The organism is Nocardia ninae NBRC 108245 (genome assembly GCF_007990755.1).
GTDB lineage: Bacteria > Actinomycetota > Actinomycetes > Mycobacteriales > Mycobacteriaceae > Nocardia > Nocardia ninae.
Genome location: NZ_BJXA01000060.1, coordinates 1 through 55,090, shown reverse-complemented (window position 1 = coordinate 55,090; position 55,090 = coordinate 1). Strand labels below are relative to the sequence as shown.

71 protein-coding genes and 6 tRNA genes are annotated in these 55,090 nt (G+C 60.6%); 15 read left to right on the top strand and 62 right to left on the bottom strand.

The features are described 5' to 3' along the window. The first annotated feature begins 255 nt into the window (after positions 1-255). Positions 256-627: a hypothetical protein gene (locus NN4_RS32180; protein WP_147139306.1), complete on the top strand. Its 372-nt coding sequence runs from the start codon at positions 256-258 to the stop codon at positions 625-627. A gap of 62 nt (positions 628-689) precedes the next feature. Here NN4_RS32180 and NN4_RS32175 read toward each other — a convergent pair whose 3' ends face one another. Both NN4_RS32175 and NN4_RS32170 read right to left on the bottom strand, forming a co-directional pair. Then, positions 690-896 (bottom strand): DUF397 domain-containing protein, encoded by a 207-nt coding sequence (locus tag NN4_RS32175; protein WP_147139304.1) that lies wholly within the window; start codon positions 894-896, stop codon positions 690-692. Continuing rightward, complete coding sequence (locus tag NN4_RS32170; protein ID WP_281289437.1) at positions 886-1,782, bottom strand: helix-turn-helix domain-containing protein; 897 nt, start codon at positions 1,780-1,782, stop codon at positions 886-888. The genes NN4_RS32175 and NN4_RS32170 overlap by 11 nt, the downstream gene beginning before the upstream one ends. Positions 1,783-2,163: 381 nt before the next feature. Here NN4_RS32170 and NN4_RS32165 point away from each other — a divergent pair, with 381 nt between their 5' ends. The 8 genes from NN4_RS32165 to NN4_RS47015 all read left to right on the top strand — a co-directional run bounded on the left by NN4_RS32165 (position 2,164) and on the right by NN4_RS47015 (position 6,984). After that, positions 2,164-2,517: a hypothetical protein gene (locus NN4_RS32165; RefSeq protein ID WP_246181194.1), complete on the top strand. Its 354-nt coding sequence runs from the start codon at positions 2,164-2,166 to the stop codon at positions 2,515-2,517. Between the two features lie 45 nt (positions 2,518-2,562). Next, positions 2,563-2,964, top strand: a complete 402-nt coding sequence (locus NN4_RS32160) for a hypothetical protein (protein WP_147139298.1) — start codon at positions 2,563-2,565, stop codon at positions 2,962-2,964. Between the two features lie 191 nt (positions 2,965-3,155). After that, the gene (locus NN4_RS46370; protein ID WP_246181193.1) at positions 3,156-3,722 is read left to right on the top strand and encodes a hypothetical protein; all 567 of its coding nucleotides are present in this window, start codon (positions 3,156-3,158) and stop codon (positions 3,720-3,722) included. Next, on the top strand, positions 3,719-4,600 hold the full coding sequence (locus NN4_RS32155) for an SAM-dependent methyltransferase (RefSeq protein ID WP_246181192.1): 882 nt from the start codon (positions 3,719-3,721) through the stop codon (positions 4,598-4,600). Before NN4_RS46370 ends, NN4_RS32155 begins: the two co-directional genes overlap by 4 nt. 64 nt (positions 4,601-4,664) lie before the next feature. Continuing rightward, positions 4,665-4,913: a hypothetical protein gene (locus tag NN4_RS32150; protein WP_147139294.1), complete on the top strand. Its 249-nt coding sequence runs from the start codon at positions 4,665-4,667 to the stop codon at positions 4,911-4,913. A gap of 80 nt (positions 4,914-4,993) precedes the next feature. Further along, positions 4,994-5,500, top strand: a complete 507-nt coding sequence (locus NN4_RS32145) for a hypothetical protein (protein ID WP_147139292.1) — start codon at positions 4,994-4,996, stop codon at positions 5,498-5,500. A 15-nt stretch (positions 5,501-5,515) separates the two neighbouring features. Beyond that, entirely contained in the window at positions 5,516-6,661 is a 1,146-nt protein-coding gene (locus NN4_RS32140) for a hypothetical protein (protein ID WP_147139290.1), read from the top strand. 80 nt (positions 6,662-6,741) lie between these two features. Further along, a complete protein-coding gene (locus NN4_RS47015) occupies positions 6,742-6,984 on the top strand; it encodes a DUF6374 family protein (RefSeq protein WP_222595207.1) in 243 nt (80 codons plus the stop codon). 51 nt (positions 6,985-7,035) lie between these two features. Here NN4_RS47015 and NN4_RS32135 read toward each other — a convergent pair whose 3' ends face one another. The 38 genes from NN4_RS32135 to NN4_RS31960 form a co-directional block, all read right to left on the bottom strand. Continuing rightward, positions 7,036-7,536 (bottom strand): hypothetical protein, encoded by a 501-nt coding sequence (locus NN4_RS32135; RefSeq protein ID WP_147139287.1) that lies wholly within the window; start codon positions 7,534-7,536, stop codon positions 7,036-7,038. A gap of 3 nt (positions 7,537-7,539) precedes the next feature. Then, the gene (locus NN4_RS46680; RefSeq protein WP_147139285.1) at positions 7,540-9,405 is read right to left on the bottom strand and encodes an SGNH/GDSL hydrolase family protein; all 1,866 of its coding nucleotides are present in this window, start codon (positions 9,403-9,405) and stop codon (positions 7,540-7,542) included. Beyond that, positions 9,402-9,734, bottom strand: coding sequence for an LtfC-like domain-containing protein (locus tag NN4_RS47150; RefSeq protein WP_443093893.1), 333 nt, complete (start codon positions 9,732-9,734; stop codon positions 9,402-9,404). The genes NN4_RS46680 and NN4_RS47150 overlap by 4 nt, the downstream gene beginning before the upstream one ends. After that, entirely contained in the window at positions 9,682-10,140 is a 459-nt protein-coding gene (locus tag NN4_RS32125) for a hypothetical protein (RefSeq protein ID WP_147139282.1), read from the bottom strand. The genes NN4_RS47150 and NN4_RS32125 overlap by 53 nt, the downstream gene beginning before the upstream one ends. A gap of 3 nt (positions 10,141-10,143) precedes the next feature. Then, on the bottom strand, positions 10,144-10,404 hold the full coding sequence (locus NN4_RS32120; protein WP_147139281.1) for a hypothetical protein: 261 nt from the start codon (positions 10,402-10,404) through the stop codon (positions 10,144-10,146). Then, positions 10,401-11,714 carry a peptidoglycan DD-metalloendopeptidase family protein gene (locus NN4_RS46360; RefSeq protein WP_281289436.1) on the bottom strand — a complete coding sequence of 438 codons (1,314 nt, stop codon included), beginning with the start codon at positions 11,712-11,714 and terminating at the stop codon, positions 10,401-10,403. The genes NN4_RS32120 and NN4_RS46360 overlap by 4 nt, the downstream gene beginning before the upstream one ends. Positions 11,715-11,771: 57 nt before the next feature. After that, a complete protein-coding gene (locus NN4_RS32105) occupies positions 11,772-12,659 on the bottom strand; it encodes a hypothetical protein (protein WP_147139277.1) in 888 nt (295 codons plus the stop codon). After that, complete coding sequence (locus NN4_RS32100; RefSeq protein WP_147139274.1) at positions 12,656-13,390, bottom strand: hypothetical protein; 735 nt, start codon at positions 13,388-13,390, stop codon at positions 12,656-12,658. The genes NN4_RS32105 and NN4_RS32100 overlap by 4 nt, the downstream gene beginning before the upstream one ends. Before the next feature lie 9 nt (positions 13,391-13,399). Continuing rightward, positions 13,400-13,942: a phage gene 29 protein family protein gene (locus NN4_RS32095; protein ID WP_147139272.1), complete on the bottom strand. Its 543-nt coding sequence runs from the start codon at positions 13,940-13,942 to the stop codon at positions 13,400-13,402. Then, a complete protein-coding gene (locus NN4_RS32090; protein ID WP_147139270.1) occupies positions 13,942-15,591 on the bottom strand; it encodes a Gp37-like protein in 1,650 nt (549 codons plus the stop codon). The genes NN4_RS32095 and NN4_RS32090 overlap by 1 nt, the downstream gene beginning before the upstream one ends. 25 nt (positions 15,592-15,616) lie before the next feature. Beyond that, the gene (locus NN4_RS32085; protein WP_147139268.1) at positions 15,617-16,504 is read right to left on the bottom strand and encodes a phage tail protein; all 888 of its coding nucleotides are present in this window, start codon (positions 16,502-16,504) and stop codon (positions 15,617-15,619) included. A gap of 30 nt (positions 16,505-16,534) precedes the next feature. After that, a complete protein-coding gene (locus tag NN4_RS32080) occupies positions 16,535-21,313 on the bottom strand; it encodes a tape measure protein (protein WP_147139266.1) in 4,779 nt (1,592 codons plus the stop codon). A 6-nt stretch (positions 21,314-21,319) separates the two neighbouring features. Next, complete coding sequence (locus NN4_RS32075) at positions 21,320-21,532, bottom strand: hypothetical protein (RefSeq protein WP_147139263.1); 213 nt, start codon at positions 21,530-21,532, stop codon at positions 21,320-21,322. 179 nt (positions 21,533-21,711) lie between these two features. After that, positions 21,712-22,035 carry a hypothetical protein gene (locus NN4_RS32070; protein WP_147139261.1) on the bottom strand — a complete coding sequence of 108 codons (324 nt, stop codon included), beginning with the start codon at positions 22,033-22,035 and terminating at the stop codon, positions 21,712-21,714. Positions 22,036-22,142: 107 nt separating this feature from the next. Next, positions 22,143-22,742: a phage tail tube protein gene (locus tag NN4_RS32065; protein WP_147139259.1), complete on the bottom strand. Its 600-nt coding sequence runs from the start codon at positions 22,740-22,742 to the stop codon at positions 22,143-22,145. A 66-nt stretch (positions 22,743-22,808) separates the two neighbouring features. Then, a complete protein-coding gene (locus NN4_RS32060) occupies positions 22,809-23,219 on the bottom strand; it encodes a hypothetical protein (protein WP_147139257.1) in 411 nt (136 codons plus the stop codon). 248 nt (positions 23,220-23,467) lie between these two features. Next, complete coding sequence (locus NN4_RS45290) at positions 23,468-23,641, bottom strand: hypothetical protein (RefSeq protein ID WP_186818735.1); 174 nt, start codon at positions 23,639-23,641, stop codon at positions 23,468-23,470. Positions 23,642-24,662: 1,021 nt separating this feature from the next. Next, on the bottom strand, positions 24,663-25,703 hold the full coding sequence (locus tag NN4_RS32055) for a major capsid protein (RefSeq protein WP_147139255.1): 1,041 nt from the start codon (positions 25,701-25,703) through the stop codon (positions 24,663-24,665). Between the two features lie 10 nt (positions 25,704-25,713). Further along, complete coding sequence (locus NN4_RS32050) at positions 25,714-25,983, bottom strand: hypothetical protein (RefSeq protein WP_246181191.1); 270 nt, start codon at positions 25,981-25,983, stop codon at positions 25,714-25,716. A 128-nt stretch (positions 25,984-26,111) separates the two neighbouring features. Beyond that, the gene (locus NN4_RS32045; RefSeq protein WP_186818734.1) at positions 26,112-26,696 is read right to left on the bottom strand and encodes a hypothetical protein; all 585 of its coding nucleotides are present in this window, start codon (positions 26,694-26,696) and stop codon (positions 26,112-26,114) included. 59 nt (positions 26,697-26,755) lie between these two features. After that, positions 26,756-27,472 carry a VG15 protein gene (locus tag NN4_RS32040; protein ID WP_147139250.1) on the bottom strand — a complete coding sequence of 239 codons (717 nt, stop codon included), beginning with the start codon at positions 27,470-27,472 and terminating at the stop codon, positions 26,756-26,758. After that, positions 27,469-28,893, bottom strand: coding sequence for a phage portal protein (locus tag NN4_RS32035; RefSeq protein WP_147139248.1), 1,425 nt, complete (start codon positions 28,891-28,893; stop codon positions 27,469-27,471). Before NN4_RS32035 ends, NN4_RS32040 begins: the two co-directional genes overlap by 4 nt. Positions 28,894-28,948: 55 nt before the next feature. Continuing rightward, the gene (locus NN4_RS32030; protein WP_147139246.1) at positions 28,949-30,466 is read right to left on the bottom strand and encodes a terminase large subunit domain-containing protein; all 1,518 of its coding nucleotides are present in this window, start codon (positions 30,464-30,466) and stop codon (positions 28,949-28,951) included. Beyond that, a complete protein-coding gene (locus NN4_RS32025) occupies positions 30,393-30,686 on the bottom strand; it encodes a hypothetical protein (protein WP_147139244.1) in 294 nt (97 codons plus the stop codon). The genes NN4_RS32030 and NN4_RS32025 overlap by 74 nt, the downstream gene beginning before the upstream one ends. 124 nt (positions 30,687-30,810) lie before the next feature. Then, complete coding sequence (locus tag NN4_RS47010; protein ID WP_147139242.1) at positions 30,811-31,131, bottom strand: HNH endonuclease signature motif containing protein; 321 nt, start codon at positions 31,129-31,131, stop codon at positions 30,811-30,813. A 13-nt stretch (positions 31,132-31,144) separates the two neighbouring features. Then, positions 31,145-32,485, bottom strand: coding sequence for an RNA ligase family protein (locus tag NN4_RS32015; RefSeq protein WP_147139240.1), 1,341 nt, complete (start codon positions 32,483-32,485; stop codon positions 31,145-31,147). 2 nt (positions 32,486-32,487) lie between these two features. Further along, positions 32,488-33,396 (bottom strand): phosphatase domain-containing protein, encoded by a 909-nt coding sequence (locus tag NN4_RS32010; protein ID WP_147139237.1) that lies wholly within the window; start codon positions 33,394-33,396, stop codon positions 32,488-32,490. Positions 33,397-34,615: 1,219 nt separating this feature from the next. Further along, positions 34,616-34,686: transfer RNA gene (locus NN4_RS45285), tRNA-Gln, on the bottom strand. 66 nt (positions 34,687-34,752) lie between these two features. Beyond that, positions 34,753-34,823, bottom strand: a tRNA-Trp gene (locus tag NN4_RS32000). Between the two features lie 45 nt (positions 34,824-34,868). Then, a tRNA-Gln gene (locus NN4_RS31995) sits at positions 34,869-34,939 on the bottom strand. A gap of 6 nt (positions 34,940-34,945) precedes the next feature. Continuing rightward, positions 34,946-35,018: transfer RNA gene (locus tag NN4_RS31990), tRNA-Lys, on the bottom strand. Between the two features lie 142 nt (positions 35,019-35,160). Beyond that, positions 35,161-35,233 (bottom strand) — tRNA-Met (locus tag NN4_RS31985). A 66-nt stretch (positions 35,234-35,299) separates the two neighbouring features. Continuing rightward, positions 35,300-35,437 carry a hypothetical protein gene (locus NN4_RS45280; RefSeq protein ID WP_186818733.1) on the bottom strand — a complete coding sequence of 46 codons (138 nt, stop codon included), beginning with the start codon at positions 35,435-35,437 and terminating at the stop codon, positions 35,300-35,302. A gap of 196 nt (positions 35,438-35,633) precedes the next feature. Beyond that, entirely contained in the window at positions 35,634-35,987 is a 354-nt protein-coding gene (locus NN4_RS31980) for a hypothetical protein (protein WP_147139234.1), read from the bottom strand. A 67-nt stretch (positions 35,988-36,054) separates the two neighbouring features. Then, positions 36,055-36,606, bottom strand: a complete 552-nt coding sequence (locus tag NN4_RS31975) for a hypothetical protein (protein ID WP_147139232.1) — start codon at positions 36,604-36,606, stop codon at positions 36,055-36,057. 22 nt (positions 36,607-36,628) lie between these two features. Further along, positions 36,629-36,925 (bottom strand): hypothetical protein, encoded by a 297-nt coding sequence (locus NN4_RS31970; RefSeq protein ID WP_147139230.1) that lies wholly within the window; start codon positions 36,923-36,925, stop codon positions 36,629-36,631. After that, a complete protein-coding gene (locus tag NN4_RS31965; protein ID WP_147139228.1) occupies positions 36,922-37,143 on the bottom strand; it encodes a hypothetical protein in 222 nt (73 codons plus the stop codon). Before NN4_RS31965 ends, NN4_RS31970 begins: the two co-directional genes overlap by 4 nt. A 46-nt stretch (positions 37,144-37,189) precedes the next feature. Next, positions 37,190-37,456 (bottom strand): hypothetical protein, encoded by a 267-nt coding sequence (locus tag NN4_RS31960; RefSeq protein WP_147139226.1) that lies wholly within the window; start codon positions 37,454-37,456, stop codon positions 37,190-37,192. A 204-nt stretch (positions 37,457-37,660) separates the two neighbouring features. Here NN4_RS31960 and NN4_RS31955 point away from each other — a divergent pair, with 204 nt between their 5' ends. From NN4_RS31955 to NN4_RS31945, 3 genes are read left to right on the top strand one after another with little or no spacing between them, the layout of a single operon-like run. After that, positions 37,661-38,116, top strand: coding sequence for a hypothetical protein (locus tag NN4_RS31955; protein WP_147139224.1), 456 nt, complete (start codon positions 37,661-37,663; stop codon positions 38,114-38,116). Between the two features lie 59 nt (positions 38,117-38,175). Next, on the top strand, positions 38,176-38,565 hold the full coding sequence (locus NN4_RS31950) for a hypothetical protein (RefSeq protein ID WP_147139222.1): 390 nt from the start codon (positions 38,176-38,178) through the stop codon (positions 38,563-38,565). Further along, on the top strand, positions 38,562-38,891 hold the full coding sequence (locus tag NN4_RS31945; RefSeq protein ID WP_147139220.1) for a hypothetical protein: 330 nt from the start codon (positions 38,562-38,564) through the stop codon (positions 38,889-38,891). The genes NN4_RS31950 and NN4_RS31945 overlap by 4 nt, the downstream gene beginning before the upstream one ends. Before the next feature lie 294 nt (positions 38,892-39,185). On the opposite strand, the gene NN4_RS45275 is transcribed toward NN4_RS31945, so the two are convergent. From NN4_RS45275 to NN4_RS46995, 21 genes are all read right to left on the bottom strand, one after another. Further along, positions 39,186-39,383, bottom strand: a complete 198-nt coding sequence (locus NN4_RS45275) for a hypothetical protein (protein ID WP_186818732.1) — start codon at positions 39,381-39,383, stop codon at positions 39,186-39,188. An 876-nt stretch (positions 39,384-40,259) separates the two neighbouring features. After that, on the bottom strand, positions 40,260-40,817 hold the full coding sequence (locus NN4_RS31935; protein ID WP_147139216.1) for a hypothetical protein: 558 nt from the start codon (positions 40,815-40,817) through the stop codon (positions 40,260-40,262). A gap of 33 nt (positions 40,818-40,850) precedes the next feature. Continuing rightward, positions 40,851-41,402: a hypothetical protein gene (locus NN4_RS45270; protein WP_186818731.1), complete on the bottom strand. Its 552-nt coding sequence runs from the start codon at positions 41,400-41,402 to the stop codon at positions 40,851-40,853. A gap of 161 nt (positions 41,403-41,563) precedes the next feature. Further along, on the bottom strand, positions 41,564-42,049 hold the full coding sequence (locus NN4_RS31925; protein WP_147139215.1) for a hypothetical protein: 486 nt from the start codon (positions 42,047-42,049) through the stop codon (positions 41,564-41,566). Beyond that, positions 42,046-42,288, bottom strand: a complete 243-nt coding sequence (locus NN4_RS31920) for a hypothetical protein (RefSeq protein WP_147139213.1) — start codon at positions 42,286-42,288, stop codon at positions 42,046-42,048. The genes NN4_RS31925 and NN4_RS31920 overlap by 4 nt, the downstream gene beginning before the upstream one ends. 174 nt (positions 42,289-42,462) lie before the next feature. Then, positions 42,463-42,693, bottom strand: a complete 231-nt coding sequence (locus NN4_RS31915) for a hypothetical protein (protein WP_147139211.1) — start codon at positions 42,691-42,693, stop codon at positions 42,463-42,465. Further along, on the bottom strand, positions 42,693-42,872 hold the full coding sequence (locus NN4_RS31910; protein ID WP_147139209.1) for a hypothetical protein: 180 nt from the start codon (positions 42,870-42,872) through the stop codon (positions 42,693-42,695). The genes NN4_RS31915 and NN4_RS31910 overlap by 1 nt, the downstream gene beginning before the upstream one ends. After that, complete coding sequence (locus NN4_RS31905; RefSeq protein WP_147139207.1) at positions 42,869-43,351, bottom strand: hypothetical protein; 483 nt, start codon at positions 43,349-43,351, stop codon at positions 42,869-42,871. The genes NN4_RS31910 and NN4_RS31905 overlap by 4 nt, the downstream gene beginning before the upstream one ends. Before the next feature lie 77 nt (positions 43,352-43,428). Beyond that, positions 43,429-43,854 (bottom strand): single-stranded DNA-binding protein, encoded by a 426-nt coding sequence (locus NN4_RS31900; RefSeq protein WP_147139205.1) that lies wholly within the window; start codon positions 43,852-43,854, stop codon positions 43,429-43,431. Further along, positions 43,855-45,168 (bottom strand): AAA family ATPase, encoded by a 1,314-nt coding sequence (locus NN4_RS31895; protein WP_147139203.1) that lies wholly within the window; start codon positions 45,166-45,168, stop codon positions 43,855-43,857. After that, on the bottom strand, positions 45,125-45,553 hold the full coding sequence (locus tag NN4_RS31890) for a hypothetical protein (protein ID WP_147139201.1): 429 nt from the start codon (positions 45,551-45,553) through the stop codon (positions 45,125-45,127). The genes NN4_RS31895 and NN4_RS31890 overlap by 44 nt, the downstream gene beginning before the upstream one ends. A gap of 831 nt (positions 45,554-46,384) precedes the next feature. Beyond that, a complete protein-coding gene (locus NN4_RS47005) occupies positions 46,385-46,639 on the bottom strand; it encodes a WhiB family transcriptional regulator (protein ID WP_147139199.1) in 255 nt (84 codons plus the stop codon). Positions 46,640-46,712: 73 nt separating this feature from the next. After that, complete coding sequence (locus tag NN4_RS31880) at positions 46,713-47,276, bottom strand: hypothetical protein (RefSeq protein ID WP_147139197.1); 564 nt, start codon at positions 47,274-47,276, stop codon at positions 46,713-46,715. Positions 47,277-47,546: 270 nt separating this feature from the next. After that, entirely contained in the window at positions 47,547-48,287 is a 741-nt protein-coding gene (locus tag NN4_RS31875; protein WP_147139195.1) for a hypothetical protein, read from the bottom strand. Between the two features lie 77 nt (positions 48,288-48,364). After that, positions 48,365-48,715: a hypothetical protein gene (locus tag NN4_RS31870; protein WP_147139193.1), complete on the bottom strand. Its 351-nt coding sequence runs from the start codon at positions 48,713-48,715 to the stop codon at positions 48,365-48,367. Then, entirely contained in the window at positions 48,712-49,401 is a 690-nt protein-coding gene (locus NN4_RS31865) for a hypothetical protein (protein WP_147139191.1), read from the bottom strand. The genes NN4_RS31870 and NN4_RS31865 overlap by 4 nt, the downstream gene beginning before the upstream one ends. 15 nt (positions 49,402-49,416) lie before the next feature. Then, complete coding sequence (locus NN4_RS31860; RefSeq protein ID WP_147139189.1) at positions 49,417-50,127, bottom strand: bifunctional DNA primase/polymerase; 711 nt, start codon at positions 50,125-50,127, stop codon at positions 49,417-49,419. A 184-nt stretch (positions 50,128-50,311) separates the two neighbouring features. Further along, positions 50,312-50,707: a hypothetical protein gene (locus tag NN4_RS31855; protein ID WP_147139187.1), complete on the bottom strand. Its 396-nt coding sequence runs from the start codon at positions 50,705-50,707 to the stop codon at positions 50,312-50,314. Next, on the bottom strand, positions 50,704-51,510 hold the full coding sequence (locus NN4_RS31850; RefSeq protein ID WP_147139186.1) for an LbetaH domain-containing protein: 807 nt from the start codon (positions 51,508-51,510) through the stop codon (positions 50,704-50,706). The genes NN4_RS31855 and NN4_RS31850 overlap by 4 nt, the downstream gene beginning before the upstream one ends. A gap of 442 nt (positions 51,511-51,952) precedes the next feature. Continuing rightward, positions 51,953-52,108 carry a helix-turn-helix domain-containing protein gene (locus NN4_RS47000; protein ID WP_147139184.1) on the bottom strand — a complete coding sequence of 52 codons (156 nt, stop codon included), beginning with the start codon at positions 52,106-52,108 and terminating at the stop codon, positions 51,953-51,955. Positions 52,109-52,122: 14 nt separating this feature from the next. Beyond that, positions 52,123-52,317, bottom strand: coding sequence for a helix-turn-helix domain-containing protein (locus NN4_RS46995; RefSeq protein ID WP_371865779.1), 195 nt, complete (start codon positions 52,315-52,317; stop codon positions 52,123-52,125). 249 nt (positions 52,318-52,566) lie between these two features. Here NN4_RS46995 and NN4_RS31835 point away from each other — a divergent pair, with 249 nt between their 5' ends. The 3 genes from NN4_RS31835 (at position 52,567) to NN4_RS31825 (ending at position 54,909) form a co-directional block, all read left to right on the top strand. Further along, positions 52,567-53,061 carry a hypothetical protein gene (locus NN4_RS31835; RefSeq protein WP_147139179.1) on the top strand — a complete coding sequence of 165 codons (495 nt, stop codon included), beginning with the start codon at positions 52,567-52,569 and terminating at the stop codon, positions 53,059-53,061. A gap of 92 nt (positions 53,062-53,153) precedes the next feature. Beyond that, a complete protein-coding gene (locus NN4_RS31830) occupies positions 53,154-53,699 on the top strand; it encodes a hypothetical protein (protein WP_147139176.1) in 546 nt (181 codons plus the stop codon). 16 nt (positions 53,700-53,715) lie between these two features. Next, positions 53,716-54,909, top strand: coding sequence for a tyrosine-type recombinase/integrase (locus NN4_RS31825; RefSeq protein ID WP_147139174.1), 1,194 nt, complete (start codon positions 53,716-53,718; stop codon positions 54,907-54,909). Positions 54,910-54,919: 10 nt separating this feature from the next. Here NN4_RS31825 and NN4_RS31820 read toward each other — a convergent pair. Continuing rightward, positions 54,920-54,993 (bottom strand) — tRNA-Ile (locus tag NN4_RS31820). Positions 54,994-55,090: the final 97 nt, after the last annotated feature.

Genomic DNA, 55,090 nt, shown 5'->3' with positions numbered 1-55,090 from the left:
GGATTATGAGTCCAAGGGAGTTCGTCCATACCAAACCCTCTCTGACCAGTCAATACAAGGAAAGGAAACCATCCACTAGCAGCGACGATGCCGTACCCGATTGGTGCGGATTGATGCGGGGTGTGGCCTAGTGTGCACACCCCGCGTCCCATGTCCAAACCCACGTGGGACATCGCGATCCCACGCGAGATCAGGGGTAACGTGCTAGCGGCCCAACACGATTGACGGGCGACACTCACCACCCAGGGGGAACTCATGACCATCCGCCGCGCCGCCATCGCTGCCGCACTCCTGATTGCCCTCGCGGGTTGCTCCACCGACCAGAGCAGCAGTCCGGCGCCCGCGTCGGCCACGACCGCGCCCAGTGACAGCAACGCAAAATCCGAGATGGTTGCCACCGCGCGAGGAGTGATCACGGGGCAGGTCAGCCGAAGTGGATATACCGCAGTGAACTTCGGTACCCCCAAGTTCCCGACCGCGTTGGAAGTCATCATGCCCGCCGACGTGGTGACCACGGACGGCACACGGTCAACGATGTGGTTCCGGGTCGGATTCGCCAGCGCAGGCGGAAGCCTGACCCCGTTGGGCACCGCCGAGGTTGGCATCACAGAAGCGGACGTGTCGTAGGGGCGACCAGAGATGACGAAAGCCCCAGACCTGTAAAGAGTCTGGGGCTTTTCTTTGTCACATCAAGCTGGAGGGTTGAACTCACCCTCGACCACGCCAGCGGTGAACGCGGCCCACTCGCTTGGAGTGAAGACCAGCGCCGGGCCGGTCGGGTTCTTCGAGTCACGGACTCCAACAATCCCACCATGGAACGCGACCTCGACGCAGTCTTGACCCCCGCCGCTGTGGCTACTCGTGAACCATTTCGCCCCGGATAGGTCAGCGTTCACGCGCGTGCTCCTTCGCTACTTCTCGCAACAGATCCCTACTTCGTTGGACATCCAGCGCGGCACGCTGAAGGACCATGTACGCCTCACGGTACCTGCTGACGTCGTGCACCTTCTCGAGGAAGATGCCGCCCGTGAAGCTCTCCACGTAAACGATGCTTGGTTCATCCGGCCGACCCTTCCTGTCCTTCTCGAAGTCGAGTATCAGAAACGGTCCGGTCGACAAGCCCACCGGCAGCCCCGCCCAGAACGGCAGTACACGGATGTCCACGTTCGTGTTGGAACCCAGGTCCGCGAGATGTCGCAGCTGAGCGGCCATTACATCCCGCGACCCGATAACGGTTCGCAACACACCTTCGTGCAGGACTGCCGTGTAGGTCGCTGCCTTGGTCCTTCGAGTGATCAGACCTTGACGACGGCTACGAATCTCAACACGTCGGTTGATCTCCTCGGGAAGGTCGTTGGGGAAGTACAGGACATCGAGCGACCGGGCATAGTCCGCAGTCTGGAGCAGACCCGGAACGGCTGACGGCTGGAACTGAGCGAGCGAGCGCGCAGAGGACTCCAGCCCCATGTACACGTCGAACGCTGGCGTGATGAGTGCTCCGTATTCGTGCCACCACGACTTCAACGCAGTCTGTTCGGCGAGCCTTAGAAGGTCCGCCGTCTTCTCTTCGTCCAATTGGTACACCTCGCACATCAGGCGAATGTCGTGGACACGGACGCGCTCGGTTTGTCCCTTCTCCAACCGTTGCAGGGTGCTCTTACCCCACTCCATCAGTTCTGCTGCTTCAACCAAGGTCATGCCGATCGCTTCGCGTGCCTCCCGTAGGTGTCGACCGAGCCATCGACGCGGGAGTGTGCTGCCGCCTTCATCATCTGCCGACAAGGATTCCCTCTCTGGGTCGTTGAAATTCCCACTCCGGGAAATCGTGGCATGCCGAGCGGGAACTGTGCTGGGAAAACAGGCAAATTCTGGGATTCCCAAGTTCTTGTCCCAAAACGGGCACTTCGGCGTGTCTTCTAGACACGTGCCCGGTAGGTGCCTCGCTTCGGACCGAGTCACCCTAACCCTTCCAATCGCTAGGGCCGGGCGCACCTAACTGCCCGCCACTGCGATCAGAGGTCTAACCCTATGTCCCGCACACCCTTTGGCGACACACCAACGAGCAGGTGTCAGTACTACCGGTCGGTATGCGGACTGCCCGCCAGCGTCGAACCTCCGGCGGGCCGAATCCTGGTGCCCGCTTGGCGCGTTGGAGCGCTCACAATGCCTGCCCATCTCGGCGACAGAGTGAGAACGCACCTGTTGCGGCGGAAAACTCCGGAAGTCCCGATCACGTTGCATCCGCAATCACGGCGGTGGATGTTCCTTGTTCAGCCAGACATAGCTCCCGACGACACGCAACTGTTCTACGACCTGTTCCACCTGAACGTGAGCCTTGTTCCGCCCGGCGCGGCCATTACCTTGCCATCTCCCATAGAAGCGACCAGGGACCTGCCGCATTGGGTGACGGCACCATGCAACGACTTCCGGCCCTCCGGCGTCCTGGTACTTGACGCGCTCAGCGCGTGCACCGGGGCCAAGCTCGGCAGGTCCTTCGACACCGTGGCGGCGAGATGACCGCCCGCACCTAACCCTCAAACACAGAGAAAGAATCGGAAGGCAATGACGCTGCATATCACATCGACAAAGAGCGGCGAAGCCGTTTGGTGGATTGAACACAACCGCATCTGGATGGAATCGCTAGCCGTTCTGCGGAATCCTGGTCCCGCCTACCGTATCGAAATCGACGGTTCGATAGCCGATATCGGGAGGGGCGCGCGAGGCGTCGTGTATTTCTGGCAGGGAGAAGACCGGCCGCAACTTCCATGGGTGGAAGAAAGATTTCCTGATCATAAAGACCTCTGGGTAGCGGTTGAAGCCGCGTTCTTTGATGTGACTCAGCCACTCGAAGAGTCGCGGCTCAACAGTCTCCGGCCGGTAGTGGACGCACTCGACTACACGACCGGTCAATGGACCGTCGAAGAGATTCGCGATGCCGCCTGCACGTTGAAGCGATCGGCTTAACCCTGCCCGCTACTACAATTACCGAAAGGTCTCCTGACATGGGTTTGGAAGACGACGACGATTGCCAGGGGGCATGTCCTCTAACGTCCTGTCACCTCGATCCATTCGAGATGCAAGACATTCGAGCGGTCTGGAGTGTATTCCGCAGTCACGAAACACACCCCGAGTGTTGCCGACACCGCAAAGCGTCTATGACCGAGCTGGCGCGGCTCGGCCTGGTGGACTCCGCCACTATCAGGCGCACTCGCGCCGAACAGCATGCCCCGATAGCGTATGAGGCGCGCGCGGCTGCACTGCGCAAGTTCAACCCCGTGAAAATGGCTCGCGCTCGCGGACACGTCCCCGAGTACGTGATCTCCGCGCCGGACGAACCCCGCGAGAACATCAAGACCACACGCCTCAGGACGCAGAAGTTTCGCCACACAGTCCGCCAGCGTTTCCCCTACACCCTTGCTGAAGTGAGCTTCGATGATCACGACGTAATGCCATGGCAAGCGCTCATCACTGCCCCGCCGCTGCCCACGGTCGGAATCTCGCTAACCAACAACGGATTTCACGCGTATATCGACCCCGCCACCGACACGACGGCCGCTTTCATTACGGCTTGGTACGCGAGAACATTTCCAGCGCCCGGAATGACGTTGTATCACCTCGACACCGACACCACCATTCCCCTTACCCCCAACATCGCGGGTATGTCGATCCTTGCCGAACTGACCACCGCTCGCGAGCGCGCGACAGACAGGTGCAACCAGTGAGCCGCGATCCAGACCCGAATTCGAATGCGGCTAGCAGTGCGCGGGTTTCGGACTACGTTGACTTCGGCCCTGGTCGCCAGCGCGCCGCGTCAGACGACAACCGAACGCCGCAACCGTTCGAGCATGGTCGGCTGAACTCTGCCCGAATTTATGACTATCTGTTGGACGGAAAAGATAATCGCGAGATCGACCGCGACATGGGCGATGAATTGCTCTCTGGCGCACCCGAACTCAAGACCCTGGCTTGGTTCACCCGGAGTTTCGGGCTCAAAGCGGTACAGATGGCCGCAGATGCCGGTATCCGGCAATTTGTCGATCTGGGCTCCGGGTACCCCAACTCGCCCAACGTGCATGAGGCAGCTCAGGAGATCGAGCCGTCGGCGCGTGTGGTGTATGTCGACTACGACCCGGTGGTGCATGCGCATTGTGATGCGCTGCTGGCCAAGGCAGACGGTGTCACAGCACTATTGGGCGACATCCGCCATCCGCGCAACATCCTCGATCTGCTGGAAAATCACACCCTGATCGACTTCAACGAGCCAGTAGCTATCACGCTCATCGGTGTGCTGCATTACGTGATGGACGCCGAGGACCCGGCCGGGATCATCGCAGCCTTCCGCGATCAGATGGCACCAGGTAGTTACCTCGCGATCGCTCACGGTTCTCTTGATTCCTCCCCCGAGGTACTCCAGGTGCTCACCGGCACCAACGGCACGTCAGCACAAGTCGAGTTTCGGACCGCAGCACAGACAGAGGCTTTATTCAGTGGCTTCGAGTTGTTCGAACCTGGGGTGGTGCCAGTACAGGAATGGCTTCGCCCCGACTTGCCTGAGACTCGATTGGTCATGCTTGGTGGGATAGGGATAAAAGGCAAATGACGGTTGTGGAAACCATAGTTCGCGAAAAGATCGCGCTGTGGCGAGTGCGGGCCGTGGCTCAGACGTGAACGACGGCTATACATTCGAGATGGTTCCGGCCGTGCCCAGCAGCCCGTACGAAGGCCACATCCTCACTCGCGGCCCTCTAGATGTCTGCTGGGCCTGCCTGGTAGCGGCAGTGCTGGTGTGGAAGCACTGCGGCATGCCTTTCGAGTGGGTCAACCAGTGGGGGTTTCAGGTCCAGACGCCCACCGGTCGATTCATCCTCCGCGTCACCCAGATTCCAGACGGCAAGCCGAGCCGCCAGCAGTGAGGGCAGGCACGGTGATGCTTGTATCTTGACCCGTGCAGGCGAGACACTGAGCTGTTCGGGACGTGACGAGAGGGGCAAACGTGGGTGACGACGAGCAACTGACCATGGATCTCGGTGTGGAGCGGACCGAGTGGGGTAAGTGGTCCGACACGGATCGACACGCGGCGCAGGTGCGGAAGTTCCTTGACTATGCGGGATTGGATCGGCTGCCAGCTGACCTGTGGCCGGAGGATTCCCCGGAACTGCAACGCTTGAACGATCTGTGCCGGGAGTTGTTCCCAGATTCGGAAGCGCCGTACCGGCCCGAAAACCAGGACATGACCGACGCTTTTATTTGCTTCCTCGGAGCGTGTTTCATGCAATATGTGGGTGGCGAATGGGTAGATCATACCGAATATGGTCCCGACAAATCATTCTATAGTGGCGGTGTCAATCCGGCGTTGCGGTACGTGGATTACGACGGCGACGAGGATGAGTCTTCGGTGTTCGATTACATCGATTCCATGATCGATCACAATATCGAGTACGGTGACGGCTTCATTCATATTACCGCCGACCTGCGCCGAAAATACTATAACCTGATGTAACTCCTAGGCGCCCTGATGAGTGATGGCTACAGCCAGGATCGCGACCAGGTCCCGAACCATGAGCGCGGCAAGATATTCGAGCGCGGCACCGACAGGTTTTTTCACGACCGCGAACACGGATATACACAGGGATCTCGCAAATACGAATTCCGAGACGATAAGGGTCGCACGGAACGGATCGAGTTCGACAAAATCAAAGATGAGCGCGACCGCAGTCGCACCGATTCGATCGAAGAAAAATCTGGTCGGATCGAAGGACGAAAAGACGAAAAGCAGCTCCGAGGAGTTCGCGAACTCCTCGAAAGAGGCGAGATCAACCACCACACCTTGCGTTCGGTTGAGGGCGAGCTGATCTCAAAAGAATGCCAAAAGCTGATCGACGGATTGCGAAGGGACTTCCCCGACCAGTTCACGCATAGAATCATCTCACGCACGGAAGCCCGCGCCATTTGGGCAATAGGCCAAGATTTGGAGCGGACCAGGCAAGTTGAATTGTCCAAGCAAGGCAAGCAGCTTGAATTGCCGGGCGTTGGCGAGAAAGCGCGCGAGGAGAAGGCGCAGGAGTTACAGAAGCGGCGTGACAGGATCGCGGCGCTAGCGAAGATACGTGACCGCAAAGAGCGCGCCCGTGCCCGGCTTGTGAAGATCAGGGCGATCGTGAAGGCACGGGAGGAAGCCGACCGCGCCAGAGCCGCCGCCGAGCTCGCGGCTAGGCGGGTGGCGTTGGAGTTCCCTGCACCCGATCAGCTCCGACGAGTTGAAGCGCCTACGGCTGACCGGGCTAGAGCGCCGGAGTCCGAGCGTGATCGGGTTACCCGTGAGGCTGCCGAAAAGGCCGTGCGGGAGTTCCCGTTTCCGGTACCTAACCTGCCGCGAGAGCAACCGGTTGTTGAGATCGGGGAACGGCCTACTCCGGAGGTTGCCGACGCTGCCGATAAGGCCAAGACACAAGAAGCCCATGCCCAACAGATCGAGGCCAACCGGAAGGAGATGGACGCGCGCAACGTCCCCGACCAAGTCCAGAAGATCATGGGATTAGGTCAGACCCCGGTGAGTCCGGCCGAGGTCGAGCGACGGCGCCAGCAGGACCCCCCTCAAGTCGTGCGCGGGGGACGCGCGGCGGGACTCGGAACGGAACGAGGCCAGGACCGCATCCGTTGAAGGGCACGCGATACGCACCGACAATCACAGCGCCGGACGGCGCACTCGAACATCCGTTCGACGCGCGGTATCGTCGGTACATGTCTCCTCTCTCCCCTCGCCAATGGGCAACCATGAACCTCGAAAACGTCCGTGATCAGCTACTCGACGCCGCTGCGTTCGGGAAGTACCTGCCCCCGGAACAGCTCGAGCACGCAGCCGGGAAGATCGCTGAGGCGCTTCGAGTCTTCCGGATGCTCACCCCGGAACAACCAGCGACGCCGAGTGCCAGCGGAGCGCCCCGCCACACCCCGTCATGCCAGCGAGGCAACCCGACGCCCTAGAGACGCCAAAAATGCCCCCCAGAACGAATCTGGAGGGCATTTTGCACTCGTCTAGGACACACGCACCCAACCGGGAGCCGTGGCGTCCAAACCGGCCGACGCGACCGCTTGCAGGCGCACCACATCACCAACCGCGACGTTCACCCCCGTAACGGTCAGCTCCGCCGTGCCCGTGCCGTTGAACCCCGGCAGTGACACAGCCGTACCAGCGGCGCCGACCACGGCATTGTTGACAGTCGCGCGCAGCTGCAACGTGGCCGCATTGAAACCGGGATTCGTGCCGAACAGGCTGGCAGTGATCTTCGCGCCCGATTTCCCCTGCTGCACAACAAGTCCCGTGGTTCCGGACAGAGCAGAACCGGGGCGCTCAGGGTCGACTACCCATCCGGCCACATCGGCGAACGAGGTTGTGACCGTATGTGTCCCGGACTTGTTCATGCCCACCGCTGGGTAGATCGGCCACACCAATAGGTCACCGCAATACACAGCGGACGGAATCGCGTCTCCCACATAGTATTTCGCGGGGTTGGTATCACCTGCGCGTACCGGCATCGCTCACCCCACAATCACATACAGCTGGTTCGGATCGCGGGCACCGTTCAGCGCGTCGTATTGGGCCTGCGTCATCACCACCCACGGGCTAGCCGGTGGTGCGGCAACAGCGGTCGCAATCGACATGGCTAGCTTGGACACCATCGCGTCGACACCGGCATAGCTCGGATGGATGTTGTCGACAGTCTTGACCGGATCGAGTGTGGTTGTCGAACTGCCCTGACGCATCACAACATCGAAATCAATGCACCCCTTCGCACCAAACGGCAGCGTCGCGAGCCACGCGTTAGCTTGCAGCCGGACAGTGTTTTTCGCAGAACTGTCGTTACGAGGAATGATGTTGCCGAAGTAGATCGGCTTATCGTAACCAATCAGCTGTTTGACCTTGGTGACGATTTTCTGAATGTCAGCCTGATACTGCGCCAGCGTGCGACCACCCGGAAAGACATCGTTGGAGCCTACCGAGATGATCGCCCCGTCAAGGTTCGCGGCAACAATATTCTGTCGAGACCAGAACTCCGGAAAGCTCGCGGGGTCTGCGAACACCGCCGCAGTAACGCCAGCCATCGAAAGATTCTGGACAAGAGTGTTGTTCGCGGCAGCCCACCGTTGCGGCTGGCACTGATGGATCGGAATCGGCACGATCGAACTCGCCGACGTTCCCTGCGGACCGGTAACAACCTCCTCGATGCTGTCACCGATGAACAACCACGCTGACGCATTGGACGCTACCGGTACCTCGTACTCGATGAGGAAATCCAACGGGATGCCAGCGGGCACAGTCCCACCCGTCGTTGCGGGGTTCAACGCTGCCGCCGACGTGTTCCAGATAAAGCATTGCCCGATCGTGGTTTTCATCGCAGTCGACGCCATCATGTAGCCGATCGCGAACAACAGATCAGTATTGCCCGCCATGTTGAACCAGGGAGACGTGTAGTAGCTGCCGTCACCCGGAATCGTGAAATCACCGGCAACGATCGTTGTCGCAGTTGCACCCGCGAAGTTGCCCGTACCGTTTCCGGAACCGTCAAGGGTGTGAGTCCCCATGATGATGCCTTTACCGGTCAGATTCACGCTCGCGACGTTGGTCATGCCGTAGTTGCGCAGCCGCAGCCGCGCACGGGTCGGTGTGACAGGAAGACGAACAGGGATACGGATACCCCATTGCGTTGCGGCGGAAAGGTTCCCGGCCACGGTTTGATCCATCCCGCCGTTGCCGAAGGTCATCAGCCGCGTAGTCGGTCGGGTCGGCCCGCCAGGGTCACCCTTGTCACCCTTGTCGCCCTTCGGTCCCGTCGCGCCGGTTGCACCATCTGCCCCAGCAGCTCCCGGCGTACCCGGAATACCCTGCGCGCCTTGACTACCGGTATCGCCCTTGTCGCCCTTGTCGCCTTTCGGGCCGGTCGCACCGGGTGCACCGTCAGCGCCCGCCGCGCCGGGTGCACCCGCGCTACCCGTGTCACCCTTATCGCCTTCATCGCCCTTGTCGCCCTTCGCGCCCTGCACGGGGGTTCCGGCAGCCTCCGCAGGCCACGCACCAGCCCAGCGGTACAGCTTGCCGCCAGCAAGCCACACATCGCCCGTCGCGAGTCCGGAGGTCGGCAACTCGGCGTAGGTGGTGACTTGCCCATCTATCCGGAGGCCATCCCCCTTCGGGCCGACATCCCCGGTATCGCCCTTGTCACCCTTATCGCCCTTCGGTCCCTGGGCACCTGGTGCACCGACGTTTCCGGCGTCGCCCTTGTCACCCTTGTCGCCTTTCGCGCCTTGCGGACCAGCCGGGCCGATAACCGGAAGCAGCAAATCACCCTCGCGTTGCTGCACGTCGCCGAGCTCCAAAACGTCAGGCTCGATAGCCTCCAAACTCATTTACCCACCCTCCTCACAACCCCAATGCAAATGTGCTTCTCCCGCGTCGGACTGACGTTGGTTTCTTTTGCGGTGAGCCGAAAGTCCATCCCGTCTGGTATCAGGTCGGCTATCTCGGATTGAACGACAATGGTTGCCGTGTTCCCCGCCAAGGCGTACGGCCACTTATCAGCCCATGCACCGTCTGCACCGTTTCGTAGATGAATGAACATCTCCATACCGGGCGGAAACGTGCCGTTGGTCAGTACTAAAGTCCACTCGAAATCTTCGCCTGTGTTAAGTATCAATTTGCGGCGTGGCGCCGTACGCCCGATATCGCTGTTCCCCATGTCCTACGCCCCTATACTGCGCAAGCTCGGTACGCAGGGCTGCGATTTCCGCCCGCGCTTCTGCAAGCTGGCGCGTCAACTCCGCCATTTCCAATTCATGCCTGGTGCGATCTTCTCGCCGTTGCCGTTCATGCCGTTCAGCGTCCTCAGAACGCGCACGCGCGAGGTTTTCCACCTGCGCCGAAACGGCCGTCAGTTGCGCCGACAACGCCCCTGCCCGATAGTCGCTCAAAAGATCCCGTGCCGTGTCCAGTCGTAGTTGCCTCTCGATGCGCCTGATATCCCGCTCAACCCAAAATGTGTAGATCGGGCGGAACATTTCGCGCACCTTGGGCAAAGCGGTGGCCGCTATCGCAATGACAGCGGCCACCACACCCGCCCACAACACCCAGGGGTGCTGTTCCACGGGTTACTCTGCGTGTCGGCCGGTCGGTGCACCCGGCGCCGCAGCAAGCCACGGCAGCCACACCTGAATGAACTGGTTCACCACTGGCATAGCCAGCACGCGGGTTACCGCAGCCGCTACCGCGAGCACCTGAGCGCCGTACACGGTGGTATCCAGTCCGGTAGTGGCAAGCACGACCGGAAGTACCGACAGCAAGCCGATGAGCACCGCGAACGCCGTTCGTGCGGTGGCACGCCAACCATGGTTTACCTGAGTAGGTGTCATTCCTTTTCCCCCTTCACCAGTGCAGCCAGCGCAGCGACTTCCGCCCGCAGAGCTGCAACGTCTTGTTCAACCGTCGCGGCGCGCGCACGCGAATCCGCCAGAGAATCAACAACGGTCATTGCGGAGCCGTCCGCGTTGACACCGAGTTGTTTCCATCCGCTGTAGTCGCCTGCGTCGCGACCGCCGGTCAGTTGTTGCCGGATGTCCTTCACATCGCTTCCGATCGGCCCGCAGAACGCGGCCACGAAAGCTTTGATGTCCTCAACAGCAGTCATGTCTATTCCCTCCCCGCCGAAGAACTCGGCCAACTCGTCATCTGTCCCCCGGAATGCGTTCACGTCCAACGACATTCCCGCTACAGCGCCCTTCTCCGCGAACTGGAACACGCGAACCGTGTTGCCTCCGTAACTGTTCCAGCCGACATCGGAATCACCCGGATAGATGACCGATGCGATACCGGCGCGGCCGTTGCCCGGCCCGTAACTACTCGACATGAGCGGCGGCAACCCGCCAAGGTCGGGGCGCCCGATCTTGGACCAGTACCAGGCGGGCAGATACACCAGCGCCACCCGGTAGTCGCGTGAGGTGAACGCGTCGTGCACAGCCCACACGTTGCCGATATCGCCGGAACCGTTCTCAACGTCGAGCATGACCGGCGTCTTCCGATCGGGCTCGACGCTTTCGTACCGGTCTGCCTGCGCGTCCGCAGGGTCGGTCGTCACGTAGTGGTACGCCGCGAAGTGCAACCCGTGGGCGCGTGCGCCGTCGCGCTGCGCCCAGTAGTGCGGATTCGTGTACCAAGAACCCTCCGTCGCCTTGGCAATCACGTAGGCGAAACCCTCGGATTTCACGCAGCCCATATCGAGCCCCGCTTGCCAGCTCGCGATGTCGATTCCGAAGTGGGTCCGGATGCCGGGGTGCGCCGGTTCCGGCCCCCGCGTCGGCGCGTCCGGCTGCGCGGCACCCTCAAGCCATACAGCCGGGTCGATCTGGCTGCCTTGTCGCCATACGGTCGGATGGACCTCGAAGTGCAGGTGTGGCCCGGTGGAGCCGCCGTTGCTGCCGACATAGCCGATCAGCTGCCCTGCCTCCACCCATGAACCGACCTGCAAACCGGTCGCGAACGCAAACCACATGTGGCCGTACACCGTGGTTCCGGCACCCGCTTCGGTCGGATGGTCGATCACGATCCATTGCCCGAAACCCTCTGCGGCACCGATGTATTGGACTCGACCGGCTTGGGCGGCATAGAACGGCGTGCCGTCCTGCGCGGCGAAGTCCAGCCCGCGATGCATTGCCCCCCAACGCATTCCGAATCCGCTGCTGATTGTGTATGTGCCGTCTTTCATCGGCATTACGCGCGTCATCTATTCCAACCTCCCCCCGTCCGGCACAGTTGGTGCGTAGACGTTGTTCTGAACATCTCTGGACCAGCGTGTTGCTGTCAGAGACGAAAACTTTGTTCCCCCGGACAGTTTGCATTGCGCGACTGTCGAGAATTGGCCCGACGTGTTGATCGGTTCGTATTGCATCGAGAGACGCACATACACCCAGCGGTCCGGCGCAGTCGGATCGTTTTCGGGTGGCATGTTTTCCACTACGAACGTGTGTTGAAAGTGGGTGGAAATCGGGGATGCGACTTGCCCGAACACGTCGGCCGAATACACCGCATAGTTTCCTAGCGCGTCGAATTGGCGCACGGTAAGCAAGTCACCTGCGGCATTGAATGCTTCGATCCAAAAGCGCGGTGCGATCGGGTCATAGGTGTAGACGTAGATCACGTATGGCGGGTACGAAACCGGGATGATCGTAACGTTCTGCGTGTACCCCGACGTTGTGATGTGAGCGTCTACCCGCCACAGCCCGCCAGCTTTGAGCACCAACCAGCCCGACTTGTCCCCCGATGGTGCTATGACCGACGCGCGTTTGGTCGGGCCGACCGTACGGTCAAAGGGAACAACAACTTTCGTGCTCGTCGCCACGCTCCAGTTGTGGCCCATGAACGACGAGCAATACCCCGACACATCACGCAGCAGTTCAAGTCGGTTCGAAATTCCGTCTTGCCCGTCCAGCACCGAAGCGAAAGCACCCTCATTGCTGGCCCATTGCGCCCGCCACGCGTCCTGCGCACCCTGCCACGCATCTTTAACCGGCCCGCCGACCGCAGCAACCACGGAGGCTTGGTTTTCGTTCTCGCGCCAGTTCCCACCCTCAACGATGGTGCCATCCGGCCGTGTCTGCCCCGGCATAGTCACGACAAAGTACCTCCGTCCGGCACAGTCGGCGCGAGCACGTTGTTGTTGGTGCCCGAGTCCCACTTGTTCACGCTCAGAGCAGATTTCACCGTTCCGCCGTAGACGCGGTGAACGTCCTTCGGGTGCCCGGCGTGCAGCTGAACGACGAACCGCCCATCTTCCGGAATTACCAGCGTGTGTGAGAACGCCGATGTTTCCGCGCCGTACGGGGTGATCACTCCATCGTGTTCCTTCTCGCTGTACACAGAACCGGTATCGGCGTAGGCAACAACAATTTTCGTCGCGCCGGGCGTATTGCTCTGTCCCCACCCGGACGGCGCCGGATACCAGGTCAAGTGCGCATCGATTCGCCACAGTCCCTTGTCCAGCAATTTGATTCCGTCATGGGCAAGTTCAGTGCCTTTGCGCGGTCCCAGCTGCGAATCAAACGGCAACCGCCGGAACGCTCCCCCGGTTAGTTCCCAGTTCTTCGACATCCACAGCGAGCAGTACCCCACTACACCCTCGAGCAGGTCTAGCCGGTCGATCATGTCCAGCTGCGAGTCCCGGAACCGATCGAGTCGATTGCCGAACTCGTCGTGCACGGTGCGGATGCCGGTTTGCGCGTCCTTCCAGCCTGGTAGCACGGTGCCGCGCAGTTGTGCCCTGATATATGCCTCGTTGATGTCGCGTCCGAGTTGGGTGCCCTGCACTAGGGCACCGGACGGGGGCGACTGCCCCGGCATAGTCATTGCTGCCCCCTAGATGCCCTTGTACCGGCGCATGATCCCGTCGCGGCGCTTCCCGGTCATCTCCGCCGCGATCACGCGTCGACGCTCGAAGTCGGTGGCGTGATGGAGGTAGCCCAGGACGTAGGAAACGCTGTGGTCGGCGGGATTGAACTGGTCGGCCACCACCGATGCTGTCTCGTCCACGTCCGGCCGGTCGCCCTGGTTCTGCAAGTGCCGCAGCTGTTCGGCCACAATCGCTTGCTCATGCACGGTGTACGCCGACATGTCCGGACCCTTGAATTCTTCGGGGTCGGGGTCATTCACGTCGACAACCGTCACGGACGGATTCAACGTATGCGTACCCCCGCGAATCGGTGGCCGGACCTTCCGGGTTTGCAGCTCTGGAAAGTGCCGAAAACCCAAGTCCCAGAACAGCTGCGACCACTCTTTCCGCGCCTCCGGTTGGATCATGAACGGAGTGGAACCCTCGAACGGCAACGCGACAAAAGCCCACTGAAACGCGTCCTCCGGCTTCCCCTGATCGCAGTTGGACAGGGTCGGAAATCTATGCACTACAACACCCCCAGATCACGCAACAATCCTAGAATTTCCATCATCTCTTGAAACGCTTTCACTAGCGGGTCTTCCGGTTCCCGCTCACCGACAACGATTTCCCACACTGGCGACCGGTCCCGCGACCACGACAAAGTCAATTCCGTGACTCGGTCGACAAAGATGCGCCCGCGTCTACCCTTGCGGATATTCGAGCCCACTCGATCACCGATAAAGAAATGCCCGAATCCGCGCTGTCCGACACGCCACCCGGACGCACCGTCCTCCACGGTTATCAGGTGGCTCGTTTTTTCCCGAGTTTCCCACTGGCCCGTGCGCATAGCGAGTAGCCACGCAATCGTGTACGCCTTATCGCTGCCCTGCTGGAATCGCTCGTGCAGATGGCTCCATCCGAGCCGTGCACGGCGTTGCTGATCTATCCACTTACCGAATGCCAGAAAAACATTACTGTATATCGGCGCCAATAGCGCGTCCGCCACTGAGCCAAGGTCCGGGACTCCCGGAATAAGGCTCGCGAGGCTCCCCGCCAATCTTATGGATGCCGACAGGCCCTCATTCACGCCGGGCATGCTGGAACCACCGGCAACAATTCCCACTGGACCGGCAGGTTCCCAGGACCATTCAGCGGTTTTGATGCCGCCGTGTTCCGAGTCATAGAATATGACTCCGGGCACTATGGGTACGGTTCCACGAAATCCCGGCTGATAGTACTCGGACGGCATGTTCGGGTCGGGAATTTCGTCTACGGTCTGCGTCCAGCCGTCCGAACCGATATTGGTTGTTTCGTACTTGAGACCCGCGTAAACGTCACCGCCGAAACTCGTTCCAGTGTTCCACGCAGAATTCTCTATTACGTCCACAACGAGCGTCCCGGACCTGAGTACTGCGCCGGGCCAGGGAGGTTCGTCCCCCTCCAGATACCGGCGCAGATCCCATGCGAGCTGGGCATCTGCCATGACCTTTTGCGTCGCGTCATCGAGCGTTTTGAACCGCGAGTACACAAGTCCACTTACGGACGTGTCGGGAGTCAGATCAGGCTTGACGACGATAGACCAATTCCGCATGTCCAAATCCAGATAGGACGCGGGGTCCATAGGATTCGGCGGGATCGTCCAGATATTAGACTTCAGGCGGAATATATTCGCCCACGCGGTCGTCTTAACGCACCAACGACTTTTCCCCCACAGCAACCAGAGCTTCGGAAATTGCAGTTCCGGCATCAGCCACGGGTTTGCGTAACACAAAATATGGCGCAACTCGTCAAAATCGTGAGTAAAGGTACAACGTACGATGTAGTTGTCGTCTTCCTCCTCGATCAATTGCAGCTTGGTAAGCCGCCCTGCCCACCTAGCCCCGTCCTTATCGACTGTCACGAAAACGGACGTCGTCGGTCGCGAGTCGATATCGATAAGCCATTCGGATACGAAATAGTCGGCCGGTAGATCGAGCTGCCCGATACCCGCATCGTTCAAGAGAAACGGAAACTTGCCTACGCGCTCGTTCTTCACGACCGCGCGCAAGTTCCAATCGCCATCCCACACCCTGATAAGTGGCGGGACAAGACGGTGCGTCTTTTCCTCTTCCAACCGTCCCGCGATGTCCGCGAAAACAGCGTCGAAATCGATAGTCTCAACCGCAGATGCGGCCATAGTCGTTCACCCCCCGCACATCCGCCTACACCATGGCTAGCGGACTCGACCAATAGCGCCTACAGCGCAGCTGAACACCGACTCCCGCAGGCGCGCCGGAAACACCGACAACGATCTTTTGCTTATAGGTGTCCGCTTGGATCGGATACAGGAAACGAACACCCTTCATCCGCTGATAGATTTGCGTGTCGAGCGAGGAAACAACCTGCTCGGCTTCCTGGTCGGTGTCGACGCGCACATGTTCGCCCGCGATCAGCGCGGGCATCTGAATCACCCGCGTCGCATCCTCGACCGCGCGCCGTTCTTTGTTGTTCCCGCGCGAATAGTCCGCGATCCGGTACTTGACCCCCGGATAGGCTTGCAGCGTGTATTGCGGCCACAGGTCATAGTCACAGGGGTTGTCCACGGTGAACTCATGGAAGGTCCAAGACCCATCGGTGGTATCGACTGTCGACACCCATTTCTGTGTGGTGTCCGGTTGCCGCCACCGGGGGTCACCCGCCACCAAGAACGTGTCGACGTGCCCGTGTTGACGAACGAACGGGTCTGTCTCCGGGTTGAATCCGGCCGTCCTTCGGGGGCGCAACGGCAGATATCCGCGCGCCCCGTCCGGAGTTTCGAGCCACAACCGAGAGTCAGCAGTCCGCGACCACGCGCGTTTCCAGCCCTTGAAGTTCTCCCCAAGGGTCGCATCCGGCGTCGCCAAAACTTCAACGCCGAGCTTGACGTCTTTCTCATCAATGACGATTCCGCCGAACGTCGCACCGATCTGGTTCGCGTACTTGTTCCACCGCGATTCCCATGTCTCATCATTCAAGAGACCTTCCGGGCCAATCCCAAGGGTTACCCCCCGATCGCCCTGGCCCGGCCCGTAGAGGGTGAACCAGTCACCCCGCCACGTCTCCAACTCCACCGTCAAACCCACATCAACCCCCCGGTTGGTTTATCGCCGGTATCCGGCCGTCGAGCGTTGCTGTTCGGCTCGCATCTCCCGCATAGCGCGTTGCATGTCGTAGCCGTTGAACGTGATGTTCGGCCGGTCTCCGAGCACACGCGCCAAGTCATCGAGCGAGATGCCCGATTGCTGCATGGGTTGCAATCCGCCCGCGAACTGCTGCAACTGCGCCGGAGAGTTGAAAATCGGCTCCGGCTTGTTCGACAGGTTCAACGCCATTTCGCCCGGCTTCAACCAACCGCCCGAATCGTGAATACCCACCTTCGGGAACATCTTCCACATTTGCGCGACCCAATCAGGGATCACACCACCGGGTTTCGGCGTGTAGCCGAGTTGCCCCGACAAGTCGTCATCGGTGAACGACCCGGCACCCGCCAGCGCGGCTTGCGCGTCATCGCTGGCGCCGGATTCCTTGTCCGGTACCAGCGAGCCCCAATCGGTTGTCAGCCAACGCGATTGACTGATCGGTTCCGGAAGTTGCTCCGTGACCGCGTCGAACGCGATGCCCGCGAAATTGGTGACCGCGTCCCGCAAGGTACCCTTCAAGCCCTTTGCGGTCTCATCCTTGCCGGTGGTCGCTTTCTGCCGCTCCATCAACGCCCGCTGATATTCCGCGTCCGCCTTCAACCGGTCTAGCTCGGTCGCGTCCTCATCCGCGTACACCTCGTCGCGACGTTCTTTCGCGTCCTCGACCGCAGCATCCTTATCGATGAGGTTGAGTTCACGTTCGCTGTACGCTTTCGCCAACGGAGGCGCTTCGGACGGCAGATCACCAACCTTTTCCCCGGTCGCATCCGCCTTCTCTTTTTCCTTGTCTTTCAAATCGAGTTCGGCCCGGCGCACTCTGTTTTCAGCGCGTTTGCGCTCGTTCGGAGTCTTCTCCTCGTCGGCATAGACCTTGTCTCGGTCCTCTATCGCGTCCTGTAGGTCGAGCCGCTGTTGCTCGAGGTCGAGTTCATCTTTTTCGGTCCACTCCTTCTCATCCCCCTTGCGCTTGCCTGCCTTGTATCCGGCAATCAGCTTGTTCGGAAGATGAAATACGTTGGTGAACTGAGGATCGTTGTACCCGGCCTTGTCGCCGTCGATTCCGACCGTGCCCCGGTTACCGCCCGCCTCGACCTTGTGACCGTCGATAGTGCCCGCCATATGGTCCGTGTTGACGCCAACCCGGAACAGGGTGCCCGCAGGACCCGCACCAGGCTCTAGGCCCGCACCGTTGCCAGCAAGCACCGCCAGCGTGTCATAGAGACGTTTGGTTGAACCGACGATGCCCATAGCGATTTGTTGAAGCCAGCCGATGAACCCGCTGCAATCGAATCCGGTGGGACCTGTACCGCCCCAGACATATTCGTTGCCGTTCACCCCACGCGCCGACTTCAACGCGTCCTTGATGCCCCGTGGCAGGACAGCGCCACCCTCAGCGAAGCGCAGCATGCCCGATCGCGCCATCTGCCGAATCCGGTACATCGCACCGTGTCCGCCGACCGCGTCCACCTCGTTGGAGGTCCACACGTGTTCGTTGTTGGACAGCAGCGCCGGAATCGAATCCGACGTAGGGCCGCCAGCACCGAAGATGCCACCACCCATAGCCCGGCGCGGAACAGGCACCGGCCCTTGCACATTCGTGTTCCCGAAGTACGCTTCACGCGCCTTGGCGTCCTCGAACGCCGCAGTGACAAGAAACTTCTTATCCGGAATCCGCAGCCGCACAAGTTCATTGAGCTTGCGCAGCACTTCATCTGTCGGGGCCTCGATACGCATGATGCCTGGCTTGTCGGTCAGCTTGTTGACCGTCGCCCCGGCTGCCTCTAGAGCCGTGATCGCGTCCTGTGTGTACGCGCTAACCGGTACCTCGACACCGGCACGGTTCTTGTCCAGCAGCGCAGCGATTGTCGTCAGCTGTTGCGTGGTGTCCCGCGCGCCCGGCAACGACGCAAGAATCTCGATCTTGTCCGGGATGTACCCGGCTTCCGCAGCCATGGCACGCAATTGCTCAACCGTCAGGCCCAGTTTCGGCGCCAGCTCGGTCAGCGCTTGATCGTTACGCGCGAATACCGGCGCCAAATCGCCGCCAGCGGTGCCCACATCGAGGGCCGCAGCCTTCAAATCGAGCAGCATCGTGCGCAGGCGTGCGCCGTTCTCCAGCTCGGTATTGACCGAGCCGTCCCGGTTGATCAGCGACTCACCGAAACCATCTTTCGAGTCCCACGTTTCCGATGCCGCAGACTTGAACTCGCGAAGCTTTTCGTTCAACCGTTGTGTGGCATCTGCCAACGCAATCGGCTTGCCGGTCAGCACATCTAGCGCCGTTTTCATGGCCGACAACCGGTCAGATGCGGACGCGGATTCGTCCGACAGGGTCTTTACCGCCTGCGACAGCGGCACGAATCCACGCGTCGTATTGGCGGCAACCTGCTGTGCCTTCTGGACGTTGTCTCGCAACCACGCAAGATTCTTGGCGGCGAACGCGCCACCGTCGCCCATTCCGCGCAGTTTCGCGTCAAGGTCAGCCCATGCACCATCGTTCGACAGTGCTTCTGCCACTTTACGATCCGACATTCCCAGTTCTTCGAGCGCCTTCTTAGCCTCTGCGTACTGGTCAGCAATGTTGTTCTCTTTGCTGATGTTGTCGTTCCACGGTGCTTGCGTCAGAGCGCGCCACTCATGCCACGCAGTCTTGTTGCCCGCGCTCGACTCGATCGCAGAGTTCAAATCCCTGACTTGCTGGGTGATATTGCCCAACGCGTCATCGTTGATTTCGCCTTGCGAGAGACCGAGAATATCGCCCATCTCATTGCGCGACGCCGCAACCGATTTCCATGCCTCGTTCATGGCGCGGACGCGGTTCTCATGGTCACGGATATCGCCACTGAACTTGATGACCGCAGCCGCACCCGCAGCCAGCGCCAACCCCCACGGGCCGCCGAACAGCGACATTGCCGAGCTGCCCGCAGCCCTCAACCGCGCCAGAGCAACTGCGCCCGTGGCTTGCACGCGCGCACCCAGCATTGCCGCGCCCGCCGCAGTCCGTTGCAGTCCGCCGACCAGCAGGCCCGAGGATGCCGCAGCAGCGCGTTGCGCCATCGCGAAGTGTGCGAGCGCACTGGTGGCCGCACGCACCGACACCGCAACCCGAGCCGACGCCACGGCCGCCGCGAACCGTTGCCGGATGCTGGCTTGCTGGACCGGAATCTCACCGCCGAGCGCCACAATATGAGCGCGCATCACCGCCGTTTGAGTGATGATTGCCCGCGTCAGAGCCCACCGCGACGCGATGTCAGCCGGAGTCAACGCGGTCTGCACAATGCGCGACGCCTCGAATGCCGTGTGCACGACTTTCTGTGCGACTATCGCTGCCCCGTAGGCCACCATTGCACCGGCTGCCAACGTGGTGTGCTCAGCGAGATACCCCATAGCCGAGCCAACGAGCCGAATTCCAGTAGCTACCACCGTGCCCGTGTCGCCGGTCAAACCCAGCAGCGATGTACCGATGTCACGGCCCGCGCTCGCCAACTTCCCCAGAGCCGATTGCAGACCTTCACCCGCGCTCTGAGCGCTGCGCATTCCGTCTGCTGCCTTGCTGCCCGAACCGCTCAACGTATGCCAGAACTCACGGAACTTGTCCGCCGCTGGATTTTTCAACGCGGCCCACAGCGCAATAGCAGACTCTCGGACACGGAACAGGAACCGGACCACGCCCGAATCCTCTTGCAACCCAAAGGTGCTATCCGCGCCCCGGTACTGTCCGCCACGCAGGATAGACCAGATTCCGGAGATGCCGTCAGCGACCTTGCGAGCACGAACGCCAGCGCGTTCCCAATTGCTGATCGGTCCCTCGACAGAGGCACCCGAGGATTGGAACGCGCGCCCCATTTCGGTAAGCCCGCTGGCGATTGCGGTTGCACCAGCTTTGACTTTCGGTGCGATAGCGTCGGCCCATTCGGTTGCCTTCTTGAGCCCGTCTTTCATCATCGGCAGGAACGGTGTTAGCGCCCCTTCGCCGACTCGGCCAAGTGCCGCTTGGGTATTCGCCCAAGCACCGCGCAGGGTCTTACCCGATTGCAGCGCCGCACCGCCGATGTTCTCTTCAATGACCTTGCGGAAGGTCGCGGCATCAACCTTGCCGGTCTGGACCATTTTCGCCAGTCCGTCAGCAGATTTGCCGTATTCCTTTTGGAGCCACTGAAAGATCGGGAGACCACGGTCACTCAGCTGGTTCAGATCATCGGTGTACGCCCGTCCCGATGTCGTGACCTTGTTCAGGATGCTGCCCATGTCACCCAACGACGTACCAGCGATCGTTGCCGCGTCGGCAGTCAATCGGAGGTACTTCGTCAGTGCCTCACCAGGTTTCACCCCGGCTGCCACAGCGCTAGCCGCGATCGTCGCGGCATCACCGAGCCCAAAAGCGGTGCCGCGCACCGACGCAAGCGCAGACTCCATGATCGTCGCGACACCGGCCGCGTCGTGGCCGAGTCCAGCCAGCTTGCCCTTAGCGTCATCGATCGCAGTCAACCGGCGCATGCCCTGACTGAGCGCCGAACCGATCACCAACCCAGCTGCGAGCCCGGCAGTTCGCGCACCAACCCGCAGCGTCGCACCGATACCGGCAGCGAGCCGTGAGCCAGCGGTCCGGCCCGCGCGTTCAGCAGCGATCGGCGCGTACGCCAGCGACTTGTCCAGTTGCCCCGGAATCTTGTCCGTCGCCAACACAAGCGACACATACGCAGTCGCCAGCTCGACGCCGCGCCCCGTCCCAACAGCCATGCCCGATCACCCCCTGAGCGCGTTGATTTCCGCCTGTCGACGCGCGATCACTTCTCGAATTTCGTGCAGCTCGTACCCGGCTTCTTCGTCCACTGGTTCGACCGGCGACTCTGCGTCTTCTGCCGGGCGTGTGATCAATTCCGGTTGTTCGCCCTTACCCCCGGACCGCTGCCAGTTCGCGCCCTGCACGGCGTACAGGATGAGCGCGAGCAGTTCCATGTCAGAGGTCCAATGCCACGATCGGGGGTACCGCGCTCGGTATAGGGGCGATTCCTTGACCGGTGGGAGTTGTGCGACGAACACCCCGAATTCGTGCCAATCCAAGCGATCTGTGCCGATATCGGACACGTGGTATCCCCGATACAGCAACTCGGCCTCAATCGGCCCCGAATACTCTCTTAAGAGTCGTCGGAGCCGTCCGATTCCCCCATGTCGACCGTGCTCTTTTCAGCCCACGCAACCGACAGGTCCGCAATCTGATCGCCAGCCATGCGGCGAATATCTTGTTCAGCGGCGGGGCACTCCACGATCAGAAGGCGCCGGGTCATGCGGATTTCATCCACCTCGTCAGCAATAGCCTGCTCGATGTAGTCGCTGCCGTCGCCGGACAGGTATTGCAATTTCGGGACGCTGTAGACCTTGCCGCCGTCCTTCGCGCGGAAATAGAAACGGTTCTCGCGCTTCGCGCCCTGCGACTTCGGGACCGTGTAAACGTCAGACATTGACCGAACCTCCAAGAAATGTGTGTAGGTGTGTGAATGGACCTCAGATGCCCGCCCGGCAGGGATTGAGGTCCGGTCAGAGAAAATCACTACCGGGCGAGCATCAGTTACGCGCCGCCGCCGCTCGGCGTGCCGTCATCGTGGTACTCACGAATAAAGAACGAATCGGTACCGTTCGAGAATTCGTATGCCTCGATGGTCACTTCGTACTTGACCACGTCGTTGTTGATCTGCACGACATCACCGACCGTGATTGGCTTGCCGATCGGCACAATCTGACGCTTGATCGACTTACCCTGAACGGTCTCAGTAATCCACACGCTTTCCGGCAGCGCAGCCGCACTATGATCGACGCGAATCACTGCACCCTTGGTCGCGGTAGCAGGTGTGAAAACCACGTTGTCGTCGCCATACACGGACTTGAGCGTATTCAGATTGGTCGACTCGACAAACACGATTTTCAGCGTCTCCGTGTAGTCGTTCTGCGGAGTCGCGATCGTTTTACCGCCGAAATCCTTGATCTTTGTGACTTCGCGTGCCTGCGAATTCACGATGCCCGCGTCGGAAATGCCGCCCTGATCAAGGTACGCGGCGGGCAGTGGCGTAGTCGCGTCCGTGGGCACCGTGGTACCGAGCGGCGCACGATAGATAACGCCGCGAACCTTCGGCGGCTGTGGTGTATAGACCTTGCTGGTATCAGTTGGCATTGAGCCCCCCTCGAAATAGCCGAGGCCCCGTACCTCCCCAGGTGGAGCCTCGAAAACAATTACTGGTTAAATATGGCTTGAAATGCCGAGTTGTGCTGTCAGCGTCCACCGGTCGTATTCCGGCTGCAAATCCTCATCCGGGTTCTGCGCTGGCGCGCCCACCTCCGCGTAACTGGCAATCCATGCCTGTGCCGTGGTCATGTCGTCATTCAGATACGCCACGTACTCACCGGGCGCCGCCTCCAGCAGGTCAGCTACCCGCATCGCGAGTGTTTCCGCGCTGACCGGTGCCACGCACTCACACAACACCCACGGACCGTCAGTCACGGCGTTGATACGCACGCCACCGACGCGGCGGACCAGCACATACGATTCCGGCCGGTCCATCGGCACACGATCGAATACCGGCACCGCCAAATGCGCTGACAGGTAGGCGATTACAACGCTCACGGCTGGTTTGCGCGCGTTACCGGCCACTGTCCACCGCCCGTATCAGCGTGTGGTTACGTGCGTTGGTCCGGCGCGCTTTCCAATCCGCCGTCGTGATGGACACACGGTGTCGTCCAGAGGGAGCCTTTTCACCCTTCGCAGACCGGAACACGTACTTGCCTCCGGAACGCTCAGCGGCCCGCAGGACCCGCCGTCCGCGCGCTTCGAGATCCTTGACCGGTCCTGGTGCTTCACGCAGCTCGTGCAGTCCGTTCGGGCGCCACTGGATACGCGGCTTACCCGCCACTGTCGTGCTCGATCCACGCGCCAACCCAACGTGCGTACACCCCCACGATCCGCCCGTCACTGTCGACAACTTCTAGGTTGTTGAACTCCGGTTCGGTCCTGACGCTCTCACCGGTCGGGAAGTCGAAATTGCCTGCCTCTTCGGTGAATACACGGACGCTCATATCCCCTACCCCTCAACTCTTTTCAGGTTCACCACGCCACCGGGCGCGAATCCCCACGGACCTTTTGTGTAGTCCTCGATCGGACCGATCACCGACCACACAGAACCGTCCGGCAGGGTCTGTTTGTCCTGGTGCCCCGCAACGAATCCGGATGGTACGAACAATTCGAGTTCGACCACAGTGCGGTCGTGTCCCGCAAGTTTCGGCTCCGCTGACTGCGGTGGCCCGAAAGCAATGGCCGGTTGAGCGAACGGCGCAGCCCATTTCTTGATCAGATTTCCGCGTGCGTCCTTCTCCGGCCCCTCACTGAAACGACGCGACTGCACGACGTACGGTGTCGGGAAAATCACTGGATCCTCCGCTCACCACGTGCGGACCGAAAACGCCCAAGGGCGCATGCCCCGCAACGTTTTCCGGTCCGCGCTCGTCAGCCATGGCCCGCCTGTTCGCGACTCCGCCGTGTACCGCTGCGACCATTGGAACGGCCCGGCCGTAGCCTGCGCTGACTCGACGTTCGTACCCTCGCGCGGTGCGTCGAGCACCCGAGCAACCATGCGTGAGGTAACCAACCGCACCGCGTCAGGCACCGGAGTGTATGACCGGTTGCGCCCGCAGTGAGCCACCACCAATTCAGACGCTTCCTCGATCAACCCTGAAAGATATTCGCCCTCAACGGTTGTGACGGCCCTGCGTAGTCGTTGCTCAACGTCGCTTTCATCACAGAGGAGCATTCGGCCCCCGGTTCTTCGGTGGCCTTCCCCGCCTACGCGGTTGCGGCGCAACGCTTTCCGATATCGGTCGTGGGTCTAGCTCACTGGCCGGAACCAGGTCGTCTGCAATCGGCTCCGCGTCGACGGGTGCGGGTTCGGTCACCTGGTCGGCAAGAACGTGGTTGCCCACGCTCACACCGTCCGGCACAACGTCACCCGCCGCCAACGTCAGCAAACCCGCGTCCGTCTGCACCAAGACAACCCCGATCAGGTCCCCTCGAATCTTCACGTGTTGTCCCCTCCGACCGCTCTTAGGCGAGAACGCTTGCCACGATCGACAGATCCGAATTCGCCAGCACCGGAAGGCCAATCGCCGCACTGTGGGTCCACACCGCGATCGGGTCACGCGTCTTCCACGCACCCACGACAATGCCCGGCTGTTCCTCCGCGCTCAGCCCGTAGTCGGCTTCCTCGGATTCCAGCGTCAGACCAAGGAACGTCGCCCCAAGGTCGGTGCCCTCCCAATCGTCCGGGTCGACCGGCGCAGGCAGCGCGAACACCTTGGAATCGGTCAGCACCTTTTTCTGTACCGCACCGACCTTGATCTGTCGGTCGTACAGGTGAATCGGGGGCAGCGAATGAGCCGCGAGAACCGCTTGCACACTATCGAGAGTCACCCGCGACGGGGTACCGGCGAGAGTGGCAGACAGAGAACGCATTTCAGCGGTGCGAGTCAGCGCGATGGACGCCTTGGTCGACATCAGGAAAGCGCCCGGCGCTTCGCCGGTGTCGGCAATCGCGAGCTCTTTCCACGCCAACATGTCATCCAACGGCTTAGCGTTGGCCGCGTCGGACCACAGCGTTCCCACTGTCACGGTGTGGCTCGGGTTCCGCGACCACGACCCGGTCTGCCGGAAACCGTTCTCGTCAATCGACAGTGCGCCGGTCTCGAGAGCTTGTCCGCGCGCAACCTCCAAACGGTCGGAGATAGCACGCGCATTCACCGCCGCAGCACGCTCGATGATGTTCTTGACCGCTTCGGGTGCATCCTTGCCCCGGCGCCGCAGCTGGTCATACTCCGAAACCCGGATCTTTTGACCCAGCGGAGGCAGCTCGACAGTGACGCGCTCGCCACCCGGCAGGCCACCGGTCGGGGTTTCCGCGTCATAACCTCGGTACTCGGCCGCAGGCAGCAAACCCGACTGGCCGATGATGAACCGCGCCACGATATCGGCAACAAACCGATTCGGGAGCCAACGTGCAAGCGAGCCCTTTTTAGCCTCGTAGTCCTCGACCGCAGCGCGAGCGTAGCCCGTCAGCTCAGCCGGAGTAACAATGTCAGTCCACAGCATTAAAGCCCCCTTAGACGAAAACGAATTGACCGCTAGTAGTCGCGTCAGCAGCGACAGTCGACGGCAAGCGCGACAACCGGATACGACCGTGGTCGAGCCCAGCGGCAACGACGTTCCCAGCGCCCGCCGTGACCGGAATATCGGTCAGCAAGAAGACGGCCAGAATGTTTGTGCCAGCGGACCCGCTTGCGTTGTACGGCACACCGAGCCCGTTAACGATCGCGAACGGTTCACCGGATTTGATGCGCCCCTGCGAAATCTTCGCCGCCGACGCGGTCACGTCGATCGTGAAGGTGCGTGCGTTTCCGGTTCCGTGCGAACTGCCAAGCCAAGCTTGGTCACCACTTGTGAAACTCTCCCTACGTGGCGAAAGCTGCATGGTCTACCCCCCAAAGTTGTTGTGTTGCTTTATTTCTTGCGCCGAGACTCGAAACGCTCGCGTCCACTCGACAGCGTCTGCGCTTTCGTGGTTTCGGACGGTTGGCCCTGTTGCGGGTTGGGTCGCATACCGGGTTTCGTGTCGCGCCAGGCGATGACTCGCGCCGCGTACGCCTGCAATGCCGCGTCATCGGCACCGGCCGGACCGGCGAGAATGTCAGCGGGAACGCTCGTAGCCTCCGCGACCGCGTGACGTGCGTTCTGACTGCGCAACTCGGCCGCAGCCCGCTCGGCCTGGTCAGCCCTTTGCCGCTCACGCTCCAACTCCGGCAGCTTCTCGGCTTCCGCCTGGTCGAACGCGGCTGCACGGGTCTTCACCTCGGCATAGTCGGCGAACGGCGCGACAGCAGCATCTACAGCCGCCTGAATCGCGGCGTCAAGGTCAGCTTTCGAGGTGATCGGCGCGAACGAGTCACCCTCAGCGCCCGCCACCTTGCCGCCTGCGTTGCCCTCAGCCGCGTCTGAGGCGTCGCCGGTACCCGAAGGGTCACCTTCACCGCTTCCGCCCATCACGGGCCAGATTGGACCGCGTTTACCAACACCCAGCGCGCGCACACCCGACACCGGATGCACTGGCAGAGAAATAGTCATGTGTGAATCACTCCGAATCTGAATCAGGAACTCTCTTTGTCCATTTGCCGATACGCGGCCATGATCGACTTCACGTCACGCGCGCCACCGGCCAGTTGCGCAGCCCGTTCGTAATCCGCCGTCCATTCCTCGACGTGCGGCGGTGGCTCATAGGTGCGACCGGGACGAACCGGTACGGCCATGCATTTGCAATGCTTGTGGTAATCCTGTTTCAACCCAAGCAATCCCGCGCTGTCACCATCTTTCGACGCAGTCTTTTTCGACCCGTAAACCGGCCCGCGCGTCGACAGCATCTGACACCACCGGCACGCCGACGCGGACGCATGCCGCGCCCACCGTGCCCCGACTTCACGTTCAGCGTTGGACGCCACGGTGCGCCGGAACTCAGCCCACATGTCGCGCTGCGCCGCCGCCAACAGCGCATGCCTGATCGCATGCTGTCCGAACGCCCAAACCACCTGTCCCGCAAGCGTTTGTGGTGTCGGCAGCAGCAAACGTACTGCGCTGTAGGCGATTTCCGGCGCCGCTGACTGATACCAGTCCACCGCAAGATCAGACGCCACGGCCGCGTGAGGTGTCCATACCTCCGGATACGCCGATGTCATCCACCGCTGTTGCTGGTCCTGGTCGAGATGACCGACGCGGCGGAACTCCGCGTTGACATCGCGCATCATCACCGATGTCAGATCGAGCATGAGACCCCGGAAGGTGTCGGCCTCATCGAGAAGCGCCACGCTCATTCAGCGTCCGCCGTCCCCTGTGCCGACACCGCCGAAGCAACGTCAGGATCTCGCCGAGCCGCAGCTCCCGCAGCGGGCAGATTGCGGATGACCGCGTCGACGCGAGCCCGGCGCTTCTCCTCCTCCAACCGCTCTTGGTCTTGCGGAGCCAACCCGATGCGGTCATAGGTGACCCGCGAATCCGGCAGCAGCACACCGGAAGTCACCAATTTCAGCGCCTCATCGGCCGTCGCGCTACGCGTTGGCGTACTCGCATCACGCCAGTTCACATAGATGCGCCGGAACGCCTCCGGGTCCACCTTCTTGTCTCGCACCAACAGCGCCAGGTACCCAACCTCGCGCCACGCCACGCCGAATGCTGCTTGCCTGCGCTCCGCGCGCTTCACCAATCGGAATTCGGCTTGCCTGATCGCATCCGCAGACGGGGGATTGTCCGTGACAAACCCGAGGTATGGGGACGGGATACCGCTTTCGCTCGAAACGAACTGGGAATAGACGCGCAGTTGCTCAATGTATGGCGTTGGCGGATTGCTTGGGAATTGGCCCATTTCGGGAAGCTCGCCGTCATCATCGCGCGGAACGATGTTGAGCCGACCCATAGCGGCATGCCAGCCAGCCATGATCTTTTCGTACGGACTCGCGTCAGCGTCCACACCGAACTGTTCCGGGTCGGCGCCGAGCGCGTATCTCTGTGGAGCCGTATAGAACTCCCTGTTGATTTCCATTCCGAGCAACGTCCGGCACGCCGCGTCGGTGTAGTACTGCACTGCGCGCGTGATCTCCGAGCGGCCCTCTAGATCGGAGGCGCGGTCACGGTTCCGCATGCGCGCCACCGGAACCCGCCCCAATCCATGATCGTCGCGATCAACCACAACGAGTTTCTTCCCCGGACCACGCTCGAACCGAACCGTTGCGTTCGGCACATACAGCGATTCGAGAACAACATGCCCGTGCTCATCCCGCGTTTGGGACAGAGCAGCGTCGTTGCGCCGTGTCCGGTAATTCCATATCGCCGTACACGACGATGGAGACTCGACAGTAACCAGCACTTCCGGTTCCCCCGCCGATTCGTCACCCTTACCCACCGCTACAAAATCGGTACCTACAATGAGCGTATCCGTATGCGCCCGTGACGATTCGAGTTGTAGATAGTTGTCCCGATAGATATCGTCCAACCCCAACGCATCGTCGTTGTTGGTTGCCCACCCCAACCAATCAAGCCGTTCTTCCAGAACATCAACCACCGTGCCCGGCCAACCACACGCAACAGCCAAGTCCCGCAGTTGCGGAGGCACAGCGATATCAAGGTGCGTGATCTTCTGTTTTGCTTCGTAGAAGTCTTGCTTGCGTTGGTTCTTCTTCGCGTATCGACCTATACGGGAACGCATTTGACCAACTAGGCGTTGCTCATCATCGTTCAATCCCAATTTCGGTAGCGAGAGCGCTACAGCCAATTACCCCACCCCCCACGCGGATTCACAATGTGACCGCTTTACGTTTCGTCTTGCGCACCACAACCGGCCTGCCTTGGACGAACCCGTACAGCGCCAAGGTGGCCGCTACGACGGGCGTGATATCGCTTGTCGCGCTCCGGCGCCCCCACACCCACAGATCACCGACCAGGCGCTTACGCGCGGCCTCTACAGCAGTCGTGAACGCCGGTTGATCGGGGTGACGCACGCTCCGCCCCATCACCGAGTCGAAGAACAACCCACACGCCGCCGCGAACTCAGCTAGACCGAGCTTGTGTACCGGTACCCGCAGCCCGGACAGCTCCGGAACCATCGACGCCGCTGGACCATCCACCACCACCGCGACGGCCGACCACTGCGCGACCAGCATTGCCAGCGCGGGCACTACCCAGTCGGTTCCGCGCCGTGACGCGATGATCTCCACGTGGTACGTGCCGTCAGCGCGTGCCCCGGCAATCGCGATCGACGCCATGTTGCGATCGGGTGCGACATCCACCGCGAAAGCAACCGGGTCGGTCACCAGCGACCCAGAATCTTTGATCAGCGACCAGCTAGCGGCATCAATGACCGCAGCCGATACAGCCGCCGACCACATCCCGCCACGCTCGCGGGCAAAGCCCTCATCGCTGTAATCCGCGCGGGACTCCGCCAGTTCTTCCCAATCGAGCCGATAGCCCAACGCGGGGTTGGCTTGCGCCCACTGTTGCGGATCATCGAGCCCGGCCCCCTCAGACATGGACCATTCGAGCCATGACGCACGCAGCGCGTTCCCGGCGAGTATTTCGGCACGGACGCGGGTAAACACCTCGCTGTTCGCTACCTCGTTCGGAGGTGTGCCGCAGTAGATGTGTTGTCGGTTGCCCAACGGCGCCGCCGCAGTGGTCGGCCCCAACGCTTCCATGGATTCGGCGCTGAGTTCTTGCGCTTCATCCATCAAAATAACGTCGACTGTCAGGCCACGGCCCGAGGACTTCGACCGTGCGATGACTTGCAGGCTTCCGCCCGGTTCCCATTCTCCGTCAGCGTTTCGGCGCCGCAGGAAAATGTAGTTCCGGCCGGTCACACGCCCGATCTTCGCGACGCGTTCAGCTAGGTCGGGGTAACGTTCCCGATCTTCAAAGAAACCACTCAGCCGACGAAAGAACGCCTCTGCCGTCCGCGTGTTCTGTGCGGTAAACAGTATGCGCTCACCCAGCAACACCATGCCAATCAGGGCACGCGCCTCGAGCAAAGCCGATTTTCCGTTTTGGCGCGGCACAGATAAACCGCAACGGCTATGGGAGTACTTCCCTCGCTGGTCGAACGACAGCCACGAACGAAGTACGAGTTTCTGCCACGGGTCGAGTTCTAAGCCGTACTTGGCGACGAACGCAATACCCATTTCAGCGGGGTGAAGATTGCCCAGCTGTTCAACCCGAATGTACGGGAGTTGAGCACCTTTGATCCCGTCAGTCTTCAGCCTCGACAGAATCGCTGCTACCGCGTCCGATGGCCGCTTGGATTCCTGATTGGAATTCGTCAATTGCAGACTCCTCCCGGACAGGTGGCTCAAGCTCTGCTATCTGCGCCAGAAGGTCAGTGAATTGCTTTGTAAGTTGGGGCAGGACTCCCGCCGATGTGACTTTGAAAGAGAGGGCTATGTGATCCCGCAGCAGTTTCAGCGTCGCCAGTCGGTCACCTGTAGCCGCAATGGCCGCTAGTTGCTCCGCTGAGCGCTGAATTGCAGTGTCGTCATCTTCCATAGACCCCCCTCCCCCTGTCTGCTTGCTTTTCGGCCCGTATGACTGAGGGGTGGGCCTGCCGAGCATGGGGAGGGAGGTACCCCCACCCATCACCCAATCCCGTGCACTTCCCCCGACGTAGTAGCTACGCCTTGCCCTCTAGCTGCCCCGTGCCGAACCAATCTCGCGTTGTCGGTAGTGCGTCGTGCACTTGCCGAGTTCCGTTGCCTCTGGAGCTGTTACAGCTGCGATGAGCTGCCCGCATCTCTCCGAGGATGTGACCGCCGAGTGATCGGGGGTTGATGTGGTCTGCTGTCCATGACTGAGCGTCGGTGTGCGGCAACGTCAAGTCGATTGGGTTGCCGCAGAGATGACAGATTTGTGATTGCTTGCGGAGCCTGTCCCGCGCTTTGCGGTATGCGCGACTGTCGAGACCTCCGCTTGGTTTACGTTTGCGTCTGCTCATTGCGCATTCCGTTCTATGGAACGCTGCTCACAAGTTCACCAGTGGACGCACGCGCTTCTACCGTGTCGGTTGCTGTGTGCGTCGCTTGTTCGGTGAGGCTTCCGAGTTCTTCCATGTCTATTGCGTTGTCGTCATCCAGCGACTTGGTTTCGTGCTCAAGGAAGCGGCTCGCTTTTGCTTTGTAGATGCGTGGTGTGAGTCCGTCTATGCGGACGATTACGCCTTCATCTACGGTGTCGCCTGGTTCGAGTGGTACGGCTCGATATCCCTGATCTGCGTAGCGTTTGTTCATCCACGCGTCAGCGTCGAAGTTCTCTGCGTATCCAGCCCACAGCAGCGGTACTGTCGCAAGCCCATGGTTTGTGCAGAACTCTTCGACTTGCGGCCATGACAGGTCAGTCATGAACCCTTGCGGGTTGATGGTGGCGACGCGGTACACGTACAGGTCGGATCGGCCCGGAGGTACCCCGTAGGTGTAGCCCGTCTGTAGTGGCGTGCCGTCTGGTGTCCATCCGATGAGTTCGCCGTACACCAGGTATCCGGAGGGTATGACCTCGTCGTATTTGCGTCCGGCGATAGTCCAAATGTCGGTGGTGTAGTAGTGCGCCTGGTCGGGGTTTGATGCGTCCTTGATGGCGCGTCGGCTGCCGTACACGTTCGCGTATTCGGTGGTTTGTACCGAGACGCCGAAGCGTCGTGCGAGACGTTCCCGGAGGGTGAGCTTGCGTTGCACAACGGTGCGCCCGAACCGCACGCTTGTTCCGTGCAATTTCTGGCTGACCCACAGGAAGTCGCTCGGTTCGATCCTGTTGGACATGCGGAAGTAGTTCGACGTGTCGAGATGTTCCGGAAAGTGCAACTTGTCGATACGTGAGGACTTCGGGGCCTGGTTTCCGCTTGTGCTCATGCCGTTGCTCTTGCGGGGACGCTCGTACTTGCGGACGATTTCAACTCCGTTCAGTACGTCGAATGTGTCACCTTCACGGAGCTCGCTCACGTCGACACCGGTGAACGCTAGAGATTCGAGTGGCATGAACAATGCGTTCGATGGATGCCCGCCGAGACGAATAGCTTTGACTCTCCGGTTGTCTTCGAGGTATCCGGTTACTTCGGGGTTCTCGTTCAGATCGGAGTGCCGGTACATGTTGTTTGCGGTGGCGTAGTCGTGCGACAGCTGACATTCCGCCGGGATGAACACGCCGAGTTCGCCCGGCTGCCATGCCTTGGGCACGATCGCTTCGTATCCGTACAAGGGAACAGAGACAATCTTGTCGCGTCCGGGAAGCGGTTTGATCACCCTGACTGCCGTGACTGTGGCTGCGTAGTTCGGGTTCTTGGGTGCGTCGAATTTCACTGTTAGAAGTCACCTTCGGCTACTTGGAAGCATTTGAGTCCGAGTTGTCGCCACATCGCTACGACACTGTTCCTGTCGTCAAAAACGCCGAGCACGTTGAACTGATGCCGGATGTGGGTGTTGAAGATTTCGAGCTTGACAATGTCGTCTCGGCGTACGTCGCCATGTCGGCGCATGTGCAGCGCGTCCGGTTCCGCCCAATAGCGGCGAATCCATTCGAGAGTCTCCGGACGGCAAATATCGGATCTGCCGGATACGACAATGAATTGAGCGTTCGGGTTGCCGAGTTTCAGCGTGAGCAGTAGGTCTACGACCTCGAAATCTAGGGAGTCCTCACCTACGCGCGTCCAGTCGAACGGGCCGCGCCCGTGCATGTGCGCGATGGTGCCGTCTACGTCAACGATGTACGCGTCCGGTTTGGTCGCGTCGTTCACGTACGGTTCCACCTCAAGCGCGGGCCGTGCTGTGATCGGCTGCCACTGGGTTATCGGGAACCGCTGTGCGATTCCTTCGATGGCGCGAGGGTCTGTGTACCGTCCGCCAGCTGCGCGCCGCGCTTCGTTGTGCGCCAGGCAGGTTGCAAGGTCGGATTCCATGTCGATCACGTGGAATCCGGCGCCGAGCTTGTCCGCCAGGGTCGCCCAGCGCTGCGCATAGCTCGTACGCAAGTTTGTGTCATCAACGACGGTTGAGTGCCCGGCCCTGATCAGGGTCCGTACGGCTTGTTCTTGCACTTCGGTGATGAGGTCTTCTTGTGGGTAGGCGAGTACGCCAGCGCCGTTGTAGAGGGTGGCGCGTAAGTCGTCGCGGGAGGGCGCTTTTACTCGGCGTGGTGCTTCAGTGACCCATTGCCGGGCGTAGGTTGTTTTGCCGCTGCCGGGCCACCCTCGCGTGATCACCAGATCAGGCATTCGTGGTTACCTCGATTTAGAACGCGCCGCAATCCCCTGCGCTGAACGAAGTGTCACAGCTGGGTGCACTGGGCGCGGTGTGAGTGGCCTCGACGGAACCGCCACCGAAGTAGGTGACCGGCGCGGCCTGGTCGTTGGCGCTACGGGGGGTCGAGCTGGTACGGGTCGGCTTGCGCTTGTTGCGGTTGAGCATGTTTGGCGTCCTCACGGTTGGTGTGCAGGTGTGATCGTTGCGAAACCTGTTAGTGCTCAGCCTGTTTCGTCACGCTGTGTAGTGCTCAATGGCTTAGCCACCCTTCGGTGTTTTTCGTCTGTCGCGTATCCGCGTCTTCGAACCGCTCATGCCGGATGTGGTCCCGAACCTTGTTGCGTTCTTGCCGACGCGTGTTGCGTCGCGAGAAGCCGCTTTCGTGTCGGTGTTCGCGGTAGTTGTCTCGGTCTCTGTAGGTGCGGCTCAACCCGCGTGCCTCCGGTCTCGATCGGGGTTAACTGCAAGTGACCCCGCAGTCCCAGCCGGCCGCGGCCGGCTGGCATATAACCGCAGGTCAGACGGGTTTTGCGACATCAGAATCGGGGTACCCACGCAATAACTCATGGCATGGGCGGATCGCGGACAACGCGGCTTCTAGCGCTCGAATGCGCGACACGTAATAGGTGCGCGCCAACATCTCTGCGACGTTCGACGCTTGCGTAACCGGCTGTAGGTGATCAGGATTCACGCAACGGGCGACGCTGCAACGGTGGTGTGCGGCCATGTCCCCGAGCGGATAACCTAGGCGCGCTTCCAGAACGGCCCTGTGAACGTCGATTGTGCGGCGCCCGACAGTGACCCTCGGATACGGGTCCTTGGGACGTAGCGGCCAAATGTGGCAGCCGGAAACGGGGTCGACATGAGCTCTCGCCCGAACCGTTTTGATGATGGCTTTACGGTCGCCTGATTCGAGGGCAAGGCGTAGGGGTGAGCGTGTGAACATCTCACCCCCGCGACTGTCACCACTGGCTAGACGGAAGGTGTGGAGTAGGCGCGTAGCGGCGCCTCGTTCTTAAGTTCCAAGCAAGCGAACGTCCGCCCGGCGGATGCCTCCATATGCCGGGTGACCCTTCGACGTACCTAGTCGCGCAACGGGACATGCCCTTGTACCGACTTGGAACCTCCACAACGCGGCGGGGAGTGCATGCCCCTGTTGCCCCGTGAACTCCCTGTTCACGGACCGCTAAGCACGGTAGGTCGGATTCGAACCGACGTTGCCCCCTCAGCGGGAGAGTCCTAGGCCACTAGACGACTACCGTTATTTGTCCCCCTGGTTAGCTACTTCCAGAGTTTTCAGCTCGTATGCATCCGAACTGATGGACTAGCACGAATGGCAGGAATCGAACCCGCGCCAACGGTTTTGGAGACCGCCGCTCTACCACTGAGCTACATCCGCTTACCCTCACGACGAGAACCCTCTACGCCGCAGCAGCTTTCAACGCTCCCCCGCCAGGTTTCGAACCTGAACTATCGGAACCAAAATCCGATGTGCTGCCGTTACACCACGGGGGAAACGAGTGGGCGCGCAGGGACTCGAACCCCGAACCCGACGATTAAAAGTCGCCTGCTCTACCAGTTGAGCTACGCGCCCGGCTTGCCGTGACCCCTCCGCACGGCAAAACGCTCCGGATATTCACCCACTACCGGATTGGGTTGCTTGTGTCCTCTAGCGGACCGGAGTTGAACCGGTATCCCGTGCCACACTCGCTAGAGGTTGGGTACCCGTGGCTTCGTTGGCATGGGTGGGCTCGAACCACCGCGTTCCGGCTTATGAGACCGGCGCTCTACCCGTTGAGCTACACGCCTGTATGGCCCGGTGTCGGCCGGAGGTTGCCGAAGCTCCCCCGGCCGACACCGGGACGCCCCGAAGGGCTAGAGGGCGCTCAGAATCGCCCCCAGGATGGGAAGAACGAGCTTGCCGATAGCGACGGCAGCCTTACCGATCTCCACCCACTGATCAAAGCTCATGCCTGCACTCATGATTTCCTCCAAACGTTGATTGCTGACCACGCCTCAATCGCACGCCGATGCCACACCCCAACATCGGGGGGAAGCTGCCAGCTCTCCACTGGGGAGCGGTATAGAAACAGCAAGACCCCCGGTGCCGCGCTGGCGTCCGGGGGTCTGCGATGCATGTATTTAGTTGTCGTTCAGCACCTTTGCTTGGTGCTGCGAGGCGCTTACGGCCTGCGGTCTGTCCCGCTGTCTACAAATCTACCAACTCAGCCGTAGCGCGACTAAACGGGTTGTTGACCTCGAAGAACCGAACATACTGTTCACCATCACAAAGGATGTTCACAACAGCAATGCTCTCGTGCGCCGCACTGGGCTTCCCCTCGCCATCGGGCGTGTACGTGAAGTGCACGGAATCAGCAGTTCTGAATTTGCGTGCCCATCCTTCCAGAGCGGAAACCATGGTGTCCACACTGACTTGCCCGTGGTTATGGTCGTACTCGCGCGTCCCGTCACTAAAAAGCTCGGATTCCCGGATAACCGCCCCATTCGGAAGCGTCTTGGCCGCTGCGATCGCGTCGGTTCCGTAAAGCGTTACTGTGCGCATAATGTTTGCTCCTTGTCGGAATATGGAACGAGCGTAACAGCTACGCCCTATCCTGTATAGGGTCTATTCAGTTGCTCGACTGTGTGGTCTCTTCATCGTTGGGGAACCAGTAGGCGAACAGCGTCTCTTCGCTCAAATCCTGCACCTGAACCAGCACACCGGCGCGCGTCACTTCGAACCTTCCGGGGTCCGACTCGCAATGCGCTATCGACTTTCGCGCGTCGTCAACCGATACGGAACCGGACCCGCTGTAGACATCCTTCCGAAATACGCGGATCTGAACCTGTTCCGTTTGTTCGTCCAGCTTCAGCGTCTTACCGAGGGCGGTGAGCTTGGTTTCCCACATCCGCCGACGTGTGCCGGTTCGCGTAAGCCAATCGTCGTAGTCTGACCACACTTTGACTTCTGTACAGAGCCCGAGACGCGCGAACGCTTTAACCGTTGAAAGATGGATGCCGCTTGAGTCGCCAATGGTCCCAGATTCATGTATCGCAACCTCGGTATCCGCTAATGTGCCGTTCTCATTGAACGGTCGCACTTTGCGGCTCGTCCCTGCTTCGATGTTGCGCATGCGTCGAAGGATCTGAATTTGTTGCGGTGTCAGCTTCAATTCGGCCATGGCGTACGCCTTCTGTTGCTCCTCACAGCGTTTCGCTCTTCTCGGCATCTATCGCCGCAGCAGCAAGGTAGCGCTTGAAGTCGTTTCGCACTATCACTTCGGCTTCCTCCTCCGACAGACCTTGCGCGACAGTCAGAGCGTGCGCGGCGGCCAAGCGCAAACCCTCGATCTTCCCTGCCGTGCGCGCCTTAGCGGTTGCCGTTTGCTTCTGTGCAGCCACCCGGACTTGGAAACCACCTGCGACCCCGATGCACCAGGCGTAATGCCGGTTGACTTCGTCTGTCAATTCCTGCGCAAGCCAGTAACGTTCAGTCTTCATGCCGCGTTATCCCGCTTCCGGCGCTTCTCCACGGGCCAGTCGTACACCTTCAGATCCATGTTCGGCTCGTCAAAGTCCCACGCTTCCAACTCGTCGCGCTTACGGGACAAGAAGAGATGAATATCGAGCGAAGACGATTCCGTGCCCATGTCGAGTAGCAACCACGGACTGTTTTCGTCTTCCCTGCGCTCGACAGTCCACGTGTAGGTGTACGTCACGGCTCCGACTCCTTCCGATGTTGAGGCGATTCTAGCAGCATCGCGCCTATCCAATTTCGTATCCCTTTCCTATGAATTCAAGCATGCGTGCACCTACACGCAATGCGTTTTCGAGCTTCCACGCGATGAAATAGCCCGGATGCCGCTTACCGCGCGGAGCATGCGACGGGAACACGTCAATATGGAAGCCGTCGCCATGCTCGGTCACATGAGCTACACCGTTCTCCGTGCTGAGCAACAGCATTGCGCCATCGATGCCGATACGGCCGTCGAGAAACACGTATCCGTTGCGCGCGTCATCCTGAGTGATCATTGGGTGCGTTCTTCCTGTGCGTGGGAAACGTTATGAATGCATGGAGTTGCCAACGCAACCCGCACCATTGCCGGTACGGACCACGTAATCAACTCAAGCGAGTTCGACTGTATAGGGTCTATACAGCCAGCGCAACCGATAGCAGAACTTCAGATCAATTCAGACCGCTGACATACACAAATCCCCTGCGTATAGTCCCTATACATGCCGACAGACCTGATCGAACTACGCCGGGCGGCGATAGAGGCCCTTCTAGCGCGCCGAGACACCCCGGACCACACGCCGTTGCCGGATGTCGAGCACGCAGTTACACAAGCCCTGCTGTCCGGCGTCGACGCGGTCACGATTGCGACGGGCGCGGAGGTTGCCGACCCGCTCGAACTGCTCCCCTTCTTGACACCAAGCGTTGTCGCGGATGACCAGCAACGCGCAGTGATCGAGCTGCGTGCAGCCCTGCTACGAGGCCAGTACGACGCGGCACAAGACCGACTGAGGGACGTACGCGCGGCGCTGAGTGCGGAGATGACCGACCTGAACGCGAACGGCAAGGGCGTACCAGAGACGCAGCTGGCAACGATGTTCCGAATGACCAGGCCCACCATCCGGAACTTCCTCGGAAAGGCCAGCCCGAACTTCAAGTCATCGAGAAAGAACCGTTGACAGTCCTGTATAGGGTCTATACAGTCGCACTGGAACGAACACGCCAGGGAGGAAAATTCATGTCGACCACGATCAAAGCGGCCACAGAGACCGACAGCGAAACCATGATCTTCGGTACCGGATTCCCGGCAAACTGGTCTTGGTGGGTGAGCCTCGATCGAGACTGGGAGTATCCGGCTGAATTCCCGTTCGATGCCCCCGCAGGCTGGATGTGGCGTGTCACCATCGAGGACCCCACGCGGGACGGCGAAACCATCACGAAGGAAATCCGGCACAAGGATCTCATGGCGGCATTCCGGAAGATCAGTGGCAAAGATTTTGAGGCGAGGGCCAGCCTCAAGAAACAGTGCCGGAATATGCTGTTGAACGTGGATGAGGCAGACATGGACGCGGTCGACGCTGACGCGGTGCTTCAAGTCGCGATGCTCGGAGACATCGCTTTCGGATGACCGAACCACGCAGCGGAAGCAACCGGGTCGAGGTGATCGTCAGCGGCACAACCTATGACGCTTGCCTTGACCCAGGTTGCTCCGAATTTCACCGCGAGAATCCAGATATTCCAGAGCCAGAATTCAAGCGTGTCGGCCGAGGATGGAGAGCCCACTACGGCCAGCTCGATACCGAAAAGATAGACAAGCTTCTGTATCACCTCGAGCTGCACGTAGACAATTTTCTAGGGCCTGATGTGGATGAGTTCACCCGTCGACAGGGACGCGCAATCAGAAAAGACTACGATCGAATTACCGCTATGATCAAAACGAACAAGGGGAACTAGCATGGCGCCATTCACGACGACAACGTGGGCAGATTTCCCGCAGGGGCTGAACGCTCGGACCGAAATGCACTGGCCGAACCAATCAGACCTGGCGCACGAACTGCAAGACCTTACGAGCATGGATCTCGACAGGTGCAGCATGCTCATATCTGCGTCGCTCACCGGCAATCCGATCGTGCTTACCTGGAACAGTGGCACTGAGCAGACAACAACAACGGTGATAGTGACCGCCCTGCACGTACATCCGTCTAACGCTTCCGCGAACCGTATACGGGTGCAGTACTGGGGGTTCGGTCACGACATCTGGCTACCTAAGATCATCAGCGCCAGCTTTCCCGAACTCACCCTTACCAACGTGGACACAGAGGCAATCGCATGAGCACCATTGAGCAGCGTCGGCAACAGCTTCGACGGTACATCTACAACAATTTCGAGCAGGTCTATCCGCAGGACTGGACATTGGGCCAGTGCACGGATTTCGTCAAGGCTCATCAGGGGAATCTAGACGAAATCGTCAATCAGAAATTCGACTAGTACCAAAAGAAGAAGGGCCACCCCAGCATCGCGGGGTGGCCCTTCTCGCGTTCTAGACCGCTAGCGCCAGCTGTCCGGCGCACGTCGGCACACGCGGGTGGCGTGGTCGCGTCACTCCGCGCCGGTAGTTCTCGGCCTGAGCGTCCCGCACAGCGATCAACTCGTCTCGCCGGTACATCCGAGCACCGTAGCCGCTCTGGCACGTGAGCAAGCCGCCTAGTCGCCAATCCCTGATAGTCCATCGTGACCGGCCGGTGAGCTCTACCGCTTCGGCCTCTGTGAGCCACGTGCGCGCGATCTTCGGTTGAACGGGAAGGTCTGCGCCGCGAACACTTGTCGGGTTTGGTTGAGCGGCGGACGATTCGGCAATCTCACGCAGTCGCATCAATGCGTCGAGCACTGGTTTACTCCCACAACATAATTAGAAGTTGATTAGTCTCTTTACCCCTTCGGGGCCTGGTGATTCTTCAAATGGCGTGTAGGTGAACCTTCACTCTTCTACCGCTCTCGCTTCGCTCGTTTGGTGTCTCGCTTCGCTCGACATAAGGAATAGTCGCATGCCCCCTACCGAGTGTTGTAAAGCCGTCGCGGCCACCGACTTACGACATAGCGAGACTAGAACCCGTCTGCCAGCACCAACATGACGTTGTGAGGTCAGTCACAGTGACATGGTAGGGACGCCGCTGTTTGATTCCGTGAACCACGACCACCCCAGATCCACCCCGAACTACCCCACCAACGAGAAAAGCCCCCCAGAGCGAATCTGAGAGGCTTTTCAACGGGGGTAATCACGCCCCCGGCAGTACCTACCACCGGAAGATCGCGCCACCAATACTACGCGAACAGAGCGCCTTGCAACTCCGGACCCGGTTCAGCACGAACCTTCTCCGCCAGCGGCCACCGGCGTTCAGACCGGCGCCGAACCTTCTCGACATCCGCGAACATCTCCACCACCCAACCGCGAGTCTCGAACTTCGGCAGCTCCGCCGACAACCAACGCGCCGCGAACACAACAACACCGGTATCCCCGGCGCGAATCATGCGCGCAACCCCGTGGTTGTCACGATGCACTGGTCCCGGCAGACGCCGCAGCCCCGCATATGCACACCAGCGCGAAAGCATCCTCAGCTCCGCGTCGGCCTGGTCTATCGCGTCTACATCGCACGGCGCTTGCGAACTCGCGCCATTCGGGTTCGATCCTTCCCGATCGATACGCGCGCCTCGTTCAATGTTGGCCCTGATCCACTCGACCATCCGGGGCGTTTGATCAATCAGAAATGCCAGCCGGTCCGTGCAGTCACGGCATAGCCAGCTGCCCGGCCTCCACACCATCACCGGTTCCGCCGACGTGTGCCGAGCACACCGCAGCGACGGCACAACCTGACCGTTCACGCGTCGCCCTCCACCACAAACGTTTTCACTGCCTCATGCATCGATGAGACCTCCTCTCTGATTGCGTGCGGTCACCCACTCACCACGGCTGTTCATGTCTTCATCCACCCGCAGGGAAGTCACCGCATCGTGGTTGTCGGCGGGATGTGCGGAATGTGCCCACCAACCACCAGTAGGAGCTGCGAGCCAGTTGATACGCCCGCCGCAGTCCTCACACTGTGTCCAAATATCAAGTGGCGTACCGTATCCGGCGCGACGCAGCAGTGTCAGGAACTCACGCAACGGCATTACCGCAAGCTGTTCAGCCGGGTCTGTGATGCCTTTCCGCTTCCAGATGAGAAACCCGAGCTCGGCGCGTGAGTTCTTGATCTGGTCGCTCAGGCCATCGAGCCATTCCCGCCAACGCGGGGTGACGACGTTCTTCGCTTGCCCGATCACCCCCGGCGCCGTCCCCACCAGGGGATCTAAGTGGAAGTCTCCGCCGTCACGCTCGTAACCTGCCCTGGTTCGTTCGGCTCCCGGAAATCCGTTCGCCCGTAGGTATTTCAGCAAAGCGCGCTCGTAAACGTCGCCCTTACGTTTCATAGCGTTCGGCATGACTGCCCTTCATCTACACATCCGCATTCGATGGTTTTGTCTGGTCGGATCGGAGCCGTGCGCCCGCACAGCTCCGTCACGATGTCTGCTGCAAGTTGGGTGGCCTGCGCGTCGCTGAGACATGTAGGCCACGTGCACGGACGAGACATCTACGGGGCAGTGGTGGTCACGGATGTGCCATCGCGGTAGGTCCATGTCAGCGTGTCGTTGGCCGCCGAGCATTCATAGATGCCGGACAGCACGGCGTGCGCGAACGTCGCGTACTCCATTTTCTTCGGGTGCGGAAGACTGTCGAACGTCGGAAACTCTGTCGCACCATCGAATTTCGGGTTACGAGCTCGAAGCGCTTCCCATCCTTTGCGTGCCGCAGCGACACCGCCGACGCTGGCTAGCTCGGCTTGCTGTTCACGCTCGATCTGTTCTTTTTCAAACAGCGCGACACGACGCAACATGTCGACACGCAACCTTGCGACGCTGTCCGCCAAGGTGTATTCGCGCTCTAGCCGCAAAACATCAATCGCACCATCGAGCCGTGCGATATCTTCGACGGTTGACGCGATCCGGATATCCATGTTTCCCCAATCTGTTCGTGCCATGTCCCGCAGTTCCGTCAGAAATTCGAAGCTGGCACTCATGATCTCCCGCCGTTCATAGCGTGAATACGGTCCCGGATGTACACGTCCCGGAATTGACGCATGAACGCGGACAACGGCGACGTGATGAACGGGTCATCGTTGTAGGTATCGATCAAGCCGATCACGCGATCGATGATTGCCGCATCACTGAACAAGGTGGCAACGTCGGTCACAGATCCGACCGCGCTGGTATCGGGTGCGATCTGCACGCGCAGAGCCGCAGCCTGTACTTCAAACAATCTTTCCCTCAGCTTTCAAACGACGAATGACTTCTGATGTCGCCGGTTCCAGCATTCGACCGGACCGCAACCATTGATCAAGGCCACGATTAGGAGTCGCGACCAACGGTGCGCCGGTTGGTTCCGGCGTCACCTTCTCCCCCGCTCTTTTCGGCAACGCGCCCCCCGTTAACCTCAGTCGCCGATGTCGACGTAAGGCACAGGCACACCAGGGTTCTCCCGGACCCACCGCAGCCGTAGCAACCTCAGTGCCTCTGCGAGTTTGGCGTGCGCCTCGAGTACTTCCGTGGCGGCAATCGTCGCGTCCAGATTCGCGGTGATCTCCGCTTGCAGGGGTCCGTACAGCGCGCGAAACTCTCCCTCCGTTATCCGGTCCTTCGGTTCCGGGTACGCAAGAGGAGACATCAGACGGTCACCTTCGGAATCGGCACGTCGGGGTTCTCTTCTCTCCACTGTTCACGCAGCACCCGCATTTCAGAAACGGCGCGGTCCATGCGCCCGCGAGCCTCCTGGAAGACCGGTCGGGCTTCATCAAAGACCGCGATTTGCTCAAGAACACGCGTCGTGTATTCGTCCTCGGTCATTGCCCACGCTCCAACGCCTTCACCATCTCAGTGGGAACCAGGCGGAACGGGCCACGCTCCGCGACCGCCAACTGTCGAGCATGTTGCCAACCGTGCACACTCAGATTGCCGAAAGACCTTGCCTCAACGGCACGGCCGCCAGTCGGCGTGAATCGGTAGATAGTCCACGGCCCTACACCCTCAGCCCAGAAATAGCGATCGGACGGAAGATCTGCCACCGCATCGAACTTCTCATGATCGATGAAATCGCGAGCTACCCCGGCCAAGTACGGCCACACGCCACTTTCACACATCTGCTCAACGTTGCCGCTGTGGGTTTCTTGCAGCGCAGTCGCCAACGATGCATTGAACTCGTCGCTAGTCATGCGCTTCGACACGAAGTCAATCGTGCGCGCGGGTTCGGGATAACCGGCGTGGCGCAGCTCGGCAGCAAGCCGCCCAAGTTCGCTGGAGCTCCACGACAAATCAGCCAATCTCATTGTCTTACCTCCCTTAGATATAGAAAAGGTGGGGCACCCTCGACGGATGCCCCACCTACAGAACTGTCACATGACGGTTAGATGCCGCCCGAATCTTCCGAATCCCACGGGCTAGCCGCGCCGCCGCTCGACTTCCGGCCGGACTTGCCGCCGCTGCCGTTGGAGCCCTTGCGTGGCGCCGGGCCGAACGAATGAATCTTCATCTCAACGCTTTTGCGCTTCGCGCCCTCACCATCGGTCCATTCTCGTTCGTACACCACGCCGGAAACGAACACCTCGGTCTTGGTCTGGACGTTGTCGGCAGCCCACTCAGCGAGCGGACCGAACAGCGCAGCCCGGACAACGATTTCGTTCGTCTTCTTCCAATCACCGGACTGCTCATCCTTGTAGGACTGCGAGAATGCAAGCGGCATGTTCAGCACCGCTTGCCCATTCGGCATCATCCGCAAGTCGATATCGCCGATGATGAAACCGGTACCCGAGGAAATCAAAGCTGTTGCCATTTACTTGTTACTCCATTCGCTTGCTCTGTCGAAATATTCGTCGTCAGGCCACCACGGGAGCAATTCGCCCCATCGAAACGATGTGGGCCAACACCGTTCCTCGCGTGCACCACGCCACGCCACAACATCCACGTGTTGAGCGCGACCATTCACTAGCGCTTTTCCCTCACTTGGCGCGAGACCGAACCCGTACTCACTCCACCTACGCCACAGAGACGAACCGATGGGGCGCATATTCCGGCGTCCCGCTACGTCCGTCCCGTTGCCGCTGTGCGCTTCGGTGAACAGCGTGAACCCGTGCCGTTCCCTGAGCCCGTCTATGCGCCAGGCGATTTCACGCGCGGCAGTCTCAGAGCTTGGGTCTTGGTGATGGAGCTTGTACAACGGCCCGAGCACCAAAACGTCAGGCTCCCAAGCGGATACATGATTCTCCAGCCATGCCGCGTCAGCGGCGTTGCACAGATCGATTCCAGCCGGGCGCATGTCGATAGCGATCCGATCCGACCAGCGAACCGGGTCGGCTCCCGCCTGCTCTCTGACCTGGTCGACTTTGCGAGTGATCCACCTGTACCGGCGCCGTGACTGTGCCGCCGAGTTCTCGCAATCGATCACCAATACGCGGTGCGCCGGTTGATTCGGCATCACGTCCGCCGTGAACGGGTGCACCCCGCCAGCGATCGTTGCCGCCATCTGCGAAATGAGCACAGACTTGCCGCCGCCCTCACCGCCCGTGAGCACCAACCGTTCGCCATGCTCGAGCACTCCGGGAACCAGCCAGTTGTACCGGTCCTCGACCGCCAGAAATTCACCCAGCGGTGTCGGGCCGATCGCGTTGGCCGATGGGGTCACAGTGGATTCGGCTCGGTCGAGCCCGCCGCGCAGCTGCGCTGTGATCGCTCGCACGTCCGCAGCCGCATCCGGTGATTCCAGCGCCCCTAGAGCGTCCCTGAGCGATCGAATCAGGGTCCGGCTGCCCGCGTGCCGTTTGATGGTCTCCGCGAGCCTAGGAGCCGTTTCCGGCTGCCATGCCTCTTGCGCTACCTCGGTTAGCCACTGGTCCGTGACAACAGCCTTGCCACGCCGCGCCAACTCACCATGAACAGTGACCGCGCTGACCGGAATGTCATCACGGAACATGTCCCCGATCACGGCTGCCACGTCCGCGTGTGCAGCTTGGAACCAGTCGCCAGCACGCAACGTCAGGAACGTGTCACGCGTTTGCGGGTGGGTGAGCGCTAGCCCGATCAGCGAGCGCTCGGCCCAGACATCACTAGGCGCTATCAAGGTGCACGCTGCGCCGGACCTCGATCGCACGCCCCGGCTTAGGAATCAACATCAACCGGTCAGCCGCCCGCACCGAATCGCCCCACGAATGCCTGTGGTCCTGGTGCTGCTGCACGATGTCACCCCAGTCAGCCATTTCGGGACTAATCCCGTAGTGCCGCAGGACGATTCGCGCGCTCGGCGCCAGTTCCCATTCGTCGTCTGTGGTGTACTCCGCCGCGTCGATCGCGTGCAGCTCGTTCGCTGGAACACCGCACGCGATGAGCGCGCCGCCGATCAGGCAGTCACCACACCACTCGCCGTCACGGCCGTAGCGGACGTACGTGCACCCCTGAGTGGTGCGATACACGTAGTCCGGACTTTCCGCCGCCAGTCGGCGCACATGCTTTTCGAATGTTTCGCTCTCGACCTTCATCTACCCTCGTCCCCGTATTTCTCACGGAACCCGGCTAAGAATTTTTCGGATTCCTTGTCTCGCTCGGCCCGCTTGTGACACGTGGCGCACATCCCGCCAGCGCGATGCAACGCGCCGGTCTCGCCGTTGAGTTGTTGCTTTCGTGTCACCAAAGGTCGTTGACACTCAATGCATTTGGCTGGACGCGACCCTTTCGGCGCTACCGTCGTGAGCCTTCCGCTAGTGCGTTCGCGGATGTAGCACGCGTTGCAAAACCCTTGCCCCCGGTGTCTTTTCAGGTCTTGCGGCAACTGTTTCGACCGCGATTGCGTCAGCGTTGCGGCGCACCCTCTACAGCGACGGTCGTACTTCGCCGCGCGCTCGTATTCCGCCGCGTCCGATGACGCGGCCACGCCAGCGATAGCCGCCAGCCGGGCAACTGGTGATTGCCGGACCGGTTCGGCTGCCCGCGCAGCCGCCCGCGAGCTGCGCCGGACGCGTGACGAGCACCGCGCACACAAACCCCGGTGGTCGTGCACTTTGCCGGGCGCACCGTCACGCTTCTGCCGACGGGTGATCAACGGTTCACAGCATCCCCGGCAATGCGAGGGCGGCGCCCCAGCCTTACGCGGCGCCGCCCTCGCGGCTGCCGAATAGCAACTGTCACAGAGACCGCGTCCACGATGCCTGCGCACCCACTGCGGTAGTTCGCTCACGCGCGCCACCGGCAGCAACGGGACCTCACACGACAGGCAGCTACGGCCGTACTGACGTACGCGCTCGATGATGTCGGCATTACAGCCCGGTTGTGCGCCCGCGATGGACGCCAGCGCCCGAATCGCGTTCATCGGCTTAGGTGGGCACTCCGGCGCGAACCACGCCGGACACCTCGATAACGTCGGGTGGTTCGTCGGTGCCCAACAGAGCCGTCATGTCTATCGGTTCGATTGCGTCAGAAGCGCATTCGACAGGCACAGGGCAACCGGCACACAAGCGGGCAGCAGCGGCGTCCCGGTTGTTCGCTGGCAGATTCTCGACGTACCACGCGGACGGATTTGCGCCGGGCTGAGTGCACAGCCCCCGCGTCCGCCAATCGGCTACAGCCATCCGTCAACCACCCCGCACAACACGATCACGCACGCAGTCATAAAGACCCATGCAAGGAACTCCCACAGGCCCATCACGCGGGAACCTCAGCCGTACGGGTCGTCATCTCCTGCAACAGTTTCGACAGCGCTTCCGTGTCGTTGGACGCGGTCGGTTTGCCTGCTCCGCCGCATTCCACGAACAGCGCAATCAACTCCTCGGGGTTCATTCCGGAAGCCTTGAAAGCCTCAACCACCTTGCCCCGCAGTTCATTCAGTGCAGCCGCTTCGGCCTCCTGTTCAGCCTTGCGGTTGCGGACTTCCACCGCAGATGCGATCCCCCGCTTGGTGTCGACAGCCATTGCAGCCACCATCGCCCGACCCCACGCGCTTGTTTCGGCGTTCTGAATCTCCGACCCCTTGGTGTATGGAGTCCGGCCCGGAAACGGTTCCTGAGCGACGCCGATTCCTGGTCGAGGATCGTGCGGGGTTCGATACGCGGCAGCCGCGTACGTGATCACCGTTTGCCCGTCAATGTTCTCGACCTTGTACGGCTCGGCCGGATTGACAGGCTGCAAAGAGCCCTCCGGGTACTTCGTTCGGAACTCGACAATGCGCTCCGGAACTTCCACATACTCATCGTTCTTTTCAAAGCCCATCTAACTAACGCACCTTCCACAACAGCGCGATGAACGCGGCAGCCGTAGCCGTCCACGCAACCGCGCACATGATCAGAGATATATGCAAAATCGTTGCCAGCATCAATGTGGGCTCTCACGCGGTCCGGGTGCTACTTATCCGGAAATCGCCACAGCCACAGGAGAACACGCGATGTCCGTCACGCCAGTTCACCGCGACCGTGAAGCACGCACAGTCGGGCTTGTCTTCAAACGAGGGCAACGCCAGTACTTCGGAAAAATGAGTCAAGCTCATGAGATTCGCTCCAACTTTGGAATCTTGCGGATTTCCCGCACGTCGAGTGCCGTTTGCGCGGCTTCCCATCCGCGCGTCAAGTCCAGCCAGTAGAGGTCACAGCGGTACTCGGTCCCAATGGGATTGAGCGGCAGATGAATCAGTACACCGCGTTCCTGGTCGACTCCGCCCGGCCACAGGTCGGACCGCTCATCAGCACGCAGGTTGTAGCGTTTACCCCGCGAATAGATCGCGGTCTGAGTGGTCACGCCAAGCGGATAGTCGGGTTCGTTCGCGCCCGTCTTGATGTCCGCGACATGCACGCGTCCGTCGATTTCTACCAAACGGTCAAGCGACCCAGCGGTTTTCAGCTCGTCCACCGCAACGAACACTTCCGTATCAACAACCTTGACACTCAGGTCAAGCATCACTTTCCGGTACGCGTGCAGCGGGTGCACTAGTTTCGCTGGAACGAATTCCGGCCACCGGCCGTCATCGATTACTTCCGTGAACTCATGAACGCTGGTGCCCTTGTTGGCCTTCTGCCCCGCTCCAACCGCCGACATTGCTTGGTCGGCAATCTCACGCAGTGCGGTCCTGTTCTTCTCATACGCTCGGTCGCCATCTCGCGACAGCAGGGAAGCCACACGCGCGTAGAGAGATTCGTCTTTGACCAATCCCAACATGGTCATGGACCGCTGCCAACGCGCCAGCGTCGAACCATCATCCAATGCTTTCGCCAAGGTGGATGCACGCATATAGGCTGCGCGTTCCCCACCGCCCGGAGGGATCAATAGTGGGCGCCCCCACCGGTCACGTTTAGCCGTGTAGTCCGTCACAAATACCCCTCATTCGGCATTGCCGCTCGCATCATGCGATCGTTTTCGATTGCCGTTCGCGCGAACAGCGCATAGCGGAGCTGAAATTGCGCGGGCAGCTCATCGAATGCCAGCTTTCGCAACGAACCGGCCAATCCCGCGTCACGGCACGTCAACCACGCGAGCGCGGCAACACCCCGGAACGGCTCGACCGCGTCGGAGAGCGCAGTAATTTGCGCCTGCTCATCGATTGCTTGTCGCACGTGATCACGGATCACCAGCAGCGCGGACGCTGCATCTGGCCGCATGTTCCGTGCGATGTCTGTTGCCCGGTCGATTGCCTCGATGTCGTCCTCTGTGTACGTCATCGCTGCCACGTCACCCCGTAGCCTTCGATCAGCGCACGCACACCCGAATCCCTCACCCTCACAACGGCGTTGCGCCCGGTGTCCGGGTTCGCAGGCTCAGCGATTACCAGGTGCGGCGCACCTTCACGTGTCGGCAGATTCAACCCGTCAGTCCAGCCGATCGCGTACAGGCGGGCCTTCAATCGGCGCTGACCTGATTTGATGCCGTGCGCCTTCAAGACCTCCGCCGCGTCGGCAAGCGAGTACTCGGCAGGCTCGGCAGACGCCGTTGCCGTGTCCGGCTTCACTGCGTAGAGGGGGCCGAACGCTGTTGCTTCGGTGAGCAGTTGCGCCCATGTCTTGGCAGGCACGCCCCACCGTTCGCCCTGCACGTCATTGACATACAGCTGCCAGCCGTCCGCCCGTCGCTCGTAGGTATCACCCGACCCTGTGGCGACGAAACGCACGTCGTTTGGCTCAGGGTCGCCATCGGTGAATTCCCAAGAGTTATTGCCTGTTTCCGCCTGCGCCGCAACGGCAGCATCCGACGTGTCCGACTCCAACAGATTCAGCGCGGGCAGGTTGAACGGGAAGAGTATTGCGTCCGCGTAGAACTCGCCTTGTTGCTTCAATTCTCCTAGCAGATGGTCAATCACCTTGGCCTGCGTGTACGCGACGTACACCAACTTGTCGTCCGTGCTTGTCATGGGTGTGTTCCTTTCTTACCGGCGCCGTTCCGCCGATTGCATGGTGCGAGTGATTTCGGTGTCGGATAGTCCGATCGAACGTGCCGCGTCCACGATTGCGGCGAGAGCTTCCGGGCTGGCGCCCTCTTCGAATGCGCATGCGAACGCCCAGAACAGGATGTTGTTCCGTTCGCCCGGTTGAGCTTCCGAGACGCGCTTAGCGAGCCCGGTACTGTCGCTTGACTTCGCGTGTTCCGTTGTCCGCGTGAGACGTTCGTCCGGTATGCGGATGCGGTCGCGTAGGTGATGGGGCAACTGCTGTATTGGTGCCTGGTTGATCCATTGGTACTTGCGTTTGGTTTCGGGGTGAATGGATGGAGGCGCGACGACGTAGCCCGTGTGTGTCTTCACGTCGACGCCGGGCGCGTCGATTACTTTGCCGCGTACCGGATGTGGGTAGCGCAGCCACATATGCCAGCCGCCCGAACCTGTGCGCGCTGTCCGGGTTGGCGGTATATGCCCCAAGGATTCGACTGTTCCCCCATTACGAGGGTCGATGTCGAGAATGACGATGCCGCGCGGGGGCCGTAGCCCGATGTTCGCGAACGGCCATCGCTGCCACCACTCTTCGATGACGGATGCGTCGGTGGTGGCATCATCTTTGCCGTGCTCAGTGAGTGGGATCTTCCCGCGAAGGGGGATGACGTGAATGTTGGCCCGCGCATAGGCCAACGCATGAGCGAGCATATATCCCTCATCTAGTGAGATTGTTACTCCGTGAACGTGAGCGCCATGTCTCGCGCCAACCGTTCGAGCTGTGTCGGCAGCCCGCTGAAACGTGGGTCGCTCACTGCGTCGAGATAGTCAGCTACGGCCCGCTGGGCATCTTCGATAACCGTGATGTCATCGCGTGTGAACGCGGGCACCGCGATCACTGCGCCAACCGGAATGTCATGGTCGGCACGCGTGTGTGCTCGTCATAGGGTTCGTTGAACGCTCCGGCTATCCCATCGAGGACACCGACCGCGTATGACGGCAACGGCAGCTCGATACGGTTCGTCGCGTGGCAGCCAACCAAGCTCAGCGCATAAAGGGCGACACCGTGGCCCTGTAGTGAGTGGGACAGGATCGCTTGCTCAGCGTCGGCCCGCGCTACCTCCGGCGTGTCAGCTACACCGTTCCCGACTGCCAGCCCCGCATGCTGGACAACCCAGAACGAATCGAATGCGAGTGTCCACGCGTCCGCCACATAGCCGCCGACCTGCAACCGGTAGTCACTGCCGGGCCGACGTTCCCACTCCCCCGACACCGTTTGAAGAAGGTTCACGACTGGACCGGCTTCCAGCCGGAAACGCGGACACGGCACAGGGATTCAAGTGCGGCGTATTCGGCCTTCCATCGCGCATGCTCGTGCGCATTGCCGTGATACCAACCATCAGTGCGCTTGCTTACCTCTGCGGCGAGCTCGTCAATCGTGCCTGTCCAGCACCCGACGTGAAGAACGTGGCCGGTCCTGGTGCGAAACAAGGTGACCCCAGCGCATTCGCTTCCGATAGGGCCTACCTCGAAAAGGTCCTGCGGGTCCACGATGTAAGCGTCGTGGTCGATTTTCATTCGGCCGTAGATCCGAGCTGCCCCGCTGACGTACGCAAGACCGGCCACTAGTGCGTGACCACTCACCATTGCGTCATAGTCGATTTCGGCTTGTCCGCCGACGCGAGCGCTATCCGTGATGACAACATCACCACGAATGCGTGCAGCACCGAACACGCGTGCGTCACCCTCGATGCGGGCATACTGGTCTACTTCTGCGCTTTCGCCAACAGCGGCCCGTCCACTGACCGACGCGTAGCCTCCGATTCGCGCCTGTCCGGAGACCTTCGCGCCTTCCGAGACTGTTGCGTTGTCCAATACTGTTGCGCTGTCTGTAACTACGGCTTCACCGAACACGGTGGCGTCGCCGCCGACCCACGCGGCGCCGGTTACGTTGTTGATGTGTTCTACCCATCCGCCGAGAGTTCCAGCGGCTACACCGTGGCGGGGCAGGTCTTCTGTTGCGCGGATGCGCCGCAGCGCTTTACCGGCCGAGTAGCCGCGCCGCGATTCTTCTGTGAGCTCGAAATATGTCATTGTTGTTCCTTCCTCCATGCCTTTTCGGCCGTGTCTATGACCCGACTTCGCACGGGTCGCACCCCGAATGGGTGGCATAGACTCTCGGTCTTTCCCGAGTGTCAAGAGAATTCCGCTCGACCAACGAGCCTTGCCATTGGCGAGCTAACGTCGTACGTCGGTCTTTCCCTCCACCGCCCGGACATGTCGACGGGCAGCAGGTCTAGCCGCTCAATCGCGGCCATACTCAACCGATTTCACACGGGACGCACATGCGTATTCGCAGTGGTGCGCCACTTCGGCTATCTCTATGAATTTTTCAAACGACACGTTCACCCGGTTTTCGGCATGGGTGTAGCCACAGCGAAATGCGTTGGGGAACAAAGGAATGACGAACCGATCAGTGAATCAGGTTCGGTCGCGCCCTGACCGGGAGTCGAACCCGGTCATGCACCGTGCAGGGCTATCTACCTTTCAGCCACACGTCTAGTTCCCAGTCACGGAACCGCCAGCACGCGCCGGGCGTGCGCTGGTGTCCGCGTAGTTCACCCGCACGGGCTGCGCTGCGAATCGTCCACGGGCTACGTCGTGTGTAGTGCGCCGCCTCAACAACAGTCATCCAACGTTCGGCCACTACGCGGCCGTCCCGCACGCCCGGCGCCGTGGCACCACGCGGACAATTTTGTCCATGCTCAGCCCCGTCGCCAGCGCAAGACTCGCGATCAAAACGCCGCTGGGCTCAGCGCCTCGACGTACCCGGCTGAGGGTCATGTGACTGACACCCAACGCCGCAGCTAACGCCGTGTCACTGGTGAAACCCCGTGCCACCCGCACGCCGTCAAGCAAGCCCGGCGTGATCTGCAATGTTGAAGTTCCGATCTTCAAACCCACCCGAAAAACCCTCTCTCACCTGGTCTTTCAACCAACCGCCTCGATCTGGTGATGAGTCAACCACCGGCTGAACAGTTTTGCAAGCGATCTTGAACAGATGTGTTCAACAGATTCGTTCAGCCCGGAAGCAAAAGCCCAGTTCACCCAGGTTGTAGGTTGCACAAATTTGTTGCAGACTTGCTGGTTATGGATACACCGGAGCAACCAACAGAGCAGTCCGCCTGGCTCGATTGGTACGACTCGATCACCGGCGGCAGTGCTCAGACCCAGGTAGGCGCCACGATCGGACGCAACCACTCCTATGTGCGACGCAACCTCGAGGTTCCTGCGCCGGGATGCGAGCCGGTGCTATTGTTCGCACACACGTTCGAACAAAATCCTGTGCTCGCTCTGATCTACGCCGGGCACGTGACCGCAGGGGAGGTCATAGCGGCAGCTCTCACGCTCGACCCGGACGCGTCCTCGACGCCGGACCTGATCAAGGTCATACAGGCAGCTACCGCCGAGTTATCGAAACGTCTTGGTAACGAAGAGGATTCGAGCGTAACAATTGCGACGGAAAATACGACACCCGGCAGCAACGGGGCACAAAGATCATCAAGCGACCAGAAAGAGCAAGACACGGCCGCAGCAAAGCGCCAGGATCGGCGTGCACAGCTAAGAAGGGGATTACTGGAGTGATCGACACAATGGCCGCTCTCGCGGCCTGCGTCGTTGCAGCGGCGGGGGCACTCATGCGTCACGGATCATGGACACGCCCGCGCAGTCGGCCAATGACCATCGGACTTGCATCTCTCAGCCTTTATTCGGGCATACAAGCCTTACCTAACCAGATACCGACCATGCTCGAATGGGTCGGCGAAGCAACCGGAATCGTCGGACTATGCGGTCTATGCGTACACGTGGCGCTGGCCTGGTCAGCGCGGCGTACCGCTGTCGGAACCCTGCTAGCAACGGCGCTTCTGATCGCCATGTCGGTAGCCGCCTACGCGGGCCTCAACCGGACAGGCATGCTCATCTACGGAGCATTGATCAGTAGCGCCATCTTCGCGACCGGTTTTATCACCATGGCCTCTACCTTCGCGGTTCTTCCGACACCGGGGTTCGGTCGAATCACTTTGGCACTCATGGGACTATCCGGATTCCTGGTGTCCCTCATCGGCGTATACGGCTTCTTTTCATCCCCGGTCGGCTACCCCGCATCTGATCCAATCGCGTTCAAGGGCACCGCGATTGCGATTTGCCTGTACGGGCTCGCGCCGATCGCTTCACGCGTTCTCAACCGCCGAGCCGCATCAACCGGTGCGGCCAGAGTATAAGAAAAGGAGATATTCAGTGCCCTCAACCGAGCAACTGCCATCCGGCAAACACAGGGGCATCTATCGCGACGGCGCCGGGAAGCGCGCATACGTACCCGGAACCTTCCCGACACAGCAGGAGGCTTACCGCAAGGCCATAGCAGCGGAAGAGAAGGCCAAGACCGAAGGGCCGCGCCGCGAATCGGAATACGCGAAAGCCGTCAAATGGGGTGACATCCGGGATGATTGGCGCAAGGCACGTCGAGTCAGCGCGGGAACTGCCCGACGCGACGACAGCCGCATCAGCAACCATCTCGAACCCCGATGGAACGAGGAGAACGTCAGGAAGATCAGTACCCCGGACATTCAGCGGTGGGTTGATGACGACTTGATCATCAAGGCGGGGCTATCAGCGTCGTCGGTCGCCAAGTGCGTTCACAACCTCAGTTCCTCCATGGCCTACTGCGTGGAGAAAGGCATTCGCGACGACAACCCGTGCAAGGGCGTGATCCTGCCTGACATACACCCTCTGCTGCCGAAGTTCATCGAGGATGACGCGCACCATGCCGTTCGACGGACCCTGCCGCAGGAGTACCAAGACGTAGTCGACGTGCTTGATGACACGGGCATGCGACCAGGCGAAGCGGCTGCACTGCACGCGGAGGACATCGACCGTAAGAACCGAATCGTCTATATCAACTGGTCCTATGACCCCAGCACGCAAACCATTCAAGAGTTGAAGGACGACGAGTGCCGAGCGGTACCGTACGGCAACCGCGCCGCTGCCGTCTTCGATCGGCGCCTTAGTGAGAACGGGTATGGGGAACCGCCGACGATGGTTACCTATATTCAAAGGTCCCGGAGGGTCGAAACCGGGCTGATTTTGCGTCAGCCGAACGGCCGCCCCTACTCCGATTCCGAGCTTCGGAAGTCGCTCCGCGCCTCGGCGAGGATCGCTTACGTCGGCAAGGGTCGGGAACGTCGGAACGTCGGCAGGATGACCCCGTACATGTGGCGACATCGCTACGCCAAGCGCATGTTGCTCGGCGGGCTGTCCATCGATGAGCTGTCGAAGTTGATGGGACACAGCAGTATCGACACCACTAAGAAGTGGTACGGGCATTTGGCCGAGAAATCGTGGTCGCTCGTGCGTGCCATCCTGAACGACCGGCAAGACACGACCGGGCATTGCCCTAGCTGTACTTGCGCTGAGCGCTCAGCGGCAGCATGAGGGGTGTTTGTGCGCGGGGCGGGGCTCGAACCCGCGACCTACCGATTATGAGTCGGCGGCTCTAACCGACTGAGCTACCCGCGCATGGGGATGAACCTACCAGGATCATCATTTGGGGGACGAATCTAGTGCACGGTCCCATATCTGTCCCACGGACATAGGTTGACCTGCACTTTCTCGC

Coding starts and splice junctions, on each gene's coding strand:
- NN4_RS31975 (WP_147139232.1), bottom strand. CDS start 36,606: ATGGCCGAATTGAAGCTGACACCGCAACAAATTCAGATCCTTCGACGC.
- NN4_RS32055 (WP_147139255.1), bottom strand. CDS start 25,703: ATGCTGTGGACTGACATTGTTACTCCGGCTGAGCTGACGGGCTACGCT.
- NN4_RS32140 (WP_147139290.1), top strand. CDS start 5,516: ATGAGTGATGGCTACAGCCAGGATCGCGACCAGGTCCCGAACCATGAG.
- NN4_RS32180 (WP_147139306.1), top strand. CDS start 256: ATGACCATCCGCCGCGCCGCCATCGCTGCCGCACTCCTGATTGCCCTC.
- NN4_RS31910 (WP_147139209.1), bottom strand. CDS start 42,872: ATGACCGAGGACGAATACACGACGCGTGTTCTTGAGCAAATCGCGGTC.
- NN4_RS31925 (WP_147139215.1), bottom strand. CDS start 42,049: ATGAGTGCCAGCTTCGAATTTCTGACGGAACTGCGGGACATGGCACGA.
- NN4_RS32010 (WP_147139237.1), bottom strand. CDS start 33,396: ATGCCTGATCTGGTGATCACGCGAGGGTGGCCCGGCAGCGGCAAAACA.
- NN4_RS31890 (WP_147139201.1), bottom strand. CDS start 45,553: ATGAAGGTCGAGAGCGAAACATTCGAAAAGCATGTGCGCCGACTGGCG.
- NN4_RS46680 (WP_147139285.1), bottom strand. CDS start 9,405: ATGAGTTTGGAGGCTATCGAGCCTGACGTTTTGGAGCTCGGCGACGTG.
- NN4_RS45270 (WP_186818731.1), bottom strand. CDS start 41,402: ATGAAACGTAAGGGCGACGTTTACGAGCGCGCTTTGCTGAAATACCTA.
- NN4_RS32075 (WP_147139263.1), bottom strand. CDS start 21,532: ATGGAACTGCTCGCGCTCATCCTGTACGCCGTGCAGGGCGCGAACTGG.
- NN4_RS31945 (WP_147139220.1), top strand. CDS start 38,562: ATGACCGAACCACGCAGCGGAAGCAACCGGGTCGAGGTGATCGTCAGC.
- NN4_RS32080 (WP_147139266.1), bottom strand. CDS start 21,313: ATGGCTGTTGGGACGGGGCGCGGCGTCGAGCTGGCGACTGCGTATGTG.
- NN4_RS45290 (WP_186818735.1), bottom strand. CDS start 23,641: ATGAGCGTCCGTGTATTCACCGAAGAGGCAGGCAATTTCGACTTCCCG.
- NN4_RS32065 (WP_147139259.1), bottom strand. CDS start 22,742: ATGCCAACTGATACCAGCAAGGTCTATACACCACAGCCGCCGAAGGTT.
- NN4_RS32090 (WP_147139270.1), bottom strand. CDS start 15,591: ATGGCCGCATCTGCGGTTGAGACTATCGATTTCGACGCTGTTTTCGCG.
- NN4_RS45275 (WP_186818732.1), bottom strand. CDS start 39,383: ATGAGCCTTGACGAAATCCGTGCACTGGCCCAATGTCCAGTCCTGCGG.
- NN4_RS32135 (WP_147139287.1), bottom strand. CDS start 7,536: ATGCCGGTACGCGCAGGTGATACCAACCCCGCGAAATACTATGTGGGA.
- NN4_RS32025 (WP_147139244.1), bottom strand. CDS start 30,686: ATGGAAGATGACGACACTGCAATTCAGCGCTCAGCGGAGCAACTAGCG.
- NN4_RS47005 (WP_147139199.1), bottom strand. CDS start 46,639: ATGGCTGTAGCCGATTGGCGGACGCGGGGGCTGTGCACTCAGCCCGGC.
- NN4_RS31950 (WP_147139222.1), top strand. CDS start 38,176: ATGTCGACCACGATCAAAGCGGCCACAGAGACCGACAGCGAAACCATG.
- NN4_RS31960 (WP_147139226.1), bottom strand. CDS start 37,456: ATGATCACTCAGGATGACGCGCGCAACGGATACGTGTTTCTCGACGGC.
- NN4_RS31915 (WP_147139211.1), bottom strand. CDS start 42,693: ATGTCTCCTCTTGCGTACCCGGAACCGAAGGACCGGATAACGGAGGGA.
- NN4_RS32160 (WP_147139298.1), top strand. CDS start 2,563: ATGACGCTGCATATCACATCGACAAAGAGCGGCGAAGCCGTTTGGTGG.
- NN4_RS32040 (WP_147139250.1), bottom strand. CDS start 27,472: ATGAGCGTGGCGCTTCTCGATGAGGCCGACACCTTCCGGGGTCTCATG.
- NN4_RS47150 (WP_443093893.1), bottom strand. CDS start 9,734: ATGGGGAACAGCGATATCGGGCGTACGGCGCCACGCCGCAAATTGATA.
- NN4_RS32100 (WP_147139274.1), bottom strand. CDS start 13,390: ATGACTATGCCGGGGCAGTCGCCCCCGTCCGGTGCCCTAGTGCAGGGC.
- NN4_RS32070 (WP_147139261.1), bottom strand. CDS start 22,035: ATGTCTGACGTTTACACGGTCCCGAAGTCGCAGGGCGCGAAGCGCGAG.
- NN4_RS31980 (WP_147139234.1), bottom strand. CDS start 35,987: ATGCGCACAGTAACGCTTTACGGAACCGACGCGATCGCAGCGGCCAAG.
- NN4_RS31880 (WP_147139197.1), bottom strand. CDS start 47,276: ATGGGCTTTGAAAAGAACGATGAGTATGTGGAAGTTCCGGAGCGCATT.
- NN4_RS46370 (WP_246181193.1), top strand. CDS start 3,156: ATGACCGAGCTGGCGCGGCTCGGCCTGGTGGACTCCGCCACTATCAGG.
- NN4_RS31865 (WP_147139191.1), bottom strand. CDS start 49,401: ATGACAAGCACGGACGACAAGTTGGTGTACGTCGCGTACACGCAGGCC.
- NN4_RS32120 (WP_147139281.1), bottom strand. CDS start 10,404: ATGACACCTACTCAGGTAAACCATGGTTGGCGTGCCACCGCACGAACG.
- NN4_RS46360 (WP_281289436.1), bottom strand. CDS start 11,714: ATGCGTTGGGGGGCAATGCATCGCGGGCTGGACTTCGCCGCGCAGGAC.
- NN4_RS31900 (WP_147139205.1), bottom strand. CDS start 43,854: ATGGCAACAGCTTTGATTTCCTCGGGTACCGGTTTCATCATCGGCGAT.
- NN4_RS31835 (WP_147139179.1), top strand. CDS start 52,567: ATGGATACACCGGAGCAACCAACAGAGCAGTCCGCCTGGCTCGATTGG.
- NN4_RS47015 (WP_222595207.1), top strand. CDS start 6,742: ATGTCTCCTCTCTCCCCTCGCCAATGGGCAACCATGAACCTCGAAAAC.
- NN4_RS31905 (WP_147139207.1), bottom strand. CDS start 43,351: ATGAGATTGGCTGATTTGTCGTGGAGCTCCAGCGAACTTGGGCGGCTT.
- NN4_RS31875 (WP_147139195.1), bottom strand. CDS start 48,287: ATGCGTGCATCCACCTTGGCGAAAGCATTGGATGATGGTTCGACGCTG.
- NN4_RS31955 (WP_147139224.1), top strand. CDS start 37,661: ATGCCGACAGACCTGATCGAACTACGCCGGGCGGCGATAGAGGCCCTT.
- NN4_RS47010 (WP_147139242.1), bottom strand. CDS start 31,131: ATGAGCAGACGCAAACGTAAACCAAGCGGAGGTCTCGACAGTCGCGCA.
- NN4_RS31870 (WP_147139193.1), bottom strand. CDS start 48,715: ATGACGTACACAGAGGACGACATCGAGGCAATCGACCGGGCAACAGAC.
- NN4_RS32165 (WP_246181194.1), top strand. CDS start 2,164: ATGCCTGCCCATCTCGGCGACAGAGTGAGAACGCACCTGTTGCGGCGG.
- NN4_RS31860 (WP_147139189.1), bottom strand. CDS start 50,127: ATGCTCGCTCATGCGTTGGCCTATGCGCGGGCCAACATTCACGTCATC.
- NN4_RS31970 (WP_147139230.1), bottom strand. CDS start 36,925: ATGAAGACTGAACGTTACTGGCTTGCGCAGGAATTGACAGACGAAGTC.
- NN4_RS31850 (WP_147139186.1), bottom strand. CDS start 51,510: ATGACATATTTCGAGCTCACAGAAGAATCGCGGCGCGGCTACTCGGCC.
- NN4_RS47000 (WP_147139184.1), bottom strand. CDS start 52,108: ATGACTGTTGTTGAGGCGGCGCACTACACACGACGTAGCCCGTGGACG.
- NN4_RS31830 (WP_147139176.1), top strand. CDS start 53,154: ATGACCATCGGACTTGCATCTCTCAGCCTTTATTCGGGCATACAAGCC.